Annotated in this window: 44 protein-coding genes; 23 read left to right on the top strand and 21 right to left on the bottom strand. The window is 68.4% G+C overall.

What is annotated here, in order from left to right:
- From Q0326_RS12885 to Q0326_RS12875, 3 genes are all read left to right on the top strand, one after another.
- Positions 1-758 (top strand): VWA domain-containing protein (locus Q0326_RS12885; protein ID WP_298691095.1); only part of this gene is annotated, 758 nt, incomplete at its 5' end.
- Positions 755-1,630 carry an alpha/beta fold hydrolase BchO gene (bchO, locus tag Q0326_RS12880; protein ID WP_298691093.1) on the top strand — a complete coding sequence of 292 codons (876 nt, stop codon included), beginning with the start codon at positions 755-757 and terminating at the stop codon, positions 1,628-1,630. The genes Q0326_RS12885 and bchO, both read left to right, overlap by 4 nt.
- On the top strand, positions 1,630-1,824 hold the full coding sequence (locus tag Q0326_RS12875; RefSeq protein WP_298691091.1) for a hypothetical protein: 195 nt from the start codon (positions 1,630-1,632) through the stop codon (positions 1,822-1,824). Before bchO ends, Q0326_RS12875 begins: the two co-directional genes overlap by 1 nt.
- Here Q0326_RS12875 and Q0326_RS12870 read toward each other — a convergent pair.
- Complete coding sequence (locus tag Q0326_RS12870; RefSeq protein ID WP_298691089.1) at positions 1,771-2,481, bottom strand: hydratase; 711 nt, start codon at positions 2,479-2,481, stop codon at positions 1,771-1,773. The two genes, Q0326_RS12875 and Q0326_RS12870, sit on opposite strands and share 54 nt — an antisense overlap.
- A gap of 122 nt (positions 2,482-2,603) precedes the next feature.
- Positions 2,604-4,157, bottom strand: coding sequence for a 1-hydroxycarotenoid 3,4-desaturase CrtD (gene crtD / locus Q0326_RS12865; protein ID WP_298691087.1), 1,554 nt, complete (start codon positions 4,155-4,157; stop codon positions 2,604-2,606).
- Positions 4,158-4,333: 176 nt separating this feature from the next.
- Between crtD and Q0326_RS12860 the strand changes: the two genes are divergently transcribed.
- From Q0326_RS12860 to pufC, 10 genes are all read left to right on the top strand, one after another.
- Positions 4,334-5,368 (top strand): methyltransferase, encoded by a 1,035-nt coding sequence (locus tag Q0326_RS12860; RefSeq protein WP_298691085.1) that lies wholly within the window; start codon positions 4,334-4,336, stop codon positions 5,366-5,368.
- A gap of 67 nt (positions 5,369-5,435) precedes the next feature.
- A complete protein-coding gene (gene bchC / locus Q0326_RS12855) occupies positions 5,436-6,347 on the top strand; it encodes a chlorophyll synthesis pathway protein BchC (protein ID WP_298691083.1) in 912 nt (303 codons plus the stop codon).
- A complete protein-coding gene (locus Q0326_RS12850) occupies positions 6,344-7,327 on the top strand; it encodes a chlorophyllide a reductase iron protein subunit X (protein WP_298691081.1) in 984 nt (327 codons plus the stop codon). Before bchC ends, Q0326_RS12850 begins: the two co-directional genes overlap by 4 nt.
- Entirely contained in the window at positions 7,317-8,882 is a 1,566-nt protein-coding gene (gene bchY, locus Q0326_RS12845; protein ID WP_298691079.1) for a chlorophyllide a reductase subunit Y, read from the top strand. The genes Q0326_RS12850 and bchY overlap by 11 nt, the downstream gene beginning before the upstream one ends.
- 139 nt (positions 8,883-9,021) lie before the next feature.
- The gene (gene bchZ, locus Q0326_RS12840; RefSeq protein WP_298691077.1) at positions 9,022-10,467 is read left to right on the top strand and encodes a chlorophyllide a reductase subunit Z; all 1,446 of its coding nucleotides are present in this window, start codon (positions 9,022-9,024) and stop codon (positions 10,465-10,467) included.
- 138 nt (positions 10,468-10,605) lie between these two features.
- A complete protein-coding gene (gene pufB / locus Q0326_RS12835) occupies positions 10,606-10,770 on the top strand; it encodes a light-harvesting antenna LH1, beta subunit (protein WP_298691075.1) in 165 nt (54 codons plus the stop codon).
- A gap of 48 nt (positions 10,771-10,818) precedes the next feature.
- Positions 10,819-10,998: a light-harvesting antenna LH1, alpha subunit gene (gene pufA, locus Q0326_RS12830; protein ID WP_298691073.1), complete on the top strand. Its 180-nt coding sequence runs from the start codon at positions 10,819-10,821 to the stop codon at positions 10,996-10,998.
- A 128-nt stretch (positions 10,999-11,126) separates the two neighbouring features.
- Positions 11,127-11,951, top strand: a complete 825-nt coding sequence (gene pufL / locus Q0326_RS12825; RefSeq protein WP_298691071.1) for a photosynthetic reaction center subunit L — start codon at positions 11,127-11,129, stop codon at positions 11,949-11,951.
- Positions 11,952-11,962: 11 nt separating this feature from the next.
- On the top strand, positions 11,963-12,937 hold the full coding sequence (pufM, locus tag Q0326_RS12820; protein ID WP_298691069.1) for a photosynthetic reaction center subunit M: 975 nt from the start codon (positions 11,963-11,965) through the stop codon (positions 12,935-12,937).
- Positions 12,934-14,037: a photosynthetic reaction center cytochrome PufC gene (pufC, locus tag Q0326_RS12815; protein WP_298691068.1), complete on the top strand. Its 1,104-nt coding sequence runs from the start codon at positions 12,934-12,936 to the stop codon at positions 14,035-14,037. Before pufM ends, pufC begins: the two co-directional genes overlap by 4 nt.
- A 5-nt stretch (positions 14,038-14,042) precedes the next feature.
- Here the strand turns inward: pufC and Q0326_RS18080 are convergent, their stop codons facing one another.
- Positions 14,043-14,237: a phage DNA packaging protein J gene (locus Q0326_RS18080; protein ID WP_363304102.1), complete on the bottom strand. Its 195-nt coding sequence runs from the start codon at positions 14,235-14,237 to the stop codon at positions 14,043-14,045.
- On the opposite strand from Q0326_RS18080, the gene Q0326_RS12810 reads away from it, so the two are divergent.
- Entirely contained in the window at positions 14,196-15,350 is a 1,155-nt protein-coding gene (locus Q0326_RS12810; RefSeq protein ID WP_363304099.1) for a c-type cytochrome, read from the top strand. The two genes, Q0326_RS18080 and Q0326_RS12810, sit on opposite strands and share 42 nt — an antisense overlap.
- 132 nt (positions 15,351-15,482) lie before the next feature.
- Here the strand turns inward: Q0326_RS12810 and hemA are convergent, their stop codons facing one another.
- Genes hemA through bchF form a run of 14 tightly spaced genes read right to left on the bottom strand, consistent with a single transcriptional unit; the run spans position 15,483 to position 30,833 of the window.
- A complete protein-coding gene (gene hemA / locus Q0326_RS12805) occupies positions 15,483-16,703 on the bottom strand; it encodes a 5-aminolevulinate synthase (RefSeq protein ID WP_298691064.1) in 1,221 nt (406 codons plus the stop codon).
- Entirely contained in the window at positions 16,700-17,503 is an 804-nt protein-coding gene (gene puhE / locus Q0326_RS12800; protein ID WP_298691062.1) for a putative photosynthetic complex assembly protein PuhE, read from the bottom strand. Before puhE ends, hemA begins: the two co-directional genes overlap by 4 nt.
- Complete coding sequence (gene acsF, locus Q0326_RS12795) at positions 17,500-18,552, bottom strand: magnesium-protoporphyrin IX monomethyl ester (oxidative) cyclase (protein ID WP_298691097.1); 1,053 nt, start codon at positions 18,550-18,552, stop codon at positions 17,500-17,502. The genes puhE and acsF overlap by 4 nt, the downstream gene beginning before the upstream one ends.
- 13 nt (positions 18,553-18,565) lie before the next feature.
- On the bottom strand, positions 18,566-18,862 hold the full coding sequence (locus Q0326_RS12790; protein ID WP_298691060.1) for a hypothetical protein: 297 nt from the start codon (positions 18,860-18,862) through the stop codon (positions 18,566-18,568).
- Positions 18,859-19,356 (bottom strand): photosynthetic complex assembly protein PuhC, encoded by a 498-nt coding sequence (gene puhC / locus Q0326_RS12785; protein WP_298691058.1) that lies wholly within the window; start codon positions 19,354-19,356, stop codon positions 18,859-18,861. Before puhC ends, Q0326_RS12790 begins: the two co-directional genes overlap by 4 nt.
- The gene (gene puhB, locus Q0326_RS12780; RefSeq protein WP_298691056.1) at positions 19,353-20,003 is read right to left on the bottom strand and encodes a photosynthetic complex putative assembly protein PuhB; all 651 of its coding nucleotides are present in this window, start codon (positions 20,001-20,003) and stop codon (positions 19,353-19,355) included. The genes puhC and puhB overlap by 4 nt, the downstream gene beginning before the upstream one ends.
- Positions 20,000-20,767, bottom strand: coding sequence for a photosynthetic reaction center subunit H (gene puhA, locus Q0326_RS12775; RefSeq protein WP_298691053.1), 768 nt, complete (start codon positions 20,765-20,767; stop codon positions 20,000-20,002). Before puhA ends, puhB begins: the two co-directional genes overlap by 4 nt.
- Positions 20,768-20,778: 11 nt before the next feature.
- Positions 20,779-22,281, bottom strand: coding sequence for a BCD family MFS transporter (locus Q0326_RS12770; protein WP_298691051.1), 1,503 nt, complete (start codon positions 22,279-22,281; stop codon positions 20,779-20,781).
- On the bottom strand, positions 22,278-22,976 hold the full coding sequence (gene bchM, locus Q0326_RS12765; protein WP_298691049.1) for a magnesium protoporphyrin IX methyltransferase: 699 nt from the start codon (positions 22,974-22,976) through the stop codon (positions 22,278-22,280). The genes Q0326_RS12770 and bchM overlap by 4 nt, the downstream gene beginning before the upstream one ends.
- Positions 22,976-23,866: a ferredoxin:protochlorophyllide reductase (ATP-dependent) iron-sulfur ATP-binding protein gene (gene bchL, locus Q0326_RS12760; RefSeq protein ID WP_298691046.1), complete on the bottom strand. Its 891-nt coding sequence runs from the start codon at positions 23,864-23,866 to the stop codon at positions 22,976-22,978. Before bchL ends, bchM begins: the two co-directional genes overlap by 1 nt.
- Positions 23,867-23,875: 9 nt before the next feature.
- Entirely contained in the window at positions 23,876-27,412 is a 3,537-nt protein-coding gene (locus Q0326_RS12755) for a magnesium chelatase subunit H (protein WP_298691044.1), read from the bottom strand.
- Positions 27,402-28,979, bottom strand: a complete 1,578-nt coding sequence (bchB, locus tag Q0326_RS12750) for a ferredoxin:protochlorophyllide reductase (ATP-dependent) subunit B (RefSeq protein WP_298691042.1) — start codon at positions 28,977-28,979, stop codon at positions 27,402-27,404. The genes Q0326_RS12755 and bchB overlap by 11 nt, the downstream gene beginning before the upstream one ends.
- Before the next feature lie 40 nt (positions 28,980-29,019).
- The gene (locus Q0326_RS12745; protein ID WP_298691040.1) at positions 29,020-30,318 is read right to left on the bottom strand and encodes a ferredoxin:protochlorophyllide reductase (ATP-dependent) subunit N; all 1,299 of its coding nucleotides are present in this window, start codon (positions 30,316-30,318) and stop codon (positions 29,020-29,022) included.
- Positions 30,315-30,833 carry a 2-vinyl bacteriochlorophyllide hydratase gene (gene bchF, locus Q0326_RS12740; RefSeq protein WP_298691038.1) on the bottom strand — a complete coding sequence of 173 codons (519 nt, stop codon included), beginning with the start codon at positions 30,831-30,833 and terminating at the stop codon, positions 30,315-30,317. Before bchF ends, Q0326_RS12745 begins: the two co-directional genes overlap by 4 nt.
- A gap of 311 nt (positions 30,834-31,144) precedes the next feature.
- On the opposite strand from bchF, the gene Q0326_RS12735 reads away from it, so the two are divergent.
- The 7 genes from Q0326_RS12735 to Q0326_RS12705 all read left to right on the top strand — a co-directional run bounded on the left by Q0326_RS12735 (position 31,145) and on the right by Q0326_RS12705 (position 37,703).
- Complete coding sequence (locus Q0326_RS12735) at positions 31,145-31,963, top strand: cobalamin-dependent protein (RefSeq protein ID WP_298691036.1); 819 nt, start codon at positions 31,145-31,147, stop codon at positions 31,961-31,963.
- 32 nt (positions 31,964-31,995) lie between these two features.
- Positions 31,996-33,438 carry a transcriptional regulator PpsR gene (gene ppsR / locus Q0326_RS12730; protein WP_298691034.1) on the top strand — a complete coding sequence of 481 codons (1,443 nt, stop codon included), beginning with the start codon at positions 31,996-31,998 and terminating at the stop codon, positions 33,436-33,438.
- Positions 33,439-33,524: 86 nt separating this feature from the next.
- Positions 33,525-34,409, top strand: coding sequence for a chlorophyll synthase ChlG (chlG, locus tag Q0326_RS12725; RefSeq protein ID WP_298691032.1), 885 nt, complete (start codon positions 33,525-33,527; stop codon positions 34,407-34,409).
- Positions 34,397-35,731 carry a BCD family MFS transporter gene (locus tag Q0326_RS12720; RefSeq protein ID WP_298691030.1) on the top strand — a complete coding sequence of 445 codons (1,335 nt, stop codon included), beginning with the start codon at positions 34,397-34,399 and terminating at the stop codon, positions 35,729-35,731. The genes chlG and Q0326_RS12720 overlap by 13 nt, the downstream gene beginning before the upstream one ends.
- Positions 35,728-36,924, top strand: a complete 1,197-nt coding sequence (locus tag Q0326_RS12715) for a geranylgeranyl diphosphate reductase (RefSeq protein ID WP_298691028.1) — start codon at positions 35,728-35,730, stop codon at positions 36,922-36,924. Before Q0326_RS12720 ends, Q0326_RS12715 begins: the two co-directional genes overlap by 4 nt.
- Before the next feature lie 6 nt (positions 36,925-36,930).
- Entirely contained in the window at positions 36,931-37,413 is a 483-nt protein-coding gene (locus Q0326_RS12710) for a TspO/MBR family protein (protein ID WP_298691026.1), read from the top strand.
- Positions 37,414-37,421: 8 nt separating this feature from the next.
- Positions 37,422-37,703, top strand: a complete 282-nt coding sequence (locus Q0326_RS12705; protein WP_298691024.1) for a hypothetical protein — start codon at positions 37,422-37,424, stop codon at positions 37,701-37,703.
- A 16-nt stretch (positions 37,704-37,719) separates the two neighbouring features.
- Here the strand turns inward: Q0326_RS12705 and Q0326_RS12700 are convergent, their stop codons facing one another.
- From Q0326_RS12700 to fumC, 4 genes are all read right to left on the bottom strand, one after another.
- The gene (locus Q0326_RS12700) at positions 37,720-38,109 is read right to left on the bottom strand and encodes a cytochrome c family protein (protein ID WP_363304098.1); all 390 of its coding nucleotides are present in this window, start codon (positions 38,107-38,109) and stop codon (positions 37,720-37,722) included.
- 379 nt (positions 38,110-38,488) lie between these two features.
- Positions 38,489-40,405, bottom strand: a complete 1,917-nt coding sequence (locus Q0326_RS12695; protein ID WP_298691019.1) for a CocE/NonD family hydrolase — start codon at positions 40,403-40,405, stop codon at positions 38,489-38,491.
- Positions 40,406-40,505: 100 nt separating this feature from the next.
- Complete coding sequence (locus tag Q0326_RS12690; protein ID WP_298691017.1) at positions 40,506-41,015, bottom strand: hemerythrin domain-containing protein; 510 nt, start codon at positions 41,013-41,015, stop codon at positions 40,506-40,508.
- Positions 41,016-41,038: 23 nt separating this feature from the next.
- Positions 41,039-42,505, bottom strand: coding sequence for a class II fumarate hydratase (fumC, locus tag Q0326_RS12685; protein ID WP_298691014.1), 1,467 nt, complete (start codon positions 42,503-42,505; stop codon positions 41,039-41,041).
- A gap of 290 nt (positions 42,506-42,795) precedes the next feature.
- Here fumC and Q0326_RS12680 point away from each other — a divergent pair, with 290 nt between their 5' ends.
- Both Q0326_RS12680 and Q0326_RS12675 read left to right on the top strand, forming a co-directional pair.
- Entirely contained in the window at positions 42,796-43,890 is a 1,095-nt protein-coding gene (locus Q0326_RS12680) for an efflux RND transporter periplasmic adaptor subunit (RefSeq protein ID WP_298691012.1), read from the top strand.
- Between the two features lie 4 nt (positions 43,891-43,894).
- Positions 43,895-46,342, top strand: a 2,448-nt coding sequence (locus Q0326_RS12675; protein ID WP_298691010.1) for an efflux RND transporter permease subunit, incomplete at its 3' end; no start/stop codon positions are given.

Here is a 46,342-nt window from a genome sequence, read left to right as displayed (position 1 = left end):
GTGGTGCGGGCGAACGCCGAACGTCCGGCACGCGGGGGCGGCCGCTGTCGGCGCGCGCGGGGATGCCCGGCGGCGGGCGGCGGCTGAGTCTGATCGACACGCTGCGCGCCGCGGCACCTTGGCAACGACTGCGCAGCGCCGAGGGACGCGTTGCGATCCGGCGGGACGATCTGCGCGTCCGTCGCTTCGAGACGCGCGCTGAGGCGGTGACGATCTTCGTCGTCGATGCCTCGGGATCGTCGGCGCTGGCGCGGCTCGCCGAGGCCAAGGGCGCGGTCGAGCTGCTGCTCGCCGAGGCCTATGTGAAGCGCGCGCAGGTCGCGCTGATCGCGTTTCGCGGTACGTCGGCGGACCTGCTGCTGCCGCCGACACGCTCGCTGACGCGCGCCCGGCGATGCCTCGCCGACTTGCCCGGCGGCGGTGGCACGCCGCTCGCGGCCGGGCTGAGTGCGGCCTACGCCGTTGCTGAGGCGGTCCGGGCACGCGGCCGCACCCCGTTCCTTGTCATACTGACCGACGGACGCGCCAACATCGCCGCCGACGGTCGCGCGGTCCGCCAGACGGCGGCAGCGGACGCGCAGGCGGCGGCGCGGGCGATCGGTATGGCGGACATCCACGCCGCCTTGCTCGACATTGCCGCGCGGCCGCGCCCGGAAGCGGCAGCGCTCGCAGCGGCGATGGGCGCGCGCTATCTGCCGTTGCCGCGTGCCGACGCGACCGCGATACACGCCGCGGTCCGCGCGGCGCAAGGCGGATGAGCCACGCGCCGCGCTGGGAGCGAGAGGGCCGCGACTGGCCCAACCGCGCGCACAGCCGCTTCGTCGCGCGCGGCCCGATCCGCTGGCATGTCCAGAGGATGGGCGCGGGGCCGGTGCTGCTGCTGCTTCACGGTACTGGGGCCGCGACGCATAGCTGGCGTGCTCTGGCGCCCTTGCTCGCCGAGCACTTCACCGTCGTGGCGCCCGATCTGCCCGGACATGGTTTTACGGCGGGCCGACCGCGTGGCGGGCTCGCGATGCCGGCGATGGCGCGCGCGATCGGCGAGCTGGCGCAGGCGCTGGAGATCGCGCCCGAGATCGTCGTCGGCCATTCGGCAGGCGCGGCGATCGCGATCCGCATGGCGCTGGACGGGGTGATCGATCCCAAGGCGATCATCGGGCTCGATGCCGCGCTGCTGCCCTTTCCCGGGCTCGGCGCGATCCTGTTTCCCTCGCTCGCGCGGCTGCTGTTCGTCAATCCGTTCGCCCCGCATCTTTTCGCGCAGCTCGCGCGCATGCCGGGCGAGACCGGACGGTTTCTGGCGCGCAGCACGGGTTCGCGTATCGATTCGGCGGGTGTCGCGTTTTACGAACGCCTGTTTTCCAGTCCCGATCATTGCGCGGGCGCGATCAGGATGATGGCCGAGTGGGACCTCGACTCGCTCGCACGCGACCTCCCGCGCCTGCGCACGCCGCTGCTGCTGCTCCACGGCGAGGCCGACGCCGCCGTGCCGCTGTCGAGTGCGCGTGCGGCCGCGGCGGCGGTCGGCGACGGGCGGCTGGTGTCGCTGCCCGGCCTCGGGCATCTTGCGCATGAGGAGCAACCCAAGGCGGTCGCGGCGATGATCCTTTCGTTCGCGGGAGAGCGGTGATGCAGCCGGGTTCGGTCAGCCTGTTCGACATGGCGATCTGCGGCATCCCCGCGGTGGCGTTCGCGATCTGGCAAATCGTCTCGGTCAGTCGCGAGATCACCAAGGACCGGCAGGCGCCGCCGTCGGTGCCGGAACGCGCGTCACCAGACCGCGCGGGGCATCCGATAGGGCAGCATCGACTGGACGATCGGTGAGCGGAACCGGCCGAGCGCAAGGCTTTCATGGACCGCGCGCGCGTTCTCGCCGAACACCCGCGTCGCAAGCGCCGAGCGCGCGTAGAAGGGCGCGTCGATCCAAGTCTTGATCACCTTGGGGTGCGCGCCGGCGTCGGCCCGGGTCGCGCGCCTGACCAGCCAGCCGGTCCGCGGCAGCGCCGCCGCGGCGGGCTGGACCATGTCGTGCCAGCGCCCCTGTCGATCGAATTTGAGCGCGAGATCGAACGGGGTGCCGTCGCGCCGCCGGCCCTCGTAGAGGATCGCGACGTCGGACTTGAGATGCGCGCGCGACCAGTGCCAGTCGTCGAACCCGGCCTCGAGCGGCTCGTCGCCGAAATTGGAATCGACATAGCCGTCGCCCGACCAGCGCACCGCGGGATGCGTCATCTCGACCGTGACGCGCGCGCGCGGGGCGACGGGATGCCAGCGATGCCGGCCGGCGGGGTCGAGCGCGAAGGCGGTGGTGCCGATCATCTCGGGGCTGACCCGCACCGTACCGCGCACCCGGTAGGGCAGCGGGGCGGAGATCTCGGCGATGTCGCTCACCAGCGTGTTGCCGTCCCAGCGGAGCGCGCTCGGGCCGACGACGAGATGATCCGCGTCGCGCGCGACGCGGTGCCGGGGGCGCTCGGTCATCGCCCAGGCGCTGCCGCGCGGGCCGGCGAGCGCGACGTTGATCGCGCAGTGATTGTCGGGATGGCGCCGTCCGCTGAGCTTGTAATAGGGCGAGAAGACGCTGCCGACGAAGGCGATGATCGTCAGCCCGTGGCGCCCGTCGTCGCTGGTCGCGTCGATATACCACCAGGCATAGCCGTTGGCCGCGACCGCGACGTCGAAGCGCGGTCCCTGAGCAGGCAGTCGGCGGCTAGCCGGCCGGAAAGCGCCGCCATCGGGACGCCCGCGCCGGGGTGGGTGCTCCCGCCCGCGCAATAGAGCCCAGCGATCCGCGTCCGGCTGCCCTGCCGGCGGAAGGACGCCGCCCACCCGTGCGAGGCCGGTCCATAAAGGGCTCCACCCGTCGAGGGACAGAGGCGCGCGAAGTCGCTCGGCGTCGTCAGCACCGCCGAGGGCCCCAGGTCGAGCGACAGCCCCGCTCGCGAAACGCTGTCCAGCATCCGCTGTGTGCATTGATCCAACTCCGTTGCGGTGGGGCGCGCGCCGTCGCCGGTCGGCGGGGCGTTGACGATGACTTGCACGCGTTCCGCGCCAGCGGGCGCGACGTCGCCCGCGTCGCGATCCTGCGCGCAGACATAGACGCTCGGCCGATCGGCAAGGCGGCCAGCGGAGAGTGCGGCGAATTCGGCCGGATAGTCGTCCGAGAAGAAGACGGTGTGCCGCGCCAGCGGGAAGCCGGTCGCGCGGGCGCGTGCCGTCCAGACCATCGCGCTCAGCGATCGGCGCGCCGGCGCGACACGCGACACGGCGTGGCGAACCGCCGATCCGAAGCGGCCGTCGGCGATCGCGGCGGGATCGGCGTTGCAGATCACCGCGGACGCTGTCAGCCGCTCGCCACTGGCGAGGACGACGCCGGCCGCACGCCCCCGTTCGACGACGATCTCGCGTACCGGCTTGCCGTAGCGGAAGCGGACGCCCTGCGTACGCGCCAGCGCTTCCAGCGCGCCCGCGAGGCGGTGCATGCCGCCCTCGACCAGCCAGACGCCGCTCGCCTCGACATGCGCGATCAGCATCAGCGTCGCCGGGCAGCGCAAGGGCGAGGATCCGCAATAGGTGGCGTAGCGACCGAATAATTGCCGGAGGCGCGGATCGCGGAAATAGCCGCCGAGCGCGTGCCACATCGAGCCGTAGGCGCGCAGGTTCAGATAATCGCGAAACCCGTGCGCGCCCATCCGCCAGCCGAGCGTGATTGGATCGGTCTTGGTGTCGCGCAGAAACGGCCGGTCGAGTGCCTCGAACAAGCGCCGCGCCTCGGCCCGGAAGGCGCGGTAGCCGCGCGCGTCCGCGGCGCCCGCGAACGCCCCGATCGCCGCCTCGCTCGCCGCCGGGTCAGCGAACAGGTCGAGCCGCGCGTCGCCCCAGGCATGGCGCGCCAGCGTCGTCGCGGGGCGGGTCGCCAGATGGTCGTCGAGCGACTCGCCGCAGGTCGCGAAGATCTCCTCGAACAGGCCGCGCATCGTGAACACGGTCGGCCCGGCATCGATCGCGGCGCCGTCGACCGTCACGGCACGGAGCTTGCCACCGGGACTTGAAGCGGCGTCCACAACGGTCACATCGCAGCCGCGCACCGCGAGCAATGCGGCGCTGATCAGCCCGCCAACCCCCGCTCCGATAACGACGACGCGCGTGTCGGGCATCTGCCGGCGCTCCCGCGATAGTGAGTGTGATTGACGCGATGCTAGCATGTGTCCACAAAAGTGGACATATGATTTCGTCTGCAGGCAAAGATTCTGGATGGCGCGGGCGGTGGTTGGCCTGGCGCAACCGACTGCTCGCGTCCCCGCGCTTTCAGCGCTTCGCGGCGCGCTTTCCGTTGACCCGACCGATCGCCCGCCGACGCGCGCGCGCGCTGTTCGATCTGGTGGCAGGCTTCACCTACTCGCAGATCCTCGCGGCCTGCGTCGAAACCGAGCTGTTCGATCTTCTCGCCGACGAGCCGGTCGAAGCCGACACCGTTGCCGCGCAGCTCGATCTGCCGCGGGACGGCGCGGAGCGATTGCTGCGCGGCGCAGCAGCATTGGGACTCGTCGAACCGCTCGGCGCCGCCTGGACGCTGGGCCGGCACGGCGCCGCGCTGCGCGGCAATCGCGGGATCGCCGAGATGGTCGCGCACCACCATCTGCTTTACGCCGACCTTGCCGATCCGGTGGACCTGTTTCGGCGCGGCGGCGGCGGCGGGGCCTTGTCCCGCCACTGGCACTATGCCGAAGCGGCGGGGCAGGGCGATGGCGAGTCGGTCGGTGCCTATTCGGCGCTGATGGCCGCCTCGCAGCCGCTGATCGCCAACCAGACGATCGATGCCTATCCCTTCCGCCGCCACCGCCGCCTGCTTGACATCGGGGGCGGCGAAGGCGCCTTCCTTGCCGCCGTCGGCGCGCGCGTTCCAAGTCTCGAGCTTGCGCTGTTCGATCTCCCGGCGGTGGGCGAACGGGCGCGGGGGCGACTCGCGGCGTCGGGCCTTGCGTCTAGAGCGACCATCCACGGCGGGGATTTCCTGCGCGACCCCCTGCCCAAGGGGTACGACCTGATCTCGCTCGTCCGCGTGCTGCACGATCATGACGACGTACCGGCAATGATATTATTGCGCGCGATATATGCCGCGCTGCCGGTCGGCGGCAGACTGCTGCTCGTCGAGCCGATGGCGCAGATCCCCGGCGCCGCGCCAGCCGGAGATGCCTATTTCGGGGTCTATCTGCTCGCCATGGGATCGGGACGGCCGCGCAGCCCTGCCGAGATCCGGACAATGCTGATCGCCGCGGGCTTTTCGCGGCCCAAATGCTTGCCGATGGCGCTGCCTTTGACGGCAAGCGCCATCGTCGCAACCAGATCGACTGTCCAAACAAGTTGACAAATCTATATGTATAGATAGAGTTACCCCTCATCCGCTCATTCGGGCGGGGGCAGGAGATGGGCGTATGGACGCACTGGCGGTCATACTCGAAGCGCCGGAACGGTTGGCGCTCCGCTCATTGGCGCTGAACCCGATGGGCGCGACCGACGTTCGAGTCGAGATCGACTGGAGCGGGATCAGCTCCGGCACCGAGAAATTGCTGTGGACCGGGCGGATGCCGGGCTATCCGCTCGTCCCGGGCTACGAGTCGATCGGCCGCATCGTCGAGGCGGGCGCCGAAGTCCGCGGACGGATCGGCGAATGGGTCTTCGTCCCCGGCGCGACCTGCTATCGGGATGCGCGCGGATTGTTCGGCGGCACCGCGCGCACGGTGATCCTGCCCTCGGCGCGCGCGCTGCCGATCGACGAGACGCTCGGCCGCGACGGCATCTTGATCGCGCTGGCCGCGACCGCGCACCACGCGATCGCGGGTGGCGCGGCGCCCGAGCTGATCGTCGGCCATGGCATTTTGGGGCGCCTGCTCGCGCGGGTGACGATAGCGTGTGGAAACCCGCCGCCGACAGTGTGGGAAACCAATCCGGCGCGGCGCGACGGCGCGGGCTATGCCGTGCTCGATCCCGACGCCGACGCGCGGCGCGACTATCGCACGATCTGCGACGCGAGCGGCGCGGCGGACGCGCTCGACATGCTGATCCCGCGGCTGGCGAAGGGCGGCGAGATCCTGCTCGCCGGCTTCTACGACCGGCTCTCCTTCGCCTTCCCGCCGGCCTTCCTGCGCGAGGCGCGGCTGCGCATCGCCGCGGAATTCGCGACCGCCGATGTCGCCGCGATCCGTGCGCTGATCGACGCGGGTGCGCTCCGGCTCGACGGGCTGATCAGCCATGCCCGTCCCGCGGCGGACGCGGCCGAGGCCTATCCGCAGGCCTTCACCGATCCGGCCTGCCTCAAGATGGTGCTCGATTGGAGAGAGATATGAGCATGCTCGATCCGGGGCCGCTGCGCGACGAGGCGCAGGAGGAGCCCGATCCCGTTCCGACCGGGCCGGTCACCAAGGCCACGCAGATCATCGCGATCTACGGCAAGGGCGGCTCGGGCAAATCCTTCGCGCTCGCCAATCTCAGCTATATGATGGCCCAGCAGGGCAAGCGCGTGCTGCTGATCGGCTGCGATCCCAAGAGCGACACCACCGCGCTGCTGTTCGGCGGCAAGTCGACCCCGACGATCATCGAGACCAGCGCGCGCAAGAAGCTCGCGGGCGAGTCGATCGGCATCGAGGACGTCTGCTTCCAGCGCGACGGCGTGTTCGCGATGGAGCTGGGCGGGCCCGAGGTCGGGCGCGGCTGCGGCGGGCGCGGCATCATCCACGGCTTCGAGACGCTGGAAAAGCTAGGCTTCCACGAATGGGGCTTCGACTACGTACTGCTCGATTTCCTCGGCGATGTGGTGTGCGGCGGCTTCGGCCTGCCGATCGCGCGCGACATGTGCCAGAAGGTGATCGTCGTCGCCTCGAACGACTTGCAGTCGCTCTACGTCGCCAACAATGTCTGCAAGGCGGTCGACTATTTCCGCAAGATGGGCGGCAATGTCGGCGTCGCGGGGATGATCCTCAACAAGGACGACGGGACCGGCGAGGCCAATGCCTTCGCGCGCGCCGTCGGCATCCCGGTGCTGACCGCAATCCCCGCCAACGAGGACATCCGCCGCAAGAGCGCGAACTATCAGATCGTCGGCAGGCCCGACGGGCAGTGGGCGCCGCTGTTCGAGGCGCTCGCGGTCAACGTCGCCGAGGCGCCGCCGCTGCGGCCGACCCCGCTCGACCAGGACGCGCTGCTCGACCTGTTCAGCGCCGATGTCACCGGCGCCGACGTCACGCTCAGGCCCGCGACGCAGGCCGACATGCGCGGCGCGGCCTATGCGCCCAAGCCGAGCCTCGAGGTCGTCTACGATGCCGTCTGAGGTGAGCCTCCTTTCGGCGCCCCTCCCTGAAAGGGAGGGAGGGGAAAGAGTGCGCGATCGCATCGATTCTGGAGACGCCGGCGGTTGCGCCTCCAGAGAGACTTTGCGCGACGCCGCCGTGACCGCGGGCAAGTCCGACGTCCTCGATCGCTATGCCGCCGATTATCCCAAGGGGCCGCACGACCAGCCGCAATCGATGTGCCCGGCCTTCGGGAGCCTGCGCGTCGGGCTGCGCATGCGGCGAACCGCGACGATCCTGTCGGGCTCGGCCTGCTGCGTCTACGGGCTCACCTTCACCTCGCATTTCTACGGCGCCAGACGCAGCGTCGGCTATGTGCCGTTCAGCTCGGAGACGCTCGTCACCGGCAAGCTGTTCGAGGATATTCGCGAGGCGGTGCACCAGCTCGCCGATCCCGCGCACTACGACACGATCGTCGTCACCAACCTCTGCGTGCCGACCGCCTCGGGCGTGCCGCTGCAGCTGCTCCCCGACCAGATCAACGGCGTCCGCGTGATCGGCATCGACGTGCCCGGCTTCGGCGTGCCGACGCATGCCGAGGCGAAGGACGTGCTCGCCGGCGCGATGCTCGCCTACGCGCGCCGGGAGGCCGAAGCCGGCCCCGTCGCCGCGCCGACGCAACGACCGGCCAATCCCGCCGAGCGGCGCCCGACCGTGACTCTCCTCGGCGAGATGTTCCCGGCCGACCCGCCAGGCATCGGGCTGATGCTCGAGCCGCTGGGCCTCGCGGCCGGCCCGGTCGTCCCGACGCGCGAGTGGCGCGAACTCTATGCCGCGCTCGATTGCGCCGCGGTCGCCGCGATCCATCCCTTCTACACCGCCAGCGTCCGCGCGTTCGAGGGGGCGGGGCGGCCGGTGGTCGGCTCGGCGCCGGTCGGCGCGGACGGCACCGCGGCGTGGCTCGACGCGATCGGCGCCGCGTGCGGCATCGCGCAGGCCAAGGTCGATGCGGCCAAGAACCGCTTCCTCCCCGCGATCCGCACCGCGCTGGCAGGCCGGCCGATCGCCGGGCGGATCACCGTGTCGGGCTATGAGGGCTCCGAACTGCTGGTCGCGCGGCTGCTGATCGAGAGCGGCGCGGACGTACCCTATGTCGGCACCGCCTGCCCGCGCACGGTCTGGTCCGATCCCGATCGCGACTGGCTCGAAGCGAAAGGGGTGCGCGTCCAGTATCGCGCGAGCCTCGAACAGGACATCGCCGCGGTCGAAGAGTATCGCCCCGATCTCGCGATCGGCACGACGCCGGTCGTCCAGCACGCCAAGACCCGGGCGATCCCCGCGCTCTATTTCACCAACCTGATCTCCGCGCGCCCGCTGATGGGGCCGGCGGGCGCGGGCAGCCTCGCGACGGTGGTGGGCGCAGCCCTCGCCAACCGGCATCGGTTCGAGCGGATGACGGCGTTTTTCGACGGCGTCGGCACCGGCCCCACGGCCGGGGTTTGGGAAGGCACGCCGGTCGATCGGCCAGCGTTCAAGGCCAAGTTCGCCGCGAAGCGCATCGCCGCCGCCAAGGCGGAAGAAAGCGTCGGGACATGAGCGGCTGGCGGCTTCTTATCTACCGTCACCCGGAGCTTGTTTCAGGGTCCATCTTTCCGCTGGCGAGGCCGTTGCCTGTCGCACGATGGAGGCTGAACCGCGTTCGGCATGACGAGGATGGTATCGGGGAGGGTGCGCGATGACCCTCATCCTCGATCACGACCGCGCCGGCGGCTATTGGGGCGCGGTCTATGCCTTCACCGCAATCAAGGGGTTGCAGGTGATCATCGACGGCCCGGTCGGCTGCGAGAATCTGCCGGTCACCTCGGTGCTCCACTATACCGACGGGCTGCCGCCGCACGAGCTGCCGATCGTCGTCACGGGTCTTGGCGAGCAGGAATTGGGACGCGACGGCACCGAGGGCGCGCTGACCCGCGCGTGGCGGACGCTCGATCGCGATCTGCCTGCGGTCGTCGTCACCGGATCGATCGCCGAGATGATCGGCGGCGGCGTCACCCCCGAGGGCACCAATATCCAACGCTTCCTGCCGCGCACGATCGACGAGGACCAATGGCAGGCCGCCGACCGCGCGCTGACCTGGCTGTGGACGCAGTTCGGTCCGAAGACGGTTCCCGCGCCGCGTCCGCCGAAGGCGGGGCAGAAGCCCAGGGTCAACATCATCGGGCCGATCTACGGCTGCTTCAACATGCCGTCCGATCTCGCCGAGATCCGCCGGCTGATCGAGGGCATCGGCGCCGAGGTCGGCATGGTCTTCCCGCTCGGCAGCCATCTCGCCGACGTGCGCGGTCTCGCCGACGCGCAGGTCAATGTCTGCCTGTACCGCGAGTTCGGGCGCGGGCTGTGCGAGACGCTCGAGCGGCCCTATCTCCAGGCGCCGATCGGGCTCGAGAGCACGACCGCGTTCCTGCGCACGCTGGGCGCATTGCTCGGCCTCGATCCCGAGCCGTTCATCGAACGCGAGAAGCACAGCACGATCAAACCGCTGTGGGATTTGTGGCGCTCGGTGACGCAGGATTTTTTCGGCACCGCGAGCTTCGCGATCGTCGCGACCGAGACCTATGCGCGCGGCATCCGCCATTTTCTCGAGGACGAGATGGGGCTGCCCTGCGCCTTCGCCGTCCGCCGCAGCGCGGGCGTCAAGCCCGACAATCAGGCGGTCCGCGACGCGATCCGCGCGACCCCGCCGTTGGTGATGTTCGGCAGTTACAACGAGCGCATGTATATGGCGGAGAGCGGCGCGCGCGGCGTCTATGTGCCGGCGAGCTTCCCCGGCGCGGTGATCCGTCGCCACACGGGCACGCCGTTCATGGGCTATGCGGGGGCGACATACCTCGTCCAGGAGGTGTGCAACGCGCTGTTCGACGCGCTCTTCCACATCCTGCCGCTCGCCGGGCAGCTCGACCAAGCCGAGGCGACGCCGGCGCGGATCGAACGCGCGCTGGCGTGGGACGACGAGGCCAAGTCCGACCTCGATGCGGCCGTCGAGCGCGAGCCCGTGCTGGTCCGCATTTCCGCCGCCAAGCGCATCCGCGACGCCGCCGAGCGCGCCGCGCGGCGCGCCGGCGAAGCGTCGGTCACCGCCGAGCGCCTCGCGCTCGCCATCGTCGAGGCCCGCGCGGCATGAGCGCGGCACAACCTTTCTCGCGCGATCCGGACCGGACCGGCGCGGGTCGCACGATCCTCCGGGCATTCGGCCCGCGCGGATCCGCCGGGGAGCCCGCTCCACGGTCCTGTCCTGGTCGGGAACATTGGAGACGTAGACATGAGCGATCTCAGAGACAAAGACGATAGGATAGGGCTCCGAACCTATCTGACCCCGGAAGAGGCCAAGGAATTTCACAAGCTGTTCATGATCAGCTTCCTGATCTTCACCGCCGTCGCGATCGTTGCGCACATCCTGGTCTGGAACTGGCGGCCCTGGCTGTGAGCCGGACCACCTGATCCATTCGACCATTCAAACGAGAGGAGCCACGTCATGTGGAGAATCTGGTTGATCTTCGACCCGCGCCGCGCGCTGGTCGCCTTGTTCATCTTCCTGTTCGTGCTGGCGCTGCTGATCCACTTCATCCTGCTCAGCACCGACCGGTTCAACTGGCTCGACGGTCCGCACAAGCCGCCCGTGGTGACCGCGCCGGCCGCACCGGCTGGCACCTGACCGAGCGTAGCCGACCGGGAACGGCCGGGCGGGACAAGCGAGGCCGGACATCGGCCCGGCCTCGTCGTCCGAAGACGATATAACCGCAACGATGTCCGGCGCGTGGCGCCGGGACGCGGAGAGATGCCATGGCGCTGCTGAGCTTCGAGCGAAAATACCGCGTGCGCGGGGGGACGCTGATCGGCGGCGACCTGTTCGATTTCTGGATGGGTCCCTTCTATGTCGGCTTCTTCGGCGTCACCTCGGCGATCTGCGCCGCGCTCGGCACCGCGCTGATCTTCTACGCGGCGTCGCTCGGGCCGACCTGGAACCCGTGGCTGATCAGCATCGCGCCGCCCGACATCCGCTACGGGCTCGGCCTCGCGCCGTTACGCGAAGGCGGCTTCTGGCAGATCATCACGATCTGCGCGATCGGCGCGTTCGTCTCTTGGGCGCTGCGCGAGGCCGAGATCTGCCGCAAGCTCGGCATCGGTTATCATGTCCCCGTCGCTTATGGCTTCGCGATCTTCGCCTATGTCTCGCTGGTCGTGATCCGGCCGTGGCTGCTCGGCGCCTGGGGCTTCGGCTTCCCCTACGGCATCTTCAGCCATCTCGATTGGGTGTCGAACACCGGCTACCAATATCTCCACTTCCACTACAATCCCGCGCACATGCTGGCGGTGAGCTTCTTCTTCACCACCGGCGGCGCGCTCGCCTTTCACGGCGCGCTGGTGCTGTCGTCGGTCAACCCGGCGCCGGGCGAGGCGGTGAAGTCGCCCGAATATGAGGACGCCTTCTTCCGCGACACGATCGGCTATTCGGTCGGCACGCTCGGCATCCACCGGCTCGGGCTGTTCCTGGCGCTGTCCGCGGGCTTCTGGAGCGCGATCTGCATCATCATCTCGGGGCCGCTGTGGACGCGCGGCTGGCCCGAATGGTGGACGTGGTGGCTCAACCTGCCGATCTGGTCCTGAGGGGAACCGCGATGGCACGCTATCAGAACATGTTCACCCAGGTGCAGCTGCGCGGCCCGCTCGAGGCGGGGCCACCGCTGCGCGACGCCGGCTTCGCGCGGAGCGGACGGGGAAGCTATTACTATTGGCTGGGCAAGATCGGCGCGGCGCAGATCGGCCCGATCTATCTCGGCACGCTCGGCATGGCGTCGCTGGTCTTCGCGTTCGTCGCGTTCGAGGTGATCGGGCTCAACATGATGGCGAGCGTGAACTGGAGCCCGATCCAGTTCGTCCGCCAACTGCCCTGGCTCGCGCTCGAGCCGCCCGGACCGGAATGGGGGTTCACGCTGTTCGTGCCGCTGGCGCATGGCGGCTGGTGGCAGATTGCGGGCTTCTGCATGACGACGTCGCTGCTGCTGTGGTGGCTGCGCACCTTCCGCCGGGCGCGCGCGTTGGGGATGGGCACGCATGTCGCCTGGGCCTTCGCCGCGGGCATCTTCCTGATCATCACGCTCGGCTTTATCCGGCCGCTGCTGATGGGGAGCTGGGCCGAGGCGGTGCCGTTCGGCATCTTCCCGCACCTCGATTGGACCGCGGCCTTCTCGATCCGCTACGGCAATCTCTTCTACAACCCGTTCCATTGCCTCTCGAACGTCTTCCTCTACGGCTCGACCCTGCTGTTCGCGATGCACGGCGCGACGATCCTCGCGGTCGGCCGCTATGGCGGCGAGCGCGAGATCGAGCAGATCACCGATCGCGGCACCGCGGCCGAGCGCGCCGCGCTGTTCTGGCGCTGGACGATGGGGTTCAACGCGACGATGGAGTCGATCCACCGCTGGGCCTGGTGGTTCGCGGTGCTCACCCCGCTGACCGGTGCCATCGGCATCCTGCTGACCGGCACCGTCGTCGACAATTGGTATTTGTGGGCGGTGCTGCACCATTATGCGCCGGGCTATCCGACCACCGGGATCGTCGATCCCGCGACGCTGCCGGGAGCGCCGCAATGACCGCGCCGCTCGTCAGGATCGGTATCGCGTCGGCGGCCGGCGCCGCGCTGGTGACATTCGGCGGCTGCGACCTCGGGCACAAGCAGACGACGCAGACCGGCTATCGCGGCGCGGGGCTCGACCAGATCGTCGACCTCAAGCATATCGCCAAGGCGAGCGCGATCCCGGCACCGCCCTATCCGCTGCCGCCCGATGGCGGCCCGACCGCGGGGCAGAGCTATCAGAACGTCAAGGTGCTGGGCGGGGTCAGCAAGGAGCGTTTCGACCATCTGATGGCCGAGATCAACCAATGGGTCGCACCGCCCGCGCAGGGCTGCAACTATTGCCACAATCCCGAAAACATGGCGTCCGACGAGAAATACACCAAGGTCGTCGCGCGGCGGATGCTGCAGATGACGCAGGCGATCAATTCGCGCTGGGTGAGCCACGTCAAGCAGACCGGGGTCACCTGCTACACCTGCCACCGCGGCAATGCCGTGCCGGCGAACAAATGGGCGCTGGCCGAAGGCACGCCCGATCCCGACACGATCCTCGGCAACAAGCATGGCCAGAACACGCCCAACGCCAATGTCGGCTATGCCTCGCTGCCCTATGATCCGTTCGCCGACTATCTGAACGGCCAGCATCAGATCCGCGTCGCGGGCAACAGCGCCTTCCCGTCGCGCGATCACAAGGTCTCGGTCAAGACGGCGGAAAGCACCTACGGCCTGATGATGCACATCAGCTCGGCGCTGGGGGTGAACTGCACCTATTGCCACAACAGCCAGTCGTTCCGTGCCTGGAACCTCAGCCGGGCACAGCGCGGCACCGCCTATTATGGCATCCGCATGGTCCGCGACATCAACGAGGACTATATCGGCTCGCTGCAGTCGGTCTTCCCCGCCTATCGCAAGGGGCCGCATGGCGACGTCTACAAGGTCAATTGCACGACCTGCCACCAGGGCGTGTCCAAGCCGCTGGGCGGGATCAGCATGATCGCGCAGGCGCCGGCGCTCAAAGGCCCGTCGCTGCCGCCGGCGGAACCGGAAGGCGGACATGCCGTCGCCACCGCGGTCCCCGCCGCGTTCAACCAGCCGGCGGCGATGACAGGAAAGAAGTGATCCGCTCAACGCGAAACCGGTGCGGAAACGGAACCAACAGGCGACCGGAGCGATTTGCATAGCAAATGCTTCGGTTGCTGTTTCCCTTGCGTATTACGCAGTGGCTGGGGCCGCTTTTCGTCGCCGCTGCGGCGGCCGGACTGCTTGCGATCGTCGTCGTGGTCACCGGCATCGTCGATCTCTCGGCGGCCAAGCCCCATCCGGAGGGCTGGGCGCGGCTGCTTCATTTCACCTTCGATCGCTCGACCGCCTTCCACGCCGGCCCGACCCCGCCCGCCGATCTCGACACCCCACTACGGATCGCAGCGGGGGCGGCCTATTACGGCCAGGTCTGCGCGCGCTGCCATGGCGGGCCCGGTTTCGGGCAGAACCCGGTGGTGCTGTCGATGCACCCGCGGCCGCAATATCTCGCGACCGACCTGCCGATTGCGCGGTTCACCGCGCCGGAGCTGTTCCGCATCGTCAAGGCGGGCGTCAAATATAGCGCGATGCCGTCGTGGCCAGCCGATCGCCGCGACGACGAGATCTGGCACCTCGTCGCCTTCCTGCGCGCGCTGCCGACGATGCCGCCAGCGACCTTCCGGCAGCTGGCTGTGGTCGCGCATGGCGATGGCGCGGCAGCCGCACGCTTCGGAGCGCCGCCCACCGAACGGCGCTATGCGCTGCGCAACGACGACGAGCCGCCGCTCGCGAGCTACAATTATCGCACTCCGGTGTTCGGCTTCTCCGGTTATGCGCTCGGCGCCGATCCGGTTGCGACCTGCGCGCGCTGCCATGGCGCGGACGGGGCGGGTGGTGGCGCCTTTCCCAATCTGACGCTGCAGACGCGCGACTATCTGGCACAAACGCTCGCCGCCTATGCGGCGGGCCGGCGGCGCAGCGGCTATATGCAGATGGTCGCGACCGAGCTGTCGCCCGCGCAGATCGGCGCGCTCGCGGACCATTATGCGGCACTGCCCCGGCGCGCGACCGATGCGACGGCGGCGGCTGTGCCCGCCGAGGGGCAGCGGCTTGCGTTGCTCGGCCTGCCCAAGGCGGGACTTGCGCCCTGCGCCTCGTGTCACGGCGTCACGCGCGACGCCGCCAAGGCCTATCCGCTGCTCGAGGGCCAGTCGCGCTGGTATCTCGCCGACCAGATGCGCGTCTTCCGCAGCGGCGGGCGGGGCAGCATCGTCGGCGACAAGACGCCCGATCCGATGGTCGTGATCGCGCAGAAGCTCGGCGATCGTCAGATCGACGCGGTCGCGGCCTATTATGCCGCGCAACCGCCCGCACGGGTCCAGAGCTTCGCGGCGGTGCAGCCCGGCCGGTGAGTTGCTGCCAGCGGCTCGTTTGTTCGGAATGACAAAGGCCGTTCAGCCTGAGCGACGTCGAAGGCCATGCGTTGACGGCGGCTGCATTTCGACTGCGCTCAGTGCGAACGGGAGGGGGTGCGGCTTCCCGAGCTACGCCGCCATCGCACGCCGTGCGAGCTCGCACTGCGACCAGATCTCGCTGAGTGCGGCGACCAACCGGTCGACGTCGGCATCGCTGTGCACCGGCGAGGGGGTTAGCCGCAGCCGCTCGGTGCCGACGGGGACGGTCGGGTAGTTGATCGGCTGGACGTAGATGCCGTGATGCTCGAGCAGCCAGTCGCTGATCCGCCGGCATTTGTGGGCGTCGCCGACCATGATCGGGATGATGTGGCTGGGATTGTCGATCGTCGGGATGCCGATCGCCGCCAGCCGCCGGCGTACCTGCGCGACGCACTCGCGGTGGCGCGCGCGCTCGATCTGGCTGGTCTTGAGATGGCGGATGCTCGCGGCCGCGCCGGCGGCGAGCGCGGGCGGCAGCGCGGTGGTGAAGATGAAGCCGCTGGCGAAGCTGCGGACGAAGTCGCACAACGCTGCGGACGCGGCGATATAGCCGCCCATCACGCCGAACGCCTTGCCGAGCGTGCCCTCGATCACGCTCACCCGGTCCATCAGCCCCTCGCGCTCGGCGACGCCGCCGCCGCGCGGGCCGTAGAGGCCGACGCCGTGGACCTCGTCGAGATAGGACATTGCGCCGTGCGCCTCGCAGACGTCGAGGATCTCGGCGATCGGGGCGATGTCGCCGTCCATCGAATAGACGCTCTCGAACGCGACCAGCTTGGGCCGCGCCGGATCGAGCGGCGCCAGCCGGCGATCGAGGTCCTCGGGCGAGTTGTGCGCGAATCTGTGCACCTCGGCGCGGCTGTGGCGCATCCCCTCGATCATCGAGGCGTGGTTGAGCGCATCGGAGAGGATGACGCAGCCCGGGATGCGCGCGCCGAGCGTGCCGAGCGCCGCCCAGTTCGAGACATAGCCCGAGGTGAACAGCAGCGCCGCCTCCTTGTGGTGGAGATCGGCGAGCTCGGCCTCGAGCAGAACGTGGCTGTGCGTCGTGCCCGAGATATTGCGCGTGCCCCCCGCGCCTGCGCCGCAGCGATCGAGCGTCTCGTGCATCGCGGCCAGCACCGCGGGATGTTGGGCCATGCCGAGATAATCGTTCGAGCACCACACCGTTACCGGCCGCCGGCGCTCGCCGCTGAACTGCTCAGCCGATGGGAAGGCGCCGGCCTTGCGTTCGAGTTCGGCGAAAATGCGGTAGCGGCCATCCTCCTTGAGCGTGGTCAGCTCGGACTCGAAAAACGCCTCGTAGTTCATACGATCTCCCCCGTCTGCGGTTCGATGATGGCGGCCTTGGCCGGGTTCGGTGATGCGGACGCCGCCCAGCGCCACAGTCTGGCGTCGCGCAGCGGCAGCACCAGGAACAGATGCTCGATCACGCCGAGCAGCGCGAGGCCGGCGAGAAGTGCCGCACTTGCCGAGGCGCCGCTGCCGGCGGGGGCCCGCTCCGCCACGATCCACGCCCAGCCGGCGAGGCCGGTGCCGACCAGGATCGAGACCGGAAACAGCGGGTTGCACCGCGCGGTGCGGAAATAGCTTTTGAGATAGGCGAGATGCTCGGGAAACACCTCGTCGCTGAGATTGGGCACGCCCAGGAACAGGTTGAACTTGGCCGACAGCCGCAGCCCGAACAGCAGCAGGAAGGTAAGCGGGGCGGCCTGGTTTGGCGCGTGCCAGGTCAGCGCGAACAGCAGGATCGCGGTCGCGGCGATCGCGAGGTCGTGGTGGATCACGGTCGCGGTCGCGGCGGTGAAGCGCCGCCAGCCGGTGACACCCGGCGGGCATGCGGCGCGGTTGGGTCCCGCGATCGCGCCCATCAGGAAACTCATCTCGTGCCAGCCCCAGACCAGGATCGCGGCGGCGAAGCCGGCATAGGCGCCGTCGACGCTGGCGTCGCCCGCCTTCGCCCAGACCAGCAGGATTGCCGCGATCGCGGCGAGGCCGGCGAGCGTCAGGCTGGTCGCGAAGGTCTCGCGCGGCCGGCTGTCGAGCCAGACGATCGCGGCGGTGCCGATGAACCACATCAGCAGGGCGAAGAGCAGCGGCGGGATCGTCACCAGGTCGGGACCAGCCGGACGGTGGCGGGGGCGACGTTGCGCTTGACCGGGGTCAGGTAGAGCCGCGCGAAGGCGACCGCGGCGGCGGCGGTCAGCGCGACGCGCTTGATGCCGCCGACTAGGTCACCCTGCGCCTTGGCGGCGTCGATCGCCCCCGCGATCCGCCGCATCCGCTCGAGCCCGCGCTTGAAACGCGGGCTGTCGGTGTCGAGCACGAGCGGGAAGACCTGGCGCGTGATCTCCGAGCAGATCGTGAAGACGCGCTGGTCGTAATCGGTCGGGTCGATGCCCAGCGCGCTGTGGAAGGCGGGGCGATTGTGATCGCGGACGTACATCGTCGCATAGACCGCGACGAGGAAGAAGCGGATCCACAGCCGGTTGACGCCGGACAGCAGCCTGGCGTCGGTGCGCATCAGCAGCGCGAAGGCGTCGCCGTGGCGGAACTCGTCGTTGCACCACAGTTCGAACCAGTTGAAGATCGGGTGGAAGCGCAGTTCGGGATGCTGCGCCAGATGGCGGAAGATCGTGATGTAGCGCGCATAGCCGATCTTCTCGCTGAGATAGGTCGCGTAGAAGATGAATTTCGGCCGGAAATGGGTGTATTTCTTGGTACGCGTCAGAAAGCCGAGATCGATGCCGATGCCGGCATCTTTTAGCGTATCATTGATAAAGCCGGCGTGGCGGCTCTCGTCGCGGCTCATCAGCTTGAACAGCTGCTTAATATCGGGGTTGGTCACCCGCTTGGCGATCTCGGCGTAGAGGATGCAGCCCGAAAACTCCGCGGTGAGCGAGCTCACCAGGAAATCGGTGAACTCCTCGCGCAGACCCTCGGGCAGCCGCTCGATGACGCCGTCGAACGCGGCGGTCCGCTTGAAATGGAGCCGGTTGGGGTCGCTCGCCATCTCGGCGATCAGCGCATCCCATTCGGCGCGGACGAGGGCGACGTCGATCCGGTCCATCGCCGCGAAATCGGTGGTGTAGAAGCGCGGGGAGAGGACGGTATCCTCGCGCGCCATCGCCTGCGTGTCGCGGTCGCCCGCCGGCTTGATGGGGTCATCACGGTCATGGCAGTGTCCGATCCGAAAAGCTGACGTCGTAGAGTTCGGCCATCTCGAAATGGCCGGCGAACCGGGTCCACAGCCGCTCGACTGTGGTCGCGCGCTCGACCGTGGCGATCCGCTCGACGACACGCCGTTCGCCGAAGCCGACGCGGATCGGCGCGCCATGGACGCGGACGCGGTCGCCCGGGCCGATCGCGCTGTCGTCCGCGAGCACGACATGCGCACACAGCCGCTCGTCGCTATGCTCGACCTCGATCCGGCAGGGGGTGTCGAAGCGGGTGCGGCGCAGCGCGATCATGCCCCGCGTCCTGCGGGGGACGCGCTGTTCGCATCGAGCAGCGCCGCGAACGCCGCGCGGTTGGTCGATCCGAACGCGGTCAGCTCGATCGCGCGCCCGGTCGCCATGTCGGTCAGCGACAACTCGCCGTCGCGCCACAGCGTGAGGTTGAAGGGTGGGCCGTCGCCGATTCCGCGGCTGCGGCGCTCGCGCGCCAGCCCGCGCATCACGCCGCGGATGAAGCCGGTCTTCTGCCCCGGTGCGATGATCGCGGCGGTGGTGCGCCGGCCGACGTCCTCGATCACGACGGCACCGTCGGCGCGATCGACGAAGCGCAGATCGCGCGAGGTGACGGGCGCGACATGCGCCTGTTCGCGCATCAGCACGGGCGACGCGGCGGGCGGGACATGCGCGATCCGCATCGCGCTCGTCATCGTCAGCGCGAACAGCACCAGCGCGCCCGCGATGACGAGCGTGCCGCGCGGCAGCATGTCGGCGTGGGCGTGCGTGCTCATGCCGCCACCGCCTGATCCTGCGCCGCGCGTGCGGGCAGCCGGGTGTCGAGTTTGGTCGCTAGGCCGATCGGATCGGCTGCCGCGCAGGTCCGTGCGATCAGCGCGGCGACGGCCCCGGCATCGGGCACCGCGCGCAGCATCGGCTGCGGCGTGACGAGCCGCCACGGACGGGCATGCGGCCACAGCGCCACATAGCCGAGCTTGGGAATGCCGAGGACGGCGAGCGGCAGGTCGCCCGACCCGTCCGTCCGCAGCGCGAGATCGACCGCGCCGATCTGGCCGAGCGGCAGGTTGACGCAGGTCGGCAGCGCGATCCCGATGCGCAGCACGATCCGGCGGTCGGTCAGCGTATAGACGGTGGTGCGCGCCGATCCCCAAGCGAGCAGATGCAGCAGGCCGACGCCGACGAGGCCGAGCGCCAGCGTCATCGCCGCACCGAGCAGGTCGCCGGGCGCGCGAACGCCGTGCACGGCGGCGGCGATCGTCGCCCACGCGACCAGCACCGCGAAATAGCCCGCGACCAGCCGCGTGTGGAAGGCGGTCCGCGCCAGCGCACGGCGGTCCGGCGCGCCCTGCCACAGGATCCGCTCGCCCGCGGGCAGCATGCCGGGCAGGCCGCGCACCGGCTCGATCTCATATTCGGTCATAGCAACGGCTCCTGCCGCGCCGGCGTGGCGTAGAGATAGCCGCCGCCGAAATAGGCCTGGACGCGCTCCTCCTCGTAGAGCGTGATCCGGTCGCTCGCCGCGATCCGCGGGGCGCCGGCGAACTGCGCGGCGAGCAGCGCGTCGATCCGGACCAGGCGGCGACGGCGATCGATCTTGGCCATCATCATCGGCGCCAGGATCGCCCCGTCGCCGACCGCGATCTGGATGTAGCGCACGAGCCGATCCGCGGTGTCGGTCCAGAGGTCGGTGACGCTGCCCGCCACCCGGTCGTCGGCGCCGACCACCGGCCAGCCGCCGAGGTCCGAGTCCCCGCGCGCCACCCAAAAGCCGGGTGCCGCGCTGAGCGGGACGATGCGCGGATGACCGTCCATGTCGAGATCGGGGCGCCTGGCGCGCTCCGCCCAGGCCGCGGGGCCGATGCCGTCGGCGAGCGGGTTGCCGGTCGGTGCATAGGGGGCGCCGGAAAAGAGCGCGATGCGCTCGGCGGCGATGGCGACCGGCTCGCGCCCCTTGGTGGGCGCGGTCACCCGGCCGAGGCCGAAAGGGAGGAGGAAGGATTTGGTCGCGGCGGTGTGCAGCGGGCCGCCAACGGTGTCGATCCGGCCGCTGATCTCGTCCTCGACCGGATAGCCCTCGCGGCGATCCTCGCGGCGCAGATAGAAGACCAGCCCGGCGAAGAACAGCAGGAACGCCCAGAAGACCAGCAAAGCCACGTCGATATGCGGGGTGATCTGCGGATGCATGACGGTCCCTTTCAGATCGGAAATTCGCTGAGGCCGAAGCGGCTTGGGGCGGACGAATTCGCGTCGCGGCCGCGCACCAGCGGGCCGAGCGCGACCAGCGTGCTGAGCAGCAGCAGGATCTCGACGCCGTAGACGAAGCCGTAGCCGGTCGCGGGCCCGGCCAGCGTCGCCCCGAGATCGTGCGCGACCGCGGCGGCCGACACCAGATCGCGCGCGAACGCGCCGAGCGCGATCGCCAGCCCCGCGCAGCTCGCCTGCACCGCGCCCCAGGCGCCGAGCGCGAGCCCGGTGCGGTCGTCGAGCGTCTCGCTGTCGGCGATCGCCATCGCCGCGGTCAGCGTGCCGACCGAGAACAGCCCGCCGCCGAAGCCGATCAGCGTCGCGCCGATCGCAAGCAGCGCGACCGCGTGCAGCGGGCCTGCAAAGATCACGAACAGGAAGGCCGCGATCCCGACGACGCCGCCGAAGCCGGCGAGCCGGTGCGGCTCGCCCTCGTCGCCGAGCCGCCGGGCGGCGAGCGCGAAGCCCGCCAGCATGCCGATCGCCCACAAAGCGGTGAGCGAGGTCGTCGCCCCCACGGTCAGCCCGAGGATCTGGCCGCCATAGGGCTCGAGCAGCACGTCCTGCATGCTGAACGCCGCCGCGCCGAGCCCGACCGCGATCAGCAGCCGCATCGTACGCGGCCGCGCGATAAAGATCGCCCAGACCTCGCGGAACGCCGGCTGCGCCTCGCGCGTGCCGATCAGGTTGGGATTGCGTGCCTCCTGCTTCCACAGCGCGACGATGTTGAGGACCATCGTCAGCGCCCCCGCGCCCTGGACGATCTGGACCAGCCGGGTCGGGGTGAAATCGGCGAGCAGGCGGCCGATCACGACGGCGCTGATCAGCGTGCCGATCAGCAGCATCACGTAGAGCAGCGCGACGACGCGGGGCCGGGCGTCCTCGGGCGCGAGATCGGTGGCGAGCGCGAGCCCCGCGGTCTGCGTCGTGTGCATCCCCGCGCCGACCAGCAGGAAGCCCGCCGCGGCGCCGAGATGGCCGACGAAGGCGGGGCCGGTGCCGCCGCCGGTCATCACCAGCAGCGCGAACGGCAGGATCGCGAGACCGCCGAACTGCAGCAGCGTGCCGAACCAGATATAGGGCACGCGCTTCCACCCCAACAGCGAAGCGTGGCGATCAGATTTGAAGCCGATCAGCGCGCGTAAGGGGGCGAAGAGAAGCGGCAGCGACACCATCGCCGCGACCAGGCTCGCCGACATGCCGAGCTCGACGATCATCACCCGGTTGAGCGTACCGGTCAGCAGCACCGCCGCCATCCCGACCGAGACCTGGAACAGCGACAGGCGCAGGATGCGGCCGAGCGGCAGATCCTCGGTCGCGGCGTCGGCGAAGGGCAGGAAGCGCGTGCCGATGCGGTTCCAGAAGGCGCCGGACCTGAGCGACGCGACGCGGCCGCGGCCGGCGGCCATTGACCGCGGCGCCAGCGAGGCCTTGAGGGCGGCGATGTCGCTCATCCGGGCAGGACCTCGAGCGCATGGCTGGTGTAGAAGCCGCTCGCGATCCGCGCGTCGCGCCCGAGCCGGGCATCGGGCATCACGCCGCGCAGCAAAGTGCGCAGCAATCGCTCGCGTACCGGCTCGATCGCGGGCGCGCGATCGCCGCGCGGAAATAGTTTGCCGACCGCATGCATCACCGCGAGCGGCCGGGTCGACGGCGCGAAGGTGAACAGCAGCGACCCGTTCGCCTGTTCCGCAAGCGCCTGCACGACGTCGACGATGTCCCAGGCGCGGTAATGGATCAGCGAGTCCATCGCGACGATATGGTCGAACCGGCTCAGCGCGAGATCGCGCATGTCGCCGACCCGCCAGTCGATCGCCAGCCCGTCGGGCGTCCGGTCGCGCGCGACATCGACGAGGCTCGCGGCGACGTCGATCGCGACGACCTCGGCGCCGCGCCGCGCCGCCTCGACCGCCAGCGCGCCGGTGCCGCAGCCGGCATCGAGCACCCGACGCCCGGTGAGGTCGGCGGGCAACCACGACAGCAGCGTGTCGCGCATCCGGTTGCGCCCGGCGCGGACGGTGGCGCGGATCCCGCTGACCGGCGCGTCCGAGGTCAGCCGCGCCCAGCTCTGGGCGGCGGTGCGGTCGAAATAGGTCTCCAGCCGCCCGCGCCGGTCGTGATAGGTCAAGGAGGGCTGCGCGATCGCCATCATTCGAACCCCAGGAAGTCGAAGATGTCGCGGTCCTTCATCGGCGCGGCATCGAGCGCATCGCAGCCGGCCCACATCAAGGCGGCGAGCCGCTTATATTCGGCGCAGGCCGCGGCGACCTCGGGGGTCTGCTCCATCTCGAACAGCGTGCATTTCTTGAGCCGACTGCGGCGGATTGCGTCGAGATCGGGGAAGTGCGCCAAGCGCTTGAGCCCGGTCGCGGCATTGAAGCGGTCGATCTCGTCGGTGGCGGTCGAGCGGTTGGCGATCACCCCAGCCATCCGTACGTCGTAATTCTTCGCCTTCGCGCCGATCGCCGCGACGATGCGGTTCATCGCGAAGATGCTGTCGAAATCGTTCGACGCGACCACCAGCGCGCGCTCGGCATGCTGCAGCGGTGCGGCGAAGCCGCCGCACACCACGTCGCCGAGCACGTCGAACAGCACGACATCGGTCTCCTCAAGCAGATGATGCTGCTTGAGCAGCTTGACCGTCTGCCCGACGACATAGCCGCCGCAGCCGGTCCCCGCCGGCGGCCCGCCCGCCTCGACGCACATCACGCCATTATAGCCCGCGAACATATAATCCTCGGGGCGCAACTCCTCGGCGTGGAATTCGACCGTCTCGAGCACGTCGATCACGGTCGGCATCAGTTTTTTGGTCAGCGTGAAGGTGGAGTCGTGCTTGGGGTCGCAGCCGATCTGGAGCACGCGCTTGCCGAGCAGCGAGAAGGCGGCGGACAGGTTGGACGAGGTGGTCGACTTGCCGATCCCGCCCTTGCCATAGACGGCGAACACCTTGGCGGTGCCGATCCGGTCGCGCGGATCGAGCGCGACCTGGACGCTGCCTTCGCCATCACATCCGCGGGTCGGAAGATCGAACGGGGCCATATGCTGCTCCTATGCCGCCACCGCGGTGACACCCTCGAGGCGATCCTCGAGCTCGTCGCTGGCGGCGTGAAGTGCGGCGAGCGTCGCCGCGTCCGGCGCCCAGAACTGCCGGTCGCTGGCCTCGATCAGCCGGTGTGCGACGCGCGCCGAGGCTTTAGGGTTGAGCGCCGCAATCCGCTCGCGCATCTCGGCATCGAGCACATAGGTCTCGCTGATCCGCTGATAGATCCAGGGATCGACATCGCCCGTCGTCGCCGACCAGCCCACCGTGTTGGTGACATGGCCCTCGATGTGGCGCACGCCCTCGAAACCGTGCTGGAGCATGCCCTCGTACCACAGCGGATTGAGCATTCGCGTGCGCGTCTCGAGATCGACCTGCTCGCCAAGCGTGCGGACCTTGGTGCGGCCTTGCGTCGCATCGACGATATAGACCGGGGCGGCCGTCCCCTTGGCGCGGCGGATCGCGCGGCTGATCCCGCCGAGGGCGTCGACATAATGATCGATGTCGGTAACGCCGAGCTCGACCGAGTCGAGATTCTGATAGGCAAGATCGACGCCGGCAAGCGCGGTCTTGAGCAGCGCGGCATTGCGCGTCGGTGCGCCGCTGCGGCCATAAGCATAGCCCTTCTGCCGCTCGAAGACCTCGGCGATCTCGTCGGGATCGGTCCAGGCGCCGTCGTCGATCAGCAGATTGACGTTGGCGCCGTACGCGCCTTCGGCGTTCGAGAAGACGCGCAGCGCCGCGGTCTCCAGATCGCAGCCATGCTCCGCGGCGTGCGCGAGGCTGTGCTTGCGGACGAAGTTTTGCGCCAGCGGCTCTTCGGCGCATGCGGCAAGCCAGGCGGCTTCGGCGATCATCCGCGTCTGCAGCGGCAGCAGGTCGCGGAAGATGCCCGACAGCGTGACGATCACGTCGATTCGTGGCCGGGCGAGCTCGGCGAGCGGCACCAGTTCCGCCCCGGCGAGCCTGCCATAGCCGTCGAAACGCGGCCGCGCGCCGATCAGCGCCAGCGCCTGCGCGATCTGCATGCCCTCGGACTTGAGATTGTCGGTGCCCCACAGCACCATCGCCAGCGTCTCGGGGACGGGGGCGCCCGACGCAGTATGGCGCGCAATCAGTTCGTCCGCCTGCCGCCCGCCCTGGTCGCACGCAAAGCGGCCAGGGATGCGGAAGGGATCGAAGCCGTGAATGTTGCGCCCGGTCGGCAGCATTTTGGGATTGCGCAGCACGTCGCCGCCGGGTGCGGGGCGGACGAAGCGGGCATCGAGCGCATGGATCAGCGCATCGAGTTCGCCATTGGCGGTCGGCAGGTCGGGATCGGCGCCCGCCGCGATCAGTTGCGCGCGCGTCTCCTGGGACAATGGCGTGCCGAGGACGTGGAGGCCGTGCGGAATCAGCTCGCATTCGAGCTCGTAGAGGCGTGCGGTCAGCGCCGCGATGTCGGTTGGATCGAGATCGAGCGCCTCCGCCGAGGCGACGATCATCGGCGCGAGTGCCTCGCGCTCCGGCTCCGACGGCGACGACCGCCAGCGCGCGAGCAGCGCCTTTAGATCGGTCAGCCCCTTGTAGAGCCCGGCCTGCGCCAGTGGCGGCGTCAAATAGCTGACCAGCGTCGCGCCCGACCGGCGCTTGGCGATCAGCCCTTCCGATGGGTTGTTCGCGGCATAAAGATAGATGTTGGGCAGGTCGCCGATCAGTCGCTCAGGCCAGCAGTCGCCCGAAAGACCGGCCTGCTTGCCGGGCATGAACTCGAGCGCGCCATGCGTGCCGAAATGCAGCACCACGTCGGCGGCGAAATCCTCGCGTAGCCAGCGGTAGAAGGCGCTGAACGCGTGCGTCGGGGTGAAGCGGCCCTCGAACAGCAACCGCATCGGGTCGCCCTCATAGCCGAAGGCGGGCTGGATGCCGACGAACACGCGGCCGAATTGCGCGCCGAGGACATGGATAGTGCCGCCGTCGCTCTGCTGCCTGCCCGGTGCCGGGCCCCATTGCGCCTCGATCGCGGCGAGATGCGGTTCGCGGCGGACGTGATCGTCAGCGGGGATGCGGGCATGGACATTGGCGTCGGCGCCGTAGCGCGCGGCATTGCCGTGCAGCACGGATTCGCGCAGCGCATCGACGTCGGCGGGGACGTCGACCTGATAGCCTTCGGCGGCGAGCTTGGTCAGCGTCGCGTGGAGCGACTCCCACACCGCGAGATGCGCTGCGGTCCCGGTCGCGCCGGCATTGGGCGGGAAGTTGAACAGGATGATCGCGAGCCTGCGCGCCGCCCGCGCCGATCGGCGCAGCGCGACCAGCTTGGCAACCTTGCCGGCGAGCGCCTCGGCGCGCTCGGGGCAGGATTGCATCGCGCGCACCAGACCCGACGCGGGGAAGCTGCAGCGCCGTACGCACCCGGTGCAGGGCGTCCCCGATCCGTCGGCCCGCCCACCGAACACGCTGGGCATGATCGCGCCGTCCAGCTCGGGGATCGCGACCATCATCGCCGCCTCGATCGGCAGCAGCCCCTGGCGGCCGGAACCCCATTGCTGCAGCGACTGAAATTCGATCGGGTGCGCGGCGACATAGGGCACGTTGAGTGCGGCGAGCGTCGCCTCGGCCGCCTCGGCATCGTTATAGGCCGGGCCGCCGACCAGGCTGAACCCGGTCAGCGAGACCACCGCGTCGACCGTGGTCTCGCCGTCCTTGCGGAAGAAGGCCTCGATCGCCGGGCGCGAATCGAGCCCGCTTGCGAAGGCGGGGATGACACGCAGCCCCTTGGCCTCGAGTGCCGCGATCACGCCGTCATAATGGCCGGTGTCGCGCCCGAGCAGATAGGAGCGAAGCATCAGCAGCCCGACCGTGCCGTTCGGCCCCGCCCGCCGGGGCAGCGCCTCGATCCGGTCGGCCATCCGCCCAAGCAGCGCGGGGTGATAGACGCCGACGTCGGGATAGTCCTGCGGCGCCTCGGCGCGCGTCTCGTGCCCCGCATAGCGACCGGCGAGCGCGCGGATCATGCCCACGACATTGTCGTCGCTGCCGGCGAGCCAATATTGCAGCGTCAGGAAATAGGCGCGGACGTCCTGCGCGGTGCCGGGAATGAAGCGCAGGATCTTGGGCAACCGGCGCAGCATCCTGAGCTGACCCGCGCCCGACGAGACGCCCGGCCTGGACGATCCGCGCAACCGTTTGAGTAGCGCAAGGGGCCCCGAGGCGGGCTTGTCCATCCGATAGTCGCCGAGCCGGGTGAGTTTGACGATCTCGCTGCCCGACATCAGCCCGAGCATCGCCGCGCACGCCTCGCGTCGCGCGGACAGCGCCGGCAGCACCGCGCGGATATGATCGTCGAGAAACAGCATCGTCGCGATGACGATGTCGCCGCGGCCGATGTCGGCAACGCAGCGGTCGAGCGCGCCCGCGTCGCGGTCCCAGTCGGCGGCGGCATGGAAGCCGATCGTGATCCCCGATCCGTCCTGCGCGAACCGCGCCGCAGCGCGCTCGGCGGCGCCCGACAGATGGTTGTCGAGCGTGACGATCACGACGTGGAGGGGCGCGCTAGCGGGCATAATGCGCCTTCGCATCGTAGAGCGTGTCGAGCGTGATCGTCGCCACGCCCTGGGCGGCGGCGAAGCGTTCGGTATTCCGCCGTGCCTTGCCGCGCACGAAGAACGGGATTTTGAGCAGCTCGCGCTCGGCGTCGGCGGACCACTTATCCTCCCCGCGCGCAGCGGGGGGAGGGGGACCATCCGCAGGATGGTGGAGGGGAACTGCTGCAGGCGACACGCTCGCAGGCCCGGTCTCCGCCACGGAAAGGACGGACAGATGGCTCGCCCCGTTCGCGTCCGAAAACTCGAAATCGTCGCGGAACATCGTCAGAAGATGCTCCTCCAGCCCCATCACCAGCGGATGCACCCAGCTGTCGAACAGCACGTTTGCGCCCTCGAACCCCATTTGCGGCGAATAGCGCGCCGGGAAATCCTGGACATGCACCGGCGCCGAGATGACCGCGCAGGGGATGCGCAGCCGCTTGGCGATGTGGCGCTCCATCTGCGTGCCGAGCACCAGTTCGGGCTGCACCGCCTGGATCGCGTCCTCGATGACGAGATAGTCGTCGGTGATCAGCGGCTCGACGGCGTACAGCGCCGCCGCCGCGCGCAGGTCGCGGGCGAATTCGCGGTTGTAGCAGCCAAGCCCGACGACCTCGAAGCCGAGTTCGTCGCGCGCGACACGGGCGGCGGCGATCGCGTGCGTCGCATCGCCGAAAATGAAGACGCGCTTCCCGGTGAGATAGGTCGAGTCGACCGAGCGGCTCCACCAGGGCAGGTTGGAGGTGTCTAGCGCGTGCGACGGATCGATCCCCGCGCGCGCCGCGACCTCGGCGATGAAGTCGCGAGTCGCGCCGTGGCCGATCGGCACGGTGCGGACGGTCGCTTGCCCGAACGTCTTGTCCAGCCAGCGGCAGGTCGTGTCGGCGATCTCGGGATAGAGGCAGATATTGAAGTCGGCTGCGCCGAGGTGCGCGAGATCGGCCGGCGTCGCCCCGAGCGGAGCGGTGACCGCGATGTCGACGCCGAGCGTCTCGAGCAGTCGGGACACCTCGATCACGTCATCGCGGTGGCGGAAGCCGAGCGCGGTCGGGCCAAGCAGATTGGCGCGCGGGCGTCGGCCCTCCCGCGGTGTCGGGCGCGCGTCCTTGTCAGCGAGCGTGCGGACCAGTTGGTAGAAGGTCTCGGCGGCGCCCCAATTCTCCTTGCGCTGATAGCTCGGCAGCTCGAGCGCGACGACCGGGCAGGGCAGGCGCAGCGCCTCGGCGAGCCCGGCGGGATCGTCCTGGATGAGCTCGGCGGTGCACGATGCGCCGACCAGCATCGCCTGCGGCTGGAAGCGCGCATAGGCGTCGCGCGCGGCGGTCTGGAACAGGTCGGCGGTGTCCTTGCCGAGATCACGCGCCTGGAAAGTGGTGTAGGTGACCGGCGGACGTTTGCCGCGGCGCTCGATCATCGTGAACAACAGGTCGGCATAGGTGTCGCCCTGCGGCGCGTGGAGCAGGTAATGGACGCCCTGCATCGCGGTCGCGATCCGCATCGCGCCGACATGGGGTGGCCCCTCATAGGTCCAGACCGTCAGCTGCACGGGCCTGCCCCTTCGGCGACGAGAGAAGGCGTCGGCTGCATCAGACCGTCAGCCCCGCGCGCCGCCTGAGCGGTCGCGCGAACAGCTCGGCGAGGTCACCCGCCTGGTCGAAGCCGTGGATCGGCGCGAAGACCAGCTCGATCGCCCATTTGGTCGTCAGCCCCTCGGCCTCGAGCGGGTTGGCGAGGCCGAGGCCGCAGACGGTGAGGTCGGGCCGCGCGGCGCGGACCCGGTCGAGCTGGCGGTCGACGTCCTGGCCTTCGCTGATCGGCGTGCCCGCCGGGAGCCGCGTCAGCTCCCGGGCGAGATGCGCGCGGTGCAGATAGGGCGTGCCGACTTCGACGGGCACCATGCCAACTTCAGTCGCCAGGAAGCGCGCGAGGGGTATTTCGAGCTGCGAGTCGGGCAGGAAGAAGACGCGCTTGCCCGCCAGCCGGTCGGCCGCATGCGCGATCGCCCGCTTGGCGCGCGCGCGCCCCTTCGCGACGGTGCGGCGAAAGTGCATCTCCTCGATACCGAACGCCGTCGCGGCAGCGTGCAGCCAGTCGGTCGTGCCATCCGCACCGAAGGGGAACAACGCGTCGAGGCGGACGGCGCCGCGATTTTCAAGCGCGCGCGCGGTCTCCCCCAGGAACGGTTGCGCGAGCAGGAAGCGGGTGTTCGCGCCCACCGGCGGCATCGCACCGGCGCGGCGTGCGGGAAGGACATGCACCGGGGCGATTCCGAGCGCGGCGAACAGCCGCAAAAACTGGTCCTCGACGACGTCGGGCAAGGCGCCGACAAGCAGCAGGCTGGCGGCGCCTGACCGGTCGGCAGGCAGATCGGGGACGAGTGCGGCGAGGCAGGCATCCTCGCCCTCGGTGAAGGTCGTCTCAATGCCCGAGCCTGAATAGGCAAGAATCCGGGTCGCGCCCGCATGTTTGTTCGACAGGCGCGCGGCGGCGCGCGACAGGTCGAGCTTGATCACCTCGGACGGGCAGGAGCCTACCAGGAACAGCAGCTTGATGTCAGGCCGGCGGGAGAGCAGGCGATCGACGACGCGGTCAAGCTCGTCGTTGCAATCGGCCATCCCGGCAAGGTCGCGCTCCTCGATGATCGCGGTGGCGAACCGTGGCTCGGCGAATACCATCACGCCGGCGGCCGATTGGAGCAGATGCGCGCAGGTGCGCGAACCGACCACGAGGAAAAAGGCGTCCTGGATCTTGCGGTGGAGCCAGACGATCCCGGTCAGCCCGCAAAAGACTTCCCGCTGCCCGCGTTCGCGAAGGACGGGCGGCCGCTCCGCCGCGTGCGGCGCCGTCGCGCAGCGCGCGATGGCGAGGGGGGCCGACGGGCTCATCTCGTCATCGCCATCGCGGAGGACGCCACTGCGCCCTGAAGCCGCGCCGCGCGCAGCTTGAGCAGGAATTGCGCCGCGTTGACCGCGTAGCTGGCATAGGCGGCAAGCGCGAGCAGCATCCTGCCGCGCTCATTTCCGATCCCGCCGATCAACGCCACAAGATACAGGCTGTGCAGGGCCAGCACGAGCATCGACGACAGATCTTCCCAAAAGAAGGCGTCGGCGAACAGCCATTTGCCGAAGACGGTCTTTTCCCAAATCGAGCCGGTGATCATGATCGCGTACAGCGTCCCGGTCTTGGTAACGATGGAGATCGTCGCGGCGGCGGCGCCACGCCCCGACGCGAGATAATGGAGGACCAGAGCAAGGCTGACGAGAAAGACCAGAAATTGGACGGGTGCGAGCACCCCCTGCACGACCGTCCAATGTGACGAGTCGCGGCGACGGCGCTGTTCGGGCGTGTAGATCGGCGCGATGCCGTCTGTTCGCCGTCCTGCGATGGAAGGGCCGTTCACCCGCATCCTCCTGCGCTCTCGTAGGCTGAGAATAGGAGGACATCTCATCGACTGTCAAATATATTTGACGTCTATTTCACGAGACAGTCTCTTGCCGCGGATCACCGCGGAGCCAGGCAGTTGTCAACTTGTAACGATAGTCATATGGTCGAGTCGCTGGACAAATCGAAATACCGATGCCCGGCTATGCGTGACTGTGTCGACCAGGCTGGGGAGAGCCGGTGATGACATCGACTATGCGGTGCGAGCAGGGTAAGACAGTCGAGCGAGACGATCGGCGCGCCCGACGTTTTTCGATGGATCGCGGCGGAATGTCCGCGTTTCGCGCCCACGCGCGGGTCGATTACAATCGGTCTTTATCGATGCTTATCGAAAGCGAGATCATCCCGCGTCTGATGGTGGCGCATGCGATCGAGCCGCCCTTATCGCATGCGGTGCATGCTGATCACGGCATCGATGCCGCAGAAATCGAGTCCTTCGCACCCATGGCGATGCAGATCGAGGCGGATGCCCTGCTGACCCATATCGAGGCGATCCTTGCGCGCGGCGTCACGATCGACTCGGTGATGGTCGACCTGTTGGCGCCCGCCGCGCGCCTGCTGGGCGAATATTGGGAAGAGGATCGTTGCGACTTCGTCGATGTGACGATGGCCTTGTGGCGCTTGCAGGAGGTCGTCCACGAGATCGCATTTCGCGCGCAAGCCGATCGACGGGTCGCCGCGGGCGGTCATCGGGCGCTGTTCGCATCAATGCCCGGGGACCAGCATAATTTTGGCACGGTCGTGGTGGAAGAGCTGTTCCATTGCAACGGCTGGGTGACCGAGCGCGTGAGCGAGGCCGAGACCGCCGACCTGCTGCGCCTCGTCGAGGCGGACTGGTTCGATATGATCGGATTGACGATCAGTTGCGACTGCCATATCGGCGGTCTCGCTTCGACCATTGCTGCGCTGCGAAACGTGTCTCAAAATCCGTTCGTGTGCGTCATGGTTGGGGGTCGAGTGATCGGCGCCAGGCCGGAGCTTGTCGAGCAGGTCGGCGCCGATGGCACCGCACGTGACGCCAAGCTCGCGCTGAAGGTTGCCTTGGATCTCGTCCGCCAACGCGAATGGGAGGCAGCGGCGTGTAGTTAATCTCGACTGGTTCTGGAGTGCGACGCTCGTCAATGAACAAGCATATCGCCCCCTCCCGTGAAACGGGTTTTGCGGAGCCGGACGTGATGCCCGGATCGCTTCCAGCCGCCGTTGCCGCGTCGCTGCTGGCCGCCGTTGGCGATGTCGCTCTCATCCTGTCGGCGGATGGCAGGATTCTCGACGTGGCCGTGTCGCAGGGCGAGCTTGCCAATCATGGCTTTACGGACTGGATCCGCGAAGCATGGGTCGATACCGTCACGGTGGAAAGCCGGCCCAAGATCCTCGAGATGCTGGCCGCCGCAACCGGCGGCGGTGCCGCGCGGTGGCGCCAGGTCAATCATCCGGCCGCAGGCGGCGATGTACCCGTGCGCTATCTGGTGATGGGGCTTGGCGATCCGGATCGCCTCATCGCGATCGGCCGTGACATGCGCGGTGCCGCCGAAATGCAGCAGCGCCTGCTGCAAACCCAGCAGTCGCTGGAGCGCGACTATATTCGGCTTCGTCACGCCGAGACCCGCTATCGCCTGCTGTTCGACATGGCATCCGAGCCGGTGCTGATCGTCGACGTCGAGGCGCGTCGTATCCGCGAAGCGAACCCAGCGGCGCACCGGTTGCTCGATGCGTCGGATGGCGCGCTGGTCGGCAATCCGGTCAACACCCTCGTCGATCCGCAGGACCGCGACAGTCTCGTCGCCTATCTCGGTGCGGCGGAAGCGGCGGACGATCGCGCGCCCATCCTGTTGCGTCTGAACAATCGACGCGGCGAGGTACGAATCTCGGCACGATTGTTCCGCCAGGCGAGAGCACCCTTGCTCATCGTTCGCATCGCGCGCGCCGACGGCGCGATCGCGGGGCATCAGTTCGACAGCGCCTTGAGCGATGTCGTCGAGCGGATGCCCGACTCCTTCGTGCTGACGGACCGCGACCTGAATGTGCTGACGGCGAACGGCGCGTTCGTCGAGCTTGCCGAAATGCCGTCGGTCGAACGCGTCACCGGCGCCGCGCTCGGTACATGGCTAGGCCGGCCCGGTATCGACCTCGAGCCGATCGTCGGGCAGATCCGCCAGCATGGCTCGGTCCGCAACGTCGCTACGATCCTGCGCGGATCGGCGGGCGGGGTCGAGGAGATCGAGGTGTCCGGCGTCGCAGCGCCTATGGGCGACGGCGAGTGTTACGGCTTTACGATCCGCAGCGTTGCCCGCCGTCCGCGAACCGCGCCAATGCCAACGCGCGATGTGCCGAGGTCGGTCGAGCAACTGACCGAGTTGGTCGGCCGGATGTCGATGAAGGAGATCGTGCGCGAGAGCACCGATCTGATCGAGCGGCTCTGTATTGAGGCTGCCTTGACCTATACCGCAGACAATCGCGCCTCGGCGGCGGAGATCCTCGGGGTCAGCCGGCAAAGCCTGTATTCGAAGATGCATCGGCACGGTCTTGGGAATCTCGTCGCTGGAGACGAAATTGACCCGAAATAGGGGCTAATATGGAGTTGTCATTTCTGTTTGACGATCGCGAATGTCAAGCATAACATCCGTGCATGACTTGGACGCTATCCCGCGGCATGTCGACGCCGCTTCCTTCCCCGGGCGACGTTATCGAGCTGTTGAAGCCGGTCACCTGGTTTCCGCCGATCTGGGCCTTTCTGTGTGGCGCAGTCTCTTCGGGCATTCCGCTTGGCGCGCGCTGGCCGTTCCTGATCGCGGGCGTGTTGCTGACCGGACCGCTGGTGTGCGGCACGAGCCAGGCGGTCAACGATTGGTTTGATCGCCATGTTGATGCGATCAACGAGCCCGACCGTCCAATCCCGTCCGGCCGAATTGCCGGCGCCTGGGGGCTGCGGATCGCGATGATCGGGACGGCGCTGTCGCTTGCGGTGGCGTGGCTGATGGGCCCCTGGGTCCTCGCTGCGGCGAGCGTGGGCCTGCTCTGCGCCTGGGCCTATAGCGCGCCGCCGTTCCGCGTGAAGGGCAGCGGGCTATGGGGCCCGGCGGTGGTGGCGCTGACCTATGAGGGGCTGACCTGGTTCACCGGCGCGAGCGTCATGCGCGGCGGTTTGCCGACCCTACAGGTGCTCGCCATCCTCGCGCTCTACAGTGCCGGCGCGCACGGCATCATGACACTCAACGATTTCAAGGCGGTCGAAGGGGATCGCGCGACCGGCCTGCGATCGCTTCCGGTCGTGCTGGGCGTCGGTCGCGCGGCACGGTTGGCCTGCGTGGTGATGGCGGTACCGCAGAGCGTCGTGATCCTGCTGCTGGCAAGCTGGGGGCATCATGGTGTCGCCGTCGTCGTCGGCGGCCTGCTCGCGGGGCAGTTGGCCTTGATGCGGACCCTGCTCCGCGATCCGCTCGCCAACACGCCCTGGTACAATGCCACCGGCACGACGCTGTACGTGCTGGGCATGCTGGCCTCCGCGTTCGCGCTTGGCGGCGTGTGGGCGCTGTAGGCGGTCCAGCCTCGACCGCGCCGCTGGGCTGGCTCGGCATCGTACGGCTGGGGCTGGTACAGAGCGCGATCGGTGCGATCGTGATGCTGGCGACGTCGCTGCTCAACCGGGTGATGGTGGTCGAATATGGGCTGCCCGCTGCGCTGCCGGCGGGACTCGTCGCGTGGCATTATGCGGTGCAGCTCGCGCGCCCGGCCTGGGGTCACGGGTCGGACAGCGGGCGACGGCGGACGCCGTGGATCCTGACCGGCATGGCGCTATTGGCACTGGGAATCCTGCTGGCGATCGCGGCGCTGAGCTGGCTCGCGGCGCGTTCGGTCTTCGGGATCGCGCTCGCGCTTGTCGCGTTTTCGATGATCGGCGGCGGCGTCGGCGCGGCGGGAACCTCGCTGCTGGCGCTGCTTGCGGCGCGGGTGATGCCCGAACGCCGCGCGGCCGCGGCATCAATCACCTGGATCATGATGATTGCCGGGATTGCGGGGGCGGCGGGCGTGGCGGGCGCGTTGCTGGAACCCTTTTCGTTGGAGCGGCTTGCGGCGGTCGGCCGCGGGGTCGCCGGCGTGGCGTTCCTCGTCTCGATCGCGGCGCTGTGGGGCATCGAAGGCGAGGCCGATCTCGCCTCCGCCGCGCACGCGCAGATGCCCGCGACGGTGCCCTTCCGGGTCGCGCTGCGCGAATTATGGGGTGAGAGCGATGCGCGCCGCTTCGTCGTCTTCCTGTTCCTGTCGATGTTCGCCTATTCGATGCAGGAGTTGATCATCGAACCGTTCGCAGGCCTGTTGTTCGGCTTCTCGCCCGGACGTTCGACGCAATTGTCGGGCGTCCAGCATGGCGGCGTGCTGCTGGGAATGGTGCTGGTCGGCCTGTGCGGCACGTTTGGTGGGGGCGGCGCCGCGACGATGCGGCGCTGGGTGGTCGGCGGCTGCATCGGCTCCGCCGTCGCGCTGGTGGGCCTGGCGATCGCCGCGCGTGTCGGTCCGGCCTGGCCGCTGACCACCAATGCAGGCGCACTCGGTCTTGCCAACGGCGTGTTTTCGGTAGCCGCGATCGGCGCGATGATGGGGCTGGCGAGCGCCGAGCGCGGGCGCGAAGGGGTGCGGATGGGGGTCTGGGGGGCGGCGCAAGCGATCGCCTTCGGCCTCGGCGGGCTCATCGGTGCTGTGGGCGTGGACATCGGACGCGTGCTAATCGGATCGACGCCCGAGACATTCTCCATCATATTTGGTGCGGAGGCGCTGCTGTTCGTCTGCGCGGCTTGGCGTGTGCCGCGGCCGCACGTGCACGCACCACCGGTCGTGCTCGTCCACGGCGCGCCGGCATGACGACGCAGACCTATGATTGCGTCGTGGTCGGTGGCGGGCCGGCAGGCGCCACCGCCGCGACAATGCTGGCCCGCGCCGGACGCCGCGTACTGCTGCTTGACCGGGGCGGACGGGTCAAACCGTGCGGTGGCGCGATCCCGCCGCGACTGATCCGCGACTTCGCCATTCCCGATCATCTCATCGTCGGACGTGCGGTCGCCGCCCGCATGGTCGCGCCGTCCGATCGGACCGTCGACATGCGCGTCGATCGGGACGGGGAGGGTCGGTTCGTCGGCATGGTCGATCGCGACGTCTTCGACGGCTGGTTACGCGCGCGTGCCGCTCTTGCAGGTGCCGCGTTGCGCGTGGGGACGTTCGACAGGATCGAGCGCGACGCGGATGGCTGCGCGGTCATCTGCTATGCCGAGATGCGAGGGGGCGCCGAGCAAAGGGTTCGCGCGCGAAGCGTGATCGGCGCCGATGGCGCGCGCTCGCGGGTGGCCAGCACCGCGCTGCCCGCCGCTGGGCATATGGCCTGCGTCTTCGCCTATCATGAGATCATCCGCTCGCCTGTGGCCGATACCGAGGCCTTCGATCGCGGCCGGTGCGACGTCTTCTACCAGGCGGCCTTGTCGCCGGACTTCTATGCCTGGATATTCCCGCACGGCGATACCGCAAGCATCGGTGTCGGCAGCGCGGACAAGGGCTTTGGCCTGCGCGCCGCGACCGCGCGGCTGCGTGTACGCGCCGGACTGGATCGCTGCGAGACGATCCGGCGCGAAGGCGCGCCGATCCCGCTACGGCCGCTGCGACGATGGGACAATGGCCGCGACATCCTGGTCGCGGGTGACGCCGCGGGAGTCGTCGCCCCGGCATCGGGCGAGGGGATTTATTATGCGATGCTCTCGGCCACGCACGCAGCGGATGCGGTGGCGGCGTATCTCGCCACCGGCAAAGCCGCGTGCCTGAAGCAGGCGCGTCGGCGTTTCATGCGGTCACATGGTCATGTCTTCCGCATTCTCGGGCTGATGCAGTATTTCTGGTATCGCAACGATCAGCGGCGAGAGCGTTTCGTGGCGATGTGCGCCGACCGGGACGTGCAGCGCTTGCTCTGGCCCGCCTATATGACCAAGCGGCTCGTCTATGCCCGCCCGATGGCCTATCTGCGCATTTTCCTGAAGGATATGCGGCATTTGCTGCAAACTGCGGGCTGATCGGCGATGGACCGCGCGTGGCTGTTTCCGATCCTCGTCGCTGGCGCGATGGTGCTGGCCGTCGCAGCGCTGGGCGCGACCATCACCGATATCGGACCTTGGTATCATCATCTCGTTCAGCCGCGCTGGGCGCCGCCCGATGCAGCCTATGGTGTCGCGTGGACCGCAATCTATGCGGTGACCGCGCTGGCAGGCGTGACAGGCTGGCTCGCCATGCCGCATCGGCGCGAGCGCGAAGGGCTGCTCGGGCTGTTCGCGCTCAACGGCGCGTTCAACATCCTCTGGAGTCTGCTCTTCTTTCGCCTACACCGGCCCGACTGGGCGGTGTTCGAGGTGCTCGCGCTTTGGCTGTCAGTCGCCGCGCTCGTCGTCGCCATCTGGCGCCGGTCGATGATCGGCGCTGCGCTGCTGCTGCCCTATCTTCTGTGGGTGACGTTCGCCGGTTATCTTACGATGACGATCGTCCACCTCAACGGACCGTTTTCCTGATCGCCGGGATGGCCTGGCTTTTCGCTACCGGCCATGCGGCCGATGCCGTTCTCGTAGTGATCGGCATCGAACTGGTGTGGCTCGTGACCCGCAGCGGCTGGCGCGTCGTCGATGCGACGCTGTGCCTGGCACCCGGCGCACTGATGCTGGCCGCGCTCCGCGCCGCGCTCCTTGGGCTCGACTGGCGATGGGTCGCCATGCCGCTGCTGCTGTCCTTTCCCGTCCACCTTGCCGACCTCGTCCGACGCAGGCGTTCCGCGAGTCCGGGCGACCGACGAGCGACGGATTAGGCGAACCGCGGCTCGATCAGGAATTGGTCTTGAGATAGGCGATGACGTCGGCGCGCTTCTGCGGGTCGGGGAAGCCGGCGAAGGTCATCTTGGTGCCCGGCACGACGCGCTGCGGCGCCTCGAGATATTGGAACAGCTTTTCGGGCGTCCAGGTGATCCCGCTGTTCTTGTTGGCGTCCGAATAGGTATAGCCTGGTATGATCCCCGACTTGCGACCGACCACGGCGTGCAGCGACGGACCGATCTTGTTCACGCCGGCATCGATGGAATGGCATGTCTGGCAGGTGATGAAGTCGATTTTGCCCTGCGTCGCGTCGCCGGTGTAGCTCGCATATTTGACGCCGCTGATCGTGTCGGTGTTGTCGGCCGCCGGAGCCGCGGCGGCGGGCGCCGGTGCGGCGGCCACTTCGGTATTGGCTGTCGGTTCGCTCGCGCTCTGGTCGGGCGCCCGCTTGGAGCATCCCCCCAAGACCAACGCCGACACGACTGCGCAAAGCACGACCTCACGAAAGCGGTCGATCGATACTGATTGCATTACCTCTCTCCTGTCACCGCATCCTGCCCACTCCCATCGCCATAGTTGCCCTTTCCCCGCCGACTGTCCAACTCTATTTACACGGCCCGTCGTCGCGCTCATTTACGACGGCTGGTCCGAGGCTTGGTCGATATCGGCGACGCAGCGCTTCGACGCTCGCCTTCGGCGCATCCCGCTTTAGCGATGTGGTCCGGACGGACGCCTGCCGGTTCGTCGACCGGTACCGCGAGGCTCCGACCGACGCCCGACGTCAGCGCTGCGCCGTGCTGGCGGTGACGACCGGCAGCAGCACCGCGCTCGCGCCGGCGGCGCCATGTTCGACCGTCATGGTCGCCGCTTGGTAATCCGCCGGCTTGGCGAAGAAGATATTGGGCACATAGGTCTGGGGGTTGCGGTCGTAGAGCGGGAACAGGCTCGACTGCACCTGCACCATGATGCGATGCCCGGGCTTGAACACATAGTTCATGGTCGGGAGCCTGAACTTATACTCCTGCACCTGCCCGGCCGGGATCGCCGAGGGCTTCTCGAAGCTCTGGCGATAGCGGCCGCGGAAGATGTCGAGGCTGACTGGCAGTTGGTAGCCGCCCATTTCGGGCCGGTCGCCATTGCTCGCCGGATAGACGTCGATGATCTTGACGACGAAATCGGCGTCGGTGCCCGTCGTCTTGACGAACAGGTCCGCCATCGGCGCGCCTTCGACGGTCACGGGCTTGTCGAGCACGGGCGTCTGATAGGAGAGCACGTCGGATCGTGAGGCGGCGAAGCGCTGATCCTGGACCAGCCATGTCGTCCAGCGGGCGCGATCGCCCATCGGGCCGACCGGTCCGGAGAGGAACGGCACGGGCTTGGCGGGATCGGAGACATAGCTGTCCTCGCCGGCGGCGGGCGGCTTGAAGCCGAGGCCCATTTGCGCTTGCAGGTACAGCGGCGTGAGGCCGGTCGCAGACGCGCCAGGCCAATCGGCGAACGTGTCCCAATGGTTCTCGGCGGCGTTGTAGATCAGCACCGGCGGGGTCAGCTCGGCCGGCTTCTCGTCCTTGAGATAGGTGTCGAAGAAGGGGATCAGTACGGTCTTGCGGAAGTCGGCGGCGGTGTCGCCGTTCCATTTGAGCGGGCCCAGGCTTTCGGCAGAGCGATTGACCTGGCTGTGATACCAGGGGCCCATCACGAGATGATTGGTGTCGGCGTGGCCGGCCGCCTTGAGCGCTTCCCAGCTGTGGACGGCGCCGTACATGTCCTCCTGGTCCCACAGGCCCTGGAGCCACATCGTCGGCACGGTCGACGGTCGCGCGACCACAGCCTTGTCAAGCGCCTGGCCCTGCCAGAAGGCGTCATAGGCGGGGTGCCCCGACAGCCGGTTCCAGAAGGGCAACTGCTGGAAGCCGTGCGTGATCGCCCAATTGCCCGCCGAGCCGGCATCGAGGAAATTCTGGTAATCGTCATAGCCTTGGCGGGGCACCGCCTTGCCCTCGCCGGTCTTGCTGGTCTGCTCGGTGAAATAGTCGAGATTGACCTGGCGGAAGGCGCCGTAGTGGAACCAGTCGTCGCCCATCCATCCGTCGATCATCGGGCTTTCCGGGGCAGCGACCTTGAGCGCGGGATGCGGCCCGAGCAGCGCCATCGTCACCGTCCAGCCGTCGTAGGACGAGCCGATCATGCCGACGCGCCGGTTGCTCTCGGGGACGTTTTTGGTGAGCCACTCGATCGTGTCATAGGCATCGGTGGTGTCGTCGGTCTTGGTCGGGTTGAGCGGGCCGATCGGCGGGCGCGTCATGACATATTTGCCCTGCGAGCCATATTTGCCGCGGATGTCCTGGCTGACGAAGATATAGCCGTCGTCGACCCATTCGCGCAGCGCCGACCACACCGCGTCGCGTAAGTGCGGGCTGTTGCCCTTGACGTCGAAATTGGCGTCGTAGGGCGTCCGCTCGAGCAGCATCGGCAGGCCGTGCGCATTCTTGGGGACGACGATCACGGTGTGGAGCTTCACGCCATCGCGCATCGGGATCATCACGTCGCGCTTCACATAGTCGAAATCCGCCTCGGGCGGTATCCACTTGGCCGGAATGTCCGTCCCGGTCTGCACCATGTCGCTGTCCTTGAGCGGCGGCGCGGCGGCGAGCAGCAGGACGGCGGTGAGGGCGACGAGCGGGAGCGGTTTGGTCATGACGGCCTTTCGCGAGGGACGCCTGTCCGTATCGAACCGGTGCCGGCCCTGACAAGCCCGCGTGAGGGTGGTCAGGGCATCGCCGATTGGACCGGTGGGCCTAATGCGTTGCCACCCAGCTGTCCGGATCCTTGTCGATCGGCCGGACGCCGGTCACATGCGCGAATTCGTGGACGACGAACGACACGCCGAGTTCGTGGCGCAGCTGGAGCGAGGCGTGGCGGCGGAAGTCGGTGAGGCCTTCGCGCTCTTCCTCGGCCATATGGTCGCCGTTCGCCTTGTTGGCGGCCGCGACTGCGGCGAACCAGTCGTCGCTGCCTACCTGGTGCGCGGCAACCGCGGCGACGGCGTCGCGGATCTCATTATGGTCCTTGATCGCGTCGAGCGTCTCGTCCTCGACGCCCTCGGTGTCGCCGGCGGTGCGACCGACCTGGAGGAGCGCGGGATAGAAGAACTTTTCCTCGGTCTCGGCATGGACCTCGAGGAAGGTCGCGAGACGGGTCCACACCGCGGCAAGCGCGTCACGGTCCGAGGCGTCGATCTGCTCGAGCATCGCGAACAGCCGGCGTTGCTCGTGATGGTCGTCGAGGATGAGTTGGGTGACGTCCATCCGGTGCTCCTGCGATGCGGCGCTCAGGCGCCTGCGAGGCCGTCGCCGACCATGTCGGCGGCGACGACGATGCGGTCGAACTCCTCGGGCGAGATCTTGCCCGATGCGAGCGCCGCCTCGCGCAGCGTCGAGCCGTCGGCGGCGGCCTGTTCGGCGATGTGCGCGGCGGCATGATAGCCGATCGCCGGCGACAGCGCGGTCACCAGCATCAGCGACTTGTCGATATGCGCCGCGATCGCCTCGCGGTTGAGTTCGGTGCCCTCGACCGAGAAGCGGCGGAACATCTCGCAGCCGTCCGCAAGGATGGTCGCCGAATGCAGCACATTGTTGATGATGATCGGCCGCATCGCGTTCAATTCGAAATTGCCCTGGCTGCCCGCGAAGGCGACCGCGGTGTCGTCACCGATCACCTGGATCGCGATCATCACGATCGCCTCGCACTGCGTCGGGTTGACCTTGCCCGGCATGATCGACGAGCCCGGCTCGTTGTCGGGAATCTTGAGCTCGCCGAGGCCGCAGCGCGGGCCCGAGCCGAGCCAGCGCATGTCGTTGGCAATCTTCATCAGCGCGACCGCGGCACCGCGCAGCGCCGCGCTTGCCCGCACCATCGCGTCGAGCGAACCCTGCGCCATGAACTTGTTGGGCGCGGTGACGAAGGGCTTGCCCGTCAGTTCGGCAATCCTGGCGGCGACGGTGCGCGAAAAACCCTTAGGCGCGTTGAGGCCGGTGCCGACCGCGGTGCCGCCGAGCGCCAGTTCGTAGAGACCTTCGCGGGACCGGGCGATCTCGGCCTCGGCGGCGCGCACTTGCGCGGCCCATCCCGACCATTCCTGGCCGACGGTCAGCGGCACCGCATCCTCAAGATGCGTCCGGCCGATCTTGACGACGTCCATCCATTCGGTGGCTCGCGCCTCGATCAGCCTGGCGAGACGATCGAGCTCTGGCAGCAGCCGATCGTCGAGCAACTGCACCGTCGCGACGTGCATCGCGGTCGGGAAGGTGTCGTTGGAGGACTGCCCCATATTGACGTCGTCATTGGGCGCAACCGGCGTCTGGCTGCCGAGTTCGCCGCCGAGCAGCTGGATCGCGCGGTTTGACAGCACCTCGTTGACGTTCATGTTGGACTGCGTGCCCGAGCCGGTCTGCCAGACAAACAGCGGGTAATGCGCGTCGAGCTCGCCTCTGATCGTCTCGTCGGCGGCGCGGACGATCGCGTCGGCTTTCCACTGCGGCAGGCGGCCTTCCGCGGCGTGGACCAACGCGCACGCCTTCTTGACGATGCCATAGGCGCGATAGACATCGACCGGCATGCGATCGCGCCCGATCGAGAAATGGTGCAGCGAGCGCTGCGTCTGCGCGCCCCAATAGCGGTCCGCGGCGACCTCGATGTCCCCCATGCTGTCGAACTCGCGCCGCGTGCCCCCTGCCGGCAATCCGATCGGAACATCGCCGATCACCGGTGGGCTGTCTTCGGATACGGCCACTGACATCTCCTCGCGCCTGCGATCAGCCAGCGCCCGATTCGCGGGATCGTTCCCATTTGAACAGGCATGATGCTCTGCGAGCCAGCGCGGGTTTGCTCGATGACCACGACGGCGCAATCGCGTCGTCGATCTAAACAATCGCCTTCGCGGCCAAGCTACGATGTTATCAAATAGGCAAAAAGACGCGGCGCGCGTTGTCGCGTCCGCGCATGTACCAAAATATCCCTATCCGTGTGCGGGATTTTCCGCGATGCGCCGGCCGGATGATGTTTTCTCGCCGCGCTACCGCCAGTCTCTTGACCATCGCGCTGACCCTGGTCGGATGTGCGAGCAAACCCAAGGCCCCACCGCCGGCACCGCCCGAGGTCGGCGTCGTCACGCTCGCCACCCAGCCGGTGACGATGACTGCCGAACTCACCGGCCGCACCGATGCTGTGACCTCGTCGGACGTCCGTCCGCAGGTCGACGGCATCATCCAGAAGCGCCTGTTCGAGCAGGGCTCGCTGGTCCGCGCCGGCCAGCCGCTCTATCTGATCGACCCGCGCCCCTATATCGCCGCGCGCGACCAGGCGGCCGCGACGCTCGAAAGCGCGAAGGCGACCTATGCCGCCGCGCAAGCGCAGGCCGATCGCTACAAGACGTTGAGCGACGTCCAGGCGGTGAGCAAGCAGCAGATCGACAACACGATCGCGACCGCGCGTTCCGACCTTGCCGCGGTCCACCAGGACGAGGCCTCGCTCCGCGCTGCGCAGATCAACGTCGACTATACGACGGTCCGCGCGCCGATCAGCGGCCGGATCAGCCGCACCATCGTGACGCCGGGCGCGCTCGTCACCGCGAGCCAGACCGACGCACTCGCCACCATCCAGCAACTCGACCCGATCTATGTCGACATCGTCCAGTCGAGCGACGCGCTGCTCGCGCTGCGCCAGTCGCTCGCCAAGGGCAGCGTCACGCCGGCGAGCGCGACGGTGCGGCTCAAGCTGTCGTCGGGCGTGGACTATCCGCTGCCCGGCAAGATCGAATTCGCCGAGGTCACGGTCGACGAGACCAGCGGCACGGTGACGCTGCGCGCGCGCTTCCCCAATCCGCAAGGGCTGCTGCTCCCCGGCCTGTTCGTGCGCGTCGAGGCGCCGCAGGGGGTCGTGCAGAACGGCATCCTCGCGCCGCAGCAGGGCATCACGCGCGATCCCAAGGGCAATGCCACCGCGCTCGTCGTCGGCGCCGACAACAAGGTCGTCCAGCGCGACGTGACCGCGGCGCAGGCGATCGGCGACAAATGGCTGATCACCGCGGGGCTCAAGGCGGGCGACAAGCTCGTCGTCGAGGGCGTCGACCAAGCCAAGCCGGGCATCGCCGTCAAGCCGGTCGCCGTGAAGCTCGGCAGCTGACGCCGTGAGCCGTTTTTTCATCGACCGGCCCATCTTCGCATGGGTGATCGCGATCGGCATCATGCTGGCGGGGATCGCCGGCATCCTGCAGCTGCCGATCGCGCAATATCCCGACGTCGCGCCGCCCTCGGTCAATATCTCGGCGACCTATCCCGGCGCCGACGCCGCGACGCTGCAGTCCGCCGTCACACAGGTGATCGAGCAGCAGCTGACCGGGCTCGACGGGCTGCTCTATTTCTCCTCGACGTCGAGCGCGGCGGGCTCGGTCTCGATCACCGTCACCTTCGCCAAGGGCACCGACCCTGACACCGCGCAGGTCCAGGTCCAGAACAAGGTCCAGCAGGCCAATTCGCAGCTGCCGACCGAGGTGCAGACCGAGGGCGTGACGGTCACCAAGTCGAACGCCGACTTCCTGCTTGTCGTCGGTCTCTACGACAGCAGCGACCGGACCTCGCAGGCCGATGTCGCCGACTGGCTGGTCAACAACCTCCAGGACGAGATCTCGCGCGTCAGCGGCGTGGGTTCCACCCAGCTGTTCGGCTCGGGCTACGGCATGCGGATCTGGCTCGACCCCTATAAGCTGGCCGCGGTCCAGCTGATGCCGTCCGACGTCGAGACCGCGGTCACCGCACAGAACACCGACGTCTCGGCCGGTCAGATCGGCCAGATCCCGGTGGTCAAGGGCCAGCAGCTCACCGCGATCGTCACCGCCAAATCGCGGCTCCAGACCCCCGAGCAGTTCCGCAACATCGTCGTCAAGACGCGGACCGACGGGTCGGTCGTCCATCTGAGCGACGTCGCGCGCGTCGAGATGGGCAATGATAGCTATACGACCGACGCGCAGTTCAACGGCCACCCCGCCTCCGGCCTCGCGCTCCAGCTCGCGCCCGGCGCCGACGCGCTCAAGACCGCCAAGGCGGTCAAGGCGATGGTCGCGCAGCTGACCACCAGCCTGCCGCCGGGCTATGTCGTCACTTACCCGCGCGACACCACGGACTTCATCATCCTCTCGGTGAAAGAGGTCATCAAGACGCTTATCGAGGCGGTGATCCTCGTCGTCATCGTGATGTTCGTGTTCCTGCAGAACTGGCGCGCGACGCTGATCCCGGCGATCGCGGTGCCGGTGGTGCTGCTCGGCACCTTCGGGATCCTCGCGCTGTTCGGCTATTCGATCAACACGCTGACCCTGTTCGGGATGGTGCTCGCGATCGGGTTGCTCGTCGACGATGCGATCGTCGTCGTCGAGAATGTCGAGCGGCTGATGGAGGACGAGGGGCTGTCGCCGCACGATGCCACGGTCAAGTCGATGGGCGAGATTTCCGGCGCGCTGATCGGCATCGCGATGGTGCTGTCCGCCGTGCTGCTGCCGATGGCCTTCTTCGGGGGCTCGACCGGCGTGATCTACCGGCAGTTCTCGATCACGATCGTCTCGGCGATGGCGCTGTCGGTGCTGGTCGCGCTGGTGCTCACGCCGGCGCTGTGCGCGACGCTGCTGAAGGCCAAGGAACGGCGCACCGACAACAGCCTCGGCGGCCGCTTCAACCGCGGCTTCGACACGATGACCGACCATTATGTGGGCGGCGTGAAATGGGTGATGGTGCGGCGCCTGCTCACCCTGCTGATCTATGGCGGCATCGTCGCGCTGCTGCTCGTCCTGTTCCTGCGCCTGCCGACCAGCTTCCTGCCGAGCGAGGACCAGGGCCAGTCGATCGTCCAGTTCACGCTGCCCGCCGGCGCCGCGCAGTCGCGCACCAATGCGGTGCGGGAGCAGGTCGAGAATTTCTTCCTCAAGACCGAGAAGAAGAATGTCGCGGGGATGTTCGCGATCTCGGGGTTCAGCTTCGCGGGGCAGGGGCAGAATACCGGCACCGGCTTCGTCATCCTGTCGCCGTTCGACAAGCGGACCGCGAGCGCGGATTCGGTCGACGCGATCAACGCGCGCGCGACCAAGGCGTTCGCGCAGATCCACGACGGCCAGGTGTTCGCGCTGACGCCGCCGCCGATCTCGGGGCTCGGCCAGTCCAACGGCTTCACCTTCGAGCTGCTCAATTCGAGCAACATGCCGACCGCGCAATTCACCGCGCTGCGCGACAAGATCATCGCGGCCGCCGCCAAGGATCCGGCGCTCGCGCAGGTCCGCGCCAACACGCTCGCGGATGCCCCGCAGCTCCATGTCGAGATCGACGAGCCCAAGCTCGCGGTGCTCGGCCTCGCCGAAAGCGACGTCAACGCGACGCTCAGCGCGGCGTGGGGCAGCACCTACATCAACAATTTCATCGACCGCGGACGGGTCAAGAAGGTCTATATGCAGGCCGATGCGCCCTATCGCATGGTGCCCGACCAGCTCGACAATTGGTTCGTCCGCTCCTCGACGACGACCAGCGCGACCAGCACGACGACCTCGACCAGCAGCAGCACGACATCGGTGCCGTCGACGATGGTGGTGGCGATG

It is taken from the genome of uncultured Sphingomonas sp., assembly GCF_937859915.1.
In the GTDB taxonomy this organism is placed as follows: domain Bacteria; phylum Pseudomonadota; class Alphaproteobacteria; order Sphingomonadales; family Sphingomonadaceae; genus Solisphingomonas.
This window is presented reverse-complemented; position numbering and strand designations above follow the sequence as displayed.

Excerpts from the sequence above, each read along its gene's own strand:
- bchO (WP_298691093.1), top strand. The coding sequence starts at position 755 with ATGAGCCACGCGCCGCGCTGGGAGCGAGAGGGCCGCGACTGGCCCAAC.
- Q0326_RS12875 (WP_298691091.1), top strand. The coding sequence starts at position 1,630 with ATGCAGCCGGGTTCGGTCAGCCTGTTCGACATGGCGATCTGCGGCATC.
- Q0326_RS12870 (WP_298691089.1), bottom strand. The coding sequence starts at position 2,481 with ATGACCGAGCGCCCCCGGCACCGCGTCGCGCGCGACGCGGATCATCTC.
- crtD (WP_298691087.1), bottom strand. The coding sequence starts at position 4,157 with ATGCCCGACACGCGCGTCGTCGTTATCGGAGCGGGGGTTGGCGGGCTG.
- bchC (WP_298691083.1), top strand. The coding sequence starts at position 5,436 with ATGGACGCACTGGCGGTCATACTCGAAGCGCCGGAACGGTTGGCGCTC.
- Q0326_RS12850 (WP_298691081.1), top strand. The coding sequence starts at position 6,344 with ATGAGCATGCTCGATCCGGGGCCGCTGCGCGACGAGGCGCAGGAGGAG.
- bchY (WP_298691079.1), top strand. The coding sequence starts at position 7,317 with ATGCCGTCTGAGGTGAGCCTCCTTTCGGCGCCCCTCCCTGAAAGGGAG.
- bchZ (WP_298691077.1), top strand. The coding sequence starts at position 9,022 with ATGACCCTCATCCTCGATCACGACCGCGCCGGCGGCTATTGGGGCGCG.
- pufB (WP_298691075.1), top strand. The coding sequence starts at position 10,606 with ATGAGCGATCTCAGAGACAAAGACGATAGGATAGGGCTCCGAACCTAT.
- pufA (WP_298691073.1), top strand. The coding sequence starts at position 10,819 with ATGTGGAGAATCTGGTTGATCTTCGACCCGCGCCGCGCGCTGGTCGCC.
- pufL (WP_298691071.1), top strand. The coding sequence starts at position 11,127 with ATGGCGCTGCTGAGCTTCGAGCGAAAATACCGCGTGCGCGGGGGGACG.
- pufM (WP_298691069.1), top strand. The coding sequence starts at position 11,963 with ATGGCACGCTATCAGAACATGTTCACCCAGGTGCAGCTGCGCGGCCCG.
- pufC (WP_298691068.1), top strand. The coding sequence starts at position 12,934 with ATGACCGCGCCGCTCGTCAGGATCGGTATCGCGTCGGCGGCCGGCGCC.
- Q0326_RS18080 (WP_363304102.1), bottom strand. The coding sequence starts at position 14,237 with ATGGGGCTTGGCCGCCGAGAGATCGACGATGCCGGTGACCACGACGAC.
- hemA (WP_298691064.1), bottom strand. The coding sequence starts at position 16,703 with ATGAACTACGAGGCGTTTTTCGAGTCCGAGCTGACCACGCTCAAGGAG.
- Q0326_RS12790 (WP_298691060.1), bottom strand. The coding sequence starts at position 18,862 with ATGATCGCGCTGCGCCGCACCCGCTTCGACACCCCCTGCCGGATCGAG.
- puhC (WP_298691058.1), bottom strand. The coding sequence starts at position 19,356 with ATGAGCACGCACGCCCACGCCGACATGCTGCCGCGCGGCACGCTCGTC.
- puhB (WP_298691056.1), bottom strand. The coding sequence starts at position 20,003 with ATGACCGAATATGAGATCGAGCCGGTGCGCGGCCTGCCCGGCATGCTG.
- puhA (WP_298691053.1), bottom strand. The coding sequence starts at position 20,767 with ATGCATCCGCAGATCACCCCGCATATCGACGTGGCTTTGCTGGTCTTC.
- Q0326_RS12770 (WP_298691051.1), bottom strand. The coding sequence starts at position 22,281 with ATGAGCGACATCGCCGCCCTCAAGGCCTCGCTGGCGCCGCGGTCAATG.
- bchM (WP_298691049.1), bottom strand. The coding sequence starts at position 22,976 with ATGGCGATCGCGCAGCCCTCCTTGACCTATCACGACCGGCGCGGGCGG.
- bchL (WP_298691046.1), bottom strand. The coding sequence starts at position 23,866 with ATGGCCCCGTTCGATCTTCCGACCCGCGGATGTGATGGCGAAGGCAGC.
- Q0326_RS12755 (WP_298691044.1), bottom strand. The coding sequence starts at position 27,412 with ATGCCCGCTAGCGCGCCCCTCCACGTCGTGATCGTCACGCTCGACAAC.
- Q0326_RS12745 (WP_298691040.1), bottom strand. The coding sequence starts at position 30,318 with ATGAGCCCGTCGGCCCCCCTCGCCATCGCGCGCTGCGCGACGGCGCCG.
- Q0326_RS12735 (WP_298691036.1), top strand. The coding sequence starts at position 31,145 with ATGTCCGCGTTTCGCGCCCACGCGCGGGTCGATTACAATCGGTCTTTA.
- ppsR (WP_298691034.1), top strand. The coding sequence starts at position 31,996 with ATGAACAAGCATATCGCCCCCTCCCGTGAAACGGGTTTTGCGGAGCCG.
- chlG (WP_298691032.1), top strand. The coding sequence starts at position 33,525 with ATGTCGACGCCGCTTCCTTCCCCGGGCGACGTTATCGAGCTGTTGAAG.
- Q0326_RS12715 (WP_298691028.1), top strand. The coding sequence starts at position 35,728 with ATGACGACGCAGACCTATGATTGCGTCGTGGTCGGTGGCGGGCCGGCA.
- Q0326_RS12710 (WP_298691026.1), top strand. The coding sequence starts at position 36,931 with ATGGACCGCGCGTGGCTGTTTCCGATCCTCGTCGCTGGCGCGATGGTG.
- Q0326_RS12705 (WP_298691024.1), top strand. The coding sequence starts at position 37,422 with ATGGCCTGGCTTTTCGCTACCGGCCATGCGGCCGATGCCGTTCTCGTA.
- Q0326_RS12695 (WP_298691019.1), bottom strand. The coding sequence starts at position 40,405 with ATGACCAAACCGCTCCCGCTCGTCGCCCTCACCGCCGTCCTGCTGCTC.
- Q0326_RS12690 (WP_298691017.1), bottom strand. The coding sequence starts at position 41,015 with ATGGACGTCACCCAACTCATCCTCGACGACCATCACGAGCAACGCCGG.
- fumC (WP_298691014.1), bottom strand. The coding sequence starts at position 42,505 with ATGTCAGTGGCCGTATCCGAAGACAGCCCACCGGTGATCGGCGATGTT.